Annotated in this window: 62 protein-coding genes (1 of these 62 only partly in view); 36 read left to right on the top strand and 26 right to left on the bottom strand. The window is 59.1% G+C overall.

Annotated features, from left to right (window positions below):
- Positions 1-151 precede the first annotated feature (151 nt).
- The 4 genes from DXY37_RS01785 to DXY37_RS01770 are packed head-to-tail and all read left to right on the top strand — an operon-like array spanning position 152 to position 3,658.
- A complete protein-coding gene (locus tag DXY37_RS01785) occupies positions 152-802 on the top strand; it encodes a hypothetical protein (protein ID WP_115125174.1) in 651 nt (216 codons plus the stop codon).
- A complete protein-coding gene (locus DXY37_RS01780) occupies positions 802-1,440 on the top strand; it encodes a hypothetical protein (protein ID WP_115125082.1) in 639 nt (212 codons plus the stop codon). The genes DXY37_RS01785 and DXY37_RS01780 overlap by 1 nt, the downstream gene beginning before the upstream one ends.
- Positions 1,437-2,672, top strand: a complete 1,236-nt coding sequence (larC, locus tag DXY37_RS01775; protein WP_115125081.1) for a nickel pincer cofactor biosynthesis protein LarC — start codon at positions 1,437-1,439, stop codon at positions 2,670-2,672. The genes DXY37_RS01780 and larC overlap by 4 nt, the downstream gene beginning before the upstream one ends.
- Entirely contained in the window at positions 2,666-3,658 is a 993-nt protein-coding gene (locus tag DXY37_RS01770; protein WP_115125080.1) for a lysylphosphatidylglycerol synthase domain-containing protein, read from the top strand. Before larC ends, DXY37_RS01770 begins: the two co-directional genes overlap by 7 nt.
- Here DXY37_RS01770 and DXY37_RS01765 read toward each other — a convergent pair.
- Complete coding sequence (locus tag DXY37_RS01765) at positions 3,613-4,443, bottom strand: cation diffusion facilitator family transporter (protein ID WP_244276780.1); 831 nt, start codon at positions 4,441-4,443, stop codon at positions 3,613-3,615. The two genes, DXY37_RS01770 and DXY37_RS01765, sit on opposite strands and share 46 nt — an antisense overlap.
- Positions 4,444-4,533: 90 nt before the next feature.
- On the opposite strand from DXY37_RS01765, the gene DXY37_RS13570 reads away from it, so the two are divergent.
- From DXY37_RS13570 to DXY37_RS13560, 3 genes are all read left to right on the top strand, one after another.
- Entirely contained in the window at positions 4,534-4,785 is a 252-nt protein-coding gene (locus tag DXY37_RS13570; RefSeq protein ID WP_244276779.1) for a hypothetical protein, read from the top strand.
- A 177-nt stretch (positions 4,786-4,962) separates the two neighbouring features.
- Positions 4,963-5,214 carry an esterase-like activity of phytase family protein gene (locus DXY37_RS13565; RefSeq protein ID WP_371637772.1) on the top strand — a complete coding sequence of 84 codons (252 nt, stop codon included), beginning with the start codon at positions 4,963-4,965 and terminating at the stop codon, positions 5,212-5,214.
- Positions 5,211-5,570 carry an esterase-like activity of phytase family protein gene (locus DXY37_RS13560; protein WP_244276777.1) on the top strand — a complete coding sequence of 120 codons (360 nt, stop codon included), beginning with the start codon at positions 5,211-5,213 and terminating at the stop codon, positions 5,568-5,570. Before DXY37_RS13565 ends, DXY37_RS13560 begins: the two co-directional genes overlap by 4 nt.
- Positions 5,571-5,579: 9 nt before the next feature.
- Here the strand turns inward: DXY37_RS13560 and DXY37_RS01755 are convergent, their stop codons facing one another.
- From DXY37_RS01755 to DXY37_RS01745, 4 genes are all read right to left on the bottom strand, one after another.
- A complete protein-coding gene (locus DXY37_RS01755) occupies positions 5,580-7,088 on the bottom strand; it encodes an iron ABC transporter permease (protein ID WP_115125173.1) in 1,509 nt (502 codons plus the stop codon).
- Between the two features lie 305 nt (positions 7,089-7,393).
- A complete protein-coding gene (locus DXY37_RS13150; protein ID WP_170951740.1) occupies positions 7,394-7,540 on the bottom strand; it encodes a hypothetical protein in 147 nt (48 codons plus the stop codon).
- A 64-nt stretch (positions 7,541-7,604) separates the two neighbouring features.
- A complete protein-coding gene (locus DXY37_RS01750; RefSeq protein ID WP_115125078.1) occupies positions 7,605-8,690 on the bottom strand; it encodes a GTP-binding protein in 1,086 nt (361 codons plus the stop codon).
- A gap of 38 nt (positions 8,691-8,728) precedes the next feature.
- Positions 8,729-9,010 carry a 4a-hydroxytetrahydrobiopterin dehydratase gene (locus DXY37_RS01745; RefSeq protein ID WP_115125077.1) on the bottom strand — a complete coding sequence of 94 codons (282 nt, stop codon included), beginning with the start codon at positions 9,008-9,010 and terminating at the stop codon, positions 8,729-8,731.
- Between the two features lie 37 nt (positions 9,011-9,047).
- On the opposite strand from DXY37_RS01745, the gene DXY37_RS01740 reads away from it, so the two are divergent.
- The 6 genes from DXY37_RS01740 to DXY37_RS01715 all read left to right on the top strand — a co-directional run bounded on the left by DXY37_RS01740 (position 9,048) and on the right by DXY37_RS01715 (position 13,341).
- Positions 9,048-9,317 (top strand): hypothetical protein, encoded by a 270-nt coding sequence (locus tag DXY37_RS01740; protein ID WP_244276776.1) that lies wholly within the window; start codon positions 9,048-9,050, stop codon positions 9,315-9,317.
- 67 nt (positions 9,318-9,384) lie between these two features.
- Positions 9,385-9,528 (top strand): hypothetical protein, encoded by a 144-nt coding sequence (locus tag DXY37_RS13145; protein WP_170951739.1) that lies wholly within the window; start codon positions 9,385-9,387, stop codon positions 9,526-9,528.
- 383 nt (positions 9,529-9,911) lie between these two features.
- A complete protein-coding gene (locus DXY37_RS01730) occupies positions 9,912-11,444 on the top strand; it encodes a carboxypeptidase M32 (RefSeq protein WP_115125074.1) in 1,533 nt (510 codons plus the stop codon).
- Positions 11,445-11,566: 122 nt separating this feature from the next.
- Positions 11,567-12,154 (top strand): inorganic diphosphatase, encoded by a 588-nt coding sequence (locus tag DXY37_RS01725; RefSeq protein ID WP_115125073.1) that lies wholly within the window; start codon positions 11,567-11,569, stop codon positions 12,152-12,154.
- Between the two features lie 23 nt (positions 12,155-12,177).
- The gene (locus DXY37_RS01720) at positions 12,178-12,666 is read left to right on the top strand and encodes a DUF6790 family protein (RefSeq protein ID WP_136975524.1); all 489 of its coding nucleotides are present in this window, start codon (positions 12,178-12,180) and stop codon (positions 12,664-12,666) included.
- Between the two features lie 114 nt (positions 12,667-12,780).
- Positions 12,781-13,341: a L,D-transpeptidase gene (locus DXY37_RS01715; protein WP_244276775.1), complete on the top strand. Its 561-nt coding sequence runs from the start codon at positions 12,781-12,783 to the stop codon at positions 13,339-13,341.
- A gap of 6 nt (positions 13,342-13,347) precedes the next feature.
- On the opposite strand, the gene hemC is transcribed toward DXY37_RS01715, so the two are convergent.
- Positions 13,348-14,301 carry a hydroxymethylbilane synthase gene (gene hemC, locus DXY37_RS01710; protein ID WP_115125070.1) on the bottom strand — a complete coding sequence of 318 codons (954 nt, stop codon included), beginning with the start codon at positions 14,299-14,301 and terminating at the stop codon, positions 13,348-13,350.
- Positions 14,302-14,465: 164 nt separating this feature from the next.
- Here hemC and DXY37_RS01705 point away from each other — a divergent pair, with 164 nt between their 5' ends.
- The gene (locus DXY37_RS01705; RefSeq protein ID WP_115125069.1) at positions 14,466-14,918 is read left to right on the top strand and encodes a DUF6561 domain-containing protein; all 453 of its coding nucleotides are present in this window, start codon (positions 14,466-14,468) and stop codon (positions 14,916-14,918) included.
- A gap of 84 nt (positions 14,919-15,002) precedes the next feature.
- Here the strand turns inward: DXY37_RS01705 and rpoD are convergent, their stop codons facing one another.
- Positions 15,003-16,430 carry an RNA polymerase sigma factor RpoD gene (rpoD, locus tag DXY37_RS01700; RefSeq protein ID WP_115125068.1) on the bottom strand — a complete coding sequence of 476 codons (1,428 nt, stop codon included), beginning with the start codon at positions 16,428-16,430 and terminating at the stop codon, positions 15,003-15,005.
- Positions 16,431-16,736: 306 nt separating this feature from the next.
- On the opposite strand from rpoD, the gene priA reads away from it, so the two are divergent.
- Positions 16,737-19,028, top strand: a complete 2,292-nt coding sequence (gene priA, locus DXY37_RS01695) for a primosomal protein N' (RefSeq protein ID WP_115125067.1) — start codon at positions 16,737-16,739, stop codon at positions 19,026-19,028.
- Position 19,029: 1 nt separating this feature from the next.
- Here priA and DXY37_RS01690 read toward each other — a convergent pair whose 3' ends face one another.
- Genes DXY37_RS01690 through DXY37_RS01680 form a run of 3 tightly spaced genes read right to left on the bottom strand, consistent with a single transcriptional unit; the run spans position 19,030 to position 21,559 of the window.
- Positions 19,030-20,121 carry a DUF3153 domain-containing protein gene (locus DXY37_RS01690; RefSeq protein WP_115125066.1) on the bottom strand — a complete coding sequence of 364 codons (1,092 nt, stop codon included), beginning with the start codon at positions 20,119-20,121 and terminating at the stop codon, positions 19,030-19,032.
- Between the two features lie 3 nt (positions 20,122-20,124).
- Positions 20,125-20,982, bottom strand: coding sequence for an acetylglutamate kinase (gene argB, locus DXY37_RS01685; RefSeq protein ID WP_115125065.1), 858 nt, complete (start codon positions 20,980-20,982; stop codon positions 20,125-20,127).
- Positions 20,975-21,559, bottom strand: coding sequence for a DUF2854 domain-containing protein (locus DXY37_RS01680; RefSeq protein ID WP_115125064.1), 585 nt, complete (start codon positions 21,557-21,559; stop codon positions 20,975-20,977). The genes argB and DXY37_RS01680 overlap by 8 nt, the downstream gene beginning before the upstream one ends.
- 68 nt (positions 21,560-21,627) lie before the next feature.
- Between DXY37_RS01680 and DXY37_RS01675 the strand changes: the two genes are divergently transcribed.
- Entirely contained in the window at positions 21,628-21,846 is a 219-nt protein-coding gene (locus DXY37_RS01675) for a hypothetical protein (RefSeq protein WP_371637752.1), read from the top strand.
- Positions 21,847-21,863: 17 nt separating this feature from the next.
- Here DXY37_RS01675 and DXY37_RS01670 read toward each other — a convergent pair whose 3' ends face one another.
- Positions 21,864-22,316, bottom strand: a complete 453-nt coding sequence (locus tag DXY37_RS01670) for a single-stranded DNA-binding protein (protein WP_115125063.1) — start codon at positions 22,314-22,316, stop codon at positions 21,864-21,866.
- 14 nt (positions 22,317-22,330) lie between these two features.
- Here DXY37_RS01670 and DXY37_RS01665 point away from each other — a divergent pair, with 14 nt between their 5' ends.
- Positions 22,331-23,170 (top strand): precorrin-6A/cobalt-precorrin-6A reductase, encoded by an 840-nt coding sequence (locus tag DXY37_RS01665; RefSeq protein WP_115125062.1) that lies wholly within the window; start codon positions 22,331-22,333, stop codon positions 23,168-23,170.
- On the top strand, positions 23,130-23,501 hold the full coding sequence (cutA, locus tag DXY37_RS01660) for a divalent-cation tolerance protein CutA (RefSeq protein WP_244276774.1): 372 nt from the start codon (positions 23,130-23,132) through the stop codon (positions 23,499-23,501). The genes DXY37_RS01665 and cutA overlap by 41 nt, the downstream gene beginning before the upstream one ends.
- Here the strand turns inward: cutA and DXY37_RS01655 are convergent.
- The 4 genes from DXY37_RS01655 to DXY37_RS01640 form a co-directional block, all read right to left on the bottom strand.
- A complete protein-coding gene (locus DXY37_RS01655; RefSeq protein ID WP_115125060.1) occupies positions 23,437-24,450 on the bottom strand; it encodes an adenosine kinase in 1,014 nt (337 codons plus the stop codon). The two genes, cutA and DXY37_RS01655, sit on opposite strands and share 65 nt — an antisense overlap.
- Before the next feature lie 53 nt (positions 24,451-24,503).
- A complete protein-coding gene (locus DXY37_RS01650) occupies positions 24,504-25,823 on the bottom strand; it encodes an adenylosuccinate synthase (RefSeq protein ID WP_170951738.1) in 1,320 nt (439 codons plus the stop codon).
- Positions 25,824-25,940: 117 nt separating this feature from the next.
- Positions 25,941-26,363 carry a photosystem II protein Psb27 gene (gene psb27, locus DXY37_RS01645; RefSeq protein WP_115125171.1) on the bottom strand — a complete coding sequence of 141 codons (423 nt, stop codon included), beginning with the start codon at positions 26,361-26,363 and terminating at the stop codon, positions 25,941-25,943.
- Between the two features lie 42 nt (positions 26,364-26,405).
- A complete protein-coding gene (locus tag DXY37_RS01640; protein WP_115125058.1) occupies positions 26,406-28,196 on the bottom strand; it encodes a proline--tRNA ligase in 1,791 nt (596 codons plus the stop codon).
- Positions 28,197-28,343: 147 nt separating this feature from the next.
- On the opposite strand from DXY37_RS01640, the gene DXY37_RS01635 reads away from it, so the two are divergent.
- The 5 genes from DXY37_RS01635 to DXY37_RS01615 all read left to right on the top strand — a co-directional run bounded on the left by DXY37_RS01635 (position 28,344) and on the right by DXY37_RS01615 (position 30,460).
- Positions 28,344-28,808 carry a resolvase gene (locus DXY37_RS01635; protein WP_115125057.1) on the top strand — a complete coding sequence of 155 codons (465 nt, stop codon included), beginning with the start codon at positions 28,344-28,346 and terminating at the stop codon, positions 28,806-28,808.
- A 140-nt stretch (positions 28,809-28,948) separates the two neighbouring features.
- A complete protein-coding gene (locus tag DXY37_RS01630; RefSeq protein ID WP_074160687.1) occupies positions 28,949-29,176 on the top strand; it encodes a hypothetical protein in 228 nt (75 codons plus the stop codon).
- Entirely contained in the window at positions 29,118-29,630 is a 513-nt protein-coding gene (locus DXY37_RS01625) for an inorganic diphosphatase (RefSeq protein WP_115125056.1), read from the top strand. The genes DXY37_RS01630 and DXY37_RS01625 overlap by 59 nt, the downstream gene beginning before the upstream one ends.
- Positions 29,631-29,738: 108 nt before the next feature.
- Entirely contained in the window at positions 29,739-30,098 is a 360-nt protein-coding gene (locus DXY37_RS01620) for a 2Fe-2S iron-sulfur cluster-binding protein (protein ID WP_115125055.1), read from the top strand.
- Positions 30,099-30,100: 2 nt separating this feature from the next.
- Positions 30,101-30,460: a Spx/MgsR family RNA polymerase-binding regulatory protein gene (locus tag DXY37_RS01615; RefSeq protein WP_115125054.1), complete on the top strand. Its 360-nt coding sequence runs from the start codon at positions 30,101-30,103 to the stop codon at positions 30,458-30,460.
- On the opposite strand, the gene DXY37_RS01610 is transcribed toward DXY37_RS01615, so the two are convergent.
- Positions 30,423-31,928 (bottom strand): hypothetical protein, encoded by a 1,506-nt coding sequence (locus DXY37_RS01610; RefSeq protein WP_115125053.1) that lies wholly within the window; start codon positions 31,926-31,928, stop codon positions 30,423-30,425. The genes DXY37_RS01615 and DXY37_RS01610 overlap by 38 nt on opposite strands.
- A gap of 82 nt (positions 31,929-32,010) precedes the next feature.
- Here DXY37_RS01610 and lepB point away from each other — a divergent pair, with 82 nt between their 5' ends.
- Entirely contained in the window at positions 32,011-32,742 is a 732-nt protein-coding gene (lepB, locus tag DXY37_RS01605; protein WP_115125052.1) for a signal peptidase I, read from the top strand.
- Here the strand turns inward: lepB and DXY37_RS01600 are convergent.
- Together DXY37_RS01600 and DXY37_RS01595 are read right to left on the bottom strand one after the other, a co-directional pair.
- On the bottom strand, positions 32,714-33,994 hold the full coding sequence (locus tag DXY37_RS01600) for a dihydroorotase (RefSeq protein WP_115125051.1): 1,281 nt from the start codon (positions 33,992-33,994) through the stop codon (positions 32,714-32,716). The genes lepB and DXY37_RS01600 overlap by 29 nt on opposite strands.
- A 10-nt stretch (positions 33,995-34,004) precedes the next feature.
- A complete protein-coding gene (locus DXY37_RS01595; RefSeq protein WP_170951737.1) occupies positions 34,005-35,333 on the bottom strand; it encodes a histidine phosphatase family protein in 1,329 nt (442 codons plus the stop codon).
- Between the two features lie 108 nt (positions 35,334-35,441).
- Here DXY37_RS01595 and DXY37_RS01590 point away from each other — a divergent pair, with 108 nt between their 5' ends.
- From DXY37_RS01590 to DXY37_RS01565, 6 genes are all read left to right on the top strand, one after another.
- Complete coding sequence (locus DXY37_RS01590; RefSeq protein WP_244276773.1) at positions 35,442-36,818, top strand: CPBP family intramembrane glutamic endopeptidase; 1,377 nt, start codon at positions 35,442-35,444, stop codon at positions 36,816-36,818.
- Positions 36,819-36,901: 83 nt separating this feature from the next.
- Positions 36,902-37,372 carry a hypothetical protein gene (locus DXY37_RS01585; protein ID WP_115125170.1) on the top strand — a complete coding sequence of 157 codons (471 nt, stop codon included), beginning with the start codon at positions 36,902-36,904 and terminating at the stop codon, positions 37,370-37,372.
- Positions 37,373-37,375: 3 nt separating this feature from the next.
- Positions 37,376-39,181, top strand: coding sequence for a penicillin-binding protein 2 (locus tag DXY37_RS01580; protein WP_115125048.1), 1,806 nt, complete (start codon positions 37,376-37,378; stop codon positions 39,179-39,181).
- 90 nt (positions 39,182-39,271) lie between these two features.
- Positions 39,272-40,444, top strand: a complete 1,173-nt coding sequence (locus DXY37_RS01575; RefSeq protein ID WP_115125169.1) for a transaldolase — start codon at positions 39,272-39,274, stop codon at positions 40,442-40,444.
- A gap of 28 nt (positions 40,445-40,472) precedes the next feature.
- Complete coding sequence (locus DXY37_RS01570) at positions 40,473-40,862, top strand: Crp/Fnr family transcriptional regulator (RefSeq protein WP_115125047.1); 390 nt, start codon at positions 40,473-40,475, stop codon at positions 40,860-40,862.
- Positions 40,863-40,912: 50 nt separating this feature from the next.
- Positions 40,913-42,379 (top strand): FAD-binding domain-containing protein, encoded by a 1,467-nt coding sequence (locus DXY37_RS01565; protein ID WP_115125046.1) that lies wholly within the window; start codon positions 40,913-40,915, stop codon positions 42,377-42,379.
- Here DXY37_RS01565 and DXY37_RS01560 read toward each other — a convergent pair.
- Genes DXY37_RS01560 through pyrH form a run of 3 tightly spaced genes read right to left on the bottom strand, consistent with a single transcriptional unit; the run spans position 42,376 to position 44,767 of the window.
- Positions 42,376-43,506: an NAD(P)/FAD-dependent oxidoreductase gene (locus DXY37_RS01560; protein ID WP_115125045.1), complete on the bottom strand. Its 1,131-nt coding sequence runs from the start codon at positions 43,504-43,506 to the stop codon at positions 42,376-42,378. The two genes, DXY37_RS01565 and DXY37_RS01560, sit on opposite strands and share 4 nt — an antisense overlap.
- Positions 43,503-44,051: a ribosome recycling factor gene (gene frr, locus DXY37_RS01555; RefSeq protein WP_115125044.1), complete on the bottom strand. Its 549-nt coding sequence runs from the start codon at positions 44,049-44,051 to the stop codon at positions 43,503-43,505. The genes DXY37_RS01560 and frr overlap by 4 nt, the downstream gene beginning before the upstream one ends.
- Positions 44,052-44,059: 8 nt before the next feature.
- Complete coding sequence (gene pyrH, locus DXY37_RS01550) at positions 44,060-44,767, bottom strand: UMP kinase (RefSeq protein WP_115125043.1); 708 nt, start codon at positions 44,765-44,767, stop codon at positions 44,060-44,062.
- A gap of 102 nt (positions 44,768-44,869) precedes the next feature.
- Between pyrH and DXY37_RS01545 the strand changes: the two genes are divergently transcribed.
- Positions 44,870-45,055 carry a hypothetical protein gene (locus DXY37_RS01545; protein WP_067092902.1) on the top strand — a complete coding sequence of 62 codons (186 nt, stop codon included), beginning with the start codon at positions 44,870-44,872 and terminating at the stop codon, positions 45,053-45,055.
- A 3-nt stretch (positions 45,056-45,058) separates the two neighbouring features.
- Here DXY37_RS01545 and cobO read toward each other — a convergent pair whose 3' ends face one another.
- The 3 genes from cobO to DXY37_RS01530 form a co-directional block, all read right to left on the bottom strand.
- A complete protein-coding gene (cobO, locus tag DXY37_RS01540; RefSeq protein ID WP_115125042.1) occupies positions 45,059-45,724 on the bottom strand; it encodes a cob(I)yrinic acid a,c-diamide adenosyltransferase in 666 nt (221 codons plus the stop codon).
- On the bottom strand, positions 45,721-46,371 hold the full coding sequence (locus DXY37_RS01535) for a class I SAM-dependent methyltransferase (protein ID WP_115125041.1): 651 nt from the start codon (positions 46,369-46,371) through the stop codon (positions 45,721-45,723). Before DXY37_RS01535 ends, cobO begins: the two co-directional genes overlap by 4 nt.
- A gap of 171 nt (positions 46,372-46,542) precedes the next feature.
- Positions 46,543-47,733 (bottom strand): site-specific integrase, encoded by a 1,191-nt coding sequence (locus DXY37_RS01530; protein WP_115125040.1) that lies wholly within the window; start codon positions 47,731-47,733, stop codon positions 46,543-46,545.
- A 71-nt stretch (positions 47,734-47,804) separates the two neighbouring features.
- Here DXY37_RS01530 and hemH point away from each other — a divergent pair, with 71 nt between their 5' ends.
- From hemH to DXY37_RS01505, 5 genes are all read left to right on the top strand, one after another.
- Positions 47,805-48,980, top strand: a complete 1,176-nt coding sequence (gene hemH / locus DXY37_RS01525) for a ferrochelatase (protein ID WP_115125039.1) — start codon at positions 47,805-47,807, stop codon at positions 48,978-48,980.
- Between the two features lie 60 nt (positions 48,981-49,040).
- The gene (gene ilvB / locus DXY37_RS01520) at positions 49,041-50,852 is read left to right on the top strand and encodes a biosynthetic-type acetolactate synthase large subunit (protein ID WP_115125038.1); all 1,812 of its coding nucleotides are present in this window, start codon (positions 49,041-49,043) and stop codon (positions 50,850-50,852) included.
- A gap of 35 nt (positions 50,853-50,887) precedes the next feature.
- On the top strand, positions 50,888-51,208 hold the full coding sequence (locus tag DXY37_RS01515) for a nuclease (RefSeq protein WP_115125168.1): 321 nt from the start codon (positions 50,888-50,890) through the stop codon (positions 51,206-51,208).
- 1 nt (position 51,209) lies between these two features.
- Positions 51,210-51,434, top strand: a complete 225-nt coding sequence (locus DXY37_RS01510) for a GIVxVP protein (RefSeq protein WP_115125037.1) — start codon at positions 51,210-51,212, stop codon at positions 51,432-51,434.
- Positions 51,435-51,502: 68 nt separating this feature from the next.
- Positions 51,503-53,170, top strand: a complete 1,668-nt coding sequence (locus DXY37_RS01505; protein ID WP_115125036.1) for an NAD(P)/FAD-dependent oxidoreductase — start codon at positions 51,503-51,505, stop codon at positions 53,168-53,170.
- Between the two features lie 12 nt (positions 53,171-53,182).
- On the opposite strand, the gene pgeF is transcribed toward DXY37_RS01505, so the two are convergent.
- Together pgeF and DXY37_RS01495 are read right to left on the bottom strand one after the other, a co-directional pair.
- On the bottom strand, positions 53,183-54,016 hold the full coding sequence (gene pgeF / locus DXY37_RS01500) for a peptidoglycan editing factor PgeF (protein ID WP_115125035.1): 834 nt from the start codon (positions 54,014-54,016) through the stop codon (positions 53,183-53,185).
- A protein-coding gene (locus tag DXY37_RS01495) for a Tab2/Atab2 family RNA-binding protein (RefSeq protein WP_244276772.1) crosses the window boundary here: on the bottom strand, positions 54,013-54,120 show its 3' end. The gene runs 792 nt beyond the window's last position; only the last 108 of its 900 coding nucleotides appear in the window; its start codon lies off the right edge, out of view; it ends in the stop codon at positions 54,013-54,015. The genes pgeF and DXY37_RS01495 overlap by 4 nt, the downstream gene beginning before the upstream one ends.

Genomic DNA, 54,120 nt, shown 5'->3' with positions numbered 1-54,120 from the left:
CAAAGGCAGGCGACTGCGCCCAGCTTTGCCAGAGTTTCCGTTTTTTGACGGCTGTAGCCCGGCACCGTGTCGTGGGAGCGCCCGATCAGTCTGAGGCTCTTTGTCGAAGCTGGCTAGAGTTGCTGCGGGCCAGTGGATGCCCCTGAATCTGATGCGCGACCATCCCATTTCCGCGGTAACCGAGCCGCTGCAGTACCGGGCAATCGGCGTCGTGCGCGGACTATTCCGGCCCGAATCTGAAGATCAGAGCACCCGTGGCCATTTGATTGATGGCGATGGTCACGAGATTGATGCCGTTGTTCTGGGCCGCATGCTGACGTTGATGCGCCGTCATCTCGATATGGGCAAGCCTCACCTCTGGGTGGTGTACCCGCGGTGCAGGGAGGCCGGTCAGTTGCATCTCCAGATCGCTGGAATCTGGGAGCCGAGCACTCTTTCAGCTTCGGATGCGGAGACGGAATCTGGTGACACATCCATCGATGCGTTGCCTGAAGGTGACGATTATTTCTCGATCAGGGGCGAGCTCATTTACACGAAACCGGAAGCTTCGGAGGTTGTGGTCAAGGTGCGTCAGCAACCCCGCGCTGATGGCTTTCGGCCCTTGCCGTTCAAGTTGCAACTCAGTGGTGAGATTGAGCTTGCGCACCTGCGCCATTTCGTCAGCTTGGACGTGCGTCGCGAGGGACAGATGCTTCAAGTTCAGTCCGCCGAGGTGATCGCTCCGATGCCCACCCGTGGTGGCAAGGGGCGCGGTGGTGCCTCCCGCCGCCCCGCAGACCGCAGTCGGACGGCTAGCAGCTGATGAATGCCTCTCCGGTCTCCAGTACTACTGCCGGTTTGGCGGTGGCCGGTTGCACAGGGCTCGCGGTGTTCGGACCGCTTGTAGGCCTCTCGCCTGCCTGGATCGCTCTGCTCGTGGGTGGCGGCTTGCTTGGACTCACCATCGATGCCTCGCAGTTGGAGGGAATGGGCGGGCATCTTCTGGCTGAAGCTCTCCCTGGAGGAAAGATGCGTCTGCGACGGGTGGCGCGCCATGAGGCAGGTCACTGGCTGGTTGCGCGTGAGGAGGAGATGAAGGTGCGTCGCGTTCTGGTGGGCACTCGTCCCTGTCTGGAAGCAGGGCTGCGTAGCAATGGTGCCACCGAATTCGAGCTTCCGGATCAGGTTCGATTACCCCTGGAAGACCTGCGCCGCTGGAGTCGTGTCCTGCAGGCAGGGATGGTGGCTGAGACCCTCCTGGAGGGATCCGCACGTGGCGGGGCTGATGATCGGGCACTGCTCGGCAGGATCTGGGGATTGTCAGGTCAGGATGTGGCCACCGCACAACGCGAGCAGCGCCGTGCTCGACGTGAGGTGGAACAGTTTTTGAAAAAGCGTCTTGAGGATCTGGATGTCATCGCTGACAGGCTGCTGGAGGGCCTCGATCCGGAGCTGACATGACCCCTGGCAACGCCGCTGCCTACGTGGTGGACTGTCCCACCGGTCTGGCCGGAGACATGTTGCTGGCGGCCTGTCTTGATCTGGGGGTCCCCCCTGAGGTAATTCACGCCCCTCTGCGGGGGCTTGGCTTTGAGAACGCCTATGTGCTCCGTGTTGAGGAGGCAAGAAACGGCGGTTTGCGTGGACTCCGTGTGGATGTTGAAGGGCGAGACCCCCATCCATCGCATCGACACTGGGGAGAGTTGCGCCAAAGGATCGGCAATGCCGTGCTTGCTCCTTCATTGCAGGCGCGGGTGCTGTCAGTGTTCACGGCCCTCGCTGACGCTGAAGCAGCCGTTCACGGCATTCCCGCTGACCAGGTGCATTTCCACGAAGTTGGAGCCATTGACAGCGTGGTGGATGTGGTTGGTGTCTGCGCTGCCATGGAGCATCTACAGCCGCTGTCGATCTGGTGCGTCCCTCCTCCAGCGGGACAGGGCTCAGTTGCCACAGCTCACGGGCGGCTGCCGGTCCCTGCTCCAGCAGTTCTCGAGCTGGCGCGACGTCATGGTGTGCAACTGCGCTGGGGCGATGACTGGCCGGAAGCTGAGCTCACAACTCCGACCGGTCTGGCTTTGATGGCTGTGCTTGCTGACGGGTTCGGATGGCCAGATCAGTTGGCTCCAGAGCTTGTGGGAACTGGCCTTGGTCATCGTCAGCTGGACCGTCCCAACCTGTTGCGCCTCATTCGCCAGCACCCACAGCCTCCTGTTGAAACCAGCCAGCCCCGTTGGCAGGACCTGATCATCCAGGAGGCTTGGATTGATGATGTGTCGGCTGAAGCCTTGGCATGGCTTATCCAGCAGCTGCGTGATGCGGGTGCCTTAGACGTGGCCTGTTGTCCGTTGCAGATGAAGAAAGGTCGTCCAGGAACTGCCGTCACGGCCCTGGTGCTGCCTGATCAGGCAGAGGATCTGCGCCGGATCTGGTGGAGGGATAGTCCAACGCTGGGACTGCGCGAACGGCGTCAGGGGCGCTGGGTGCTGCCGCGTCGTGGAGGAGTCCTCCACACTCCATGGGGCGAGCTGGCGGCTAAGCAGGTGTTGAAGCCGGATGGAACCCAGTCCGTGAAGCCCGAGCGGGATGCCCTTCAGCAGCTTGCACAGCGCGCGGGTCTCTCTCCAGAAAATCTTTGGCAGCAGCTTTCCCAGGACACCCCTGAGTTCAATGCTCAGCAGGAGTGGACATGCTGAAGCTTTTCCGATCCCTGCTGTCGGTGAAGCCCCCCGGAGGCCTGAAGCTGTGGATCACCCTGATCACGTTCGGATTTGTGGGCTGGGCGCTGGCGGGTCATGCCGTAGGACTGCGCTCTTTGTCGATCACGTCTGAGGGCTGGTGGTGGCTTGTGCTTGCTCTCGGCCTCAGTTGGCTGAGTTTGGTTGCGAATGCGGGTGCTTGGCAGGTTCTGGTGCGATGGCTGGGCCATGGCTCAGGTTCAACACCGCTTGTTTCTCTGTACTTGAGCAGCAATTTGCTCAAATACTTGCCCGGCGGAGTGTGGCATTTCCTTCAGCGTGTGCGGATCTTGGGCCCTTCCATTGGTACGGGGCCGGCACTTGTGTCCGTTTTGCTTGAGCCCATGTTGATGGCGGTGGCTGCCCTGCTCTGGGTCCCCTTCGGTGGCTGGCAGAACGGCCTGGCCTTGCTGACACCGCTCCCCGCTTTGCTGCTGTTGCCACGCTGGAGAGAACCTTTGCTCTGCAGGCTTGAACGCATTCGTTTAAGGCAACTCAACCGCTCTGATCCTGATCTGGGCTCCTTGCCTCCTCTGGAACAGCTGGGCAGTGGGCGTGATGTTTATCCCTGGGCACCGCTGATGGCCGAGTTGGTGTTCATCGCCTCACGCTTCTCTGGTTTCTGGTGCTGCATTCAGGTGTTCGGGCTGACCTCGGTGCTGCCGATTGGCCACTGGATCGCAGCCTTTGCCCTGGCGTGGGCCACAGGACTTGTGGTCCCTGCTGCTCCAGGGGGTTTAGGTGTGTTTGAGGCAGTGTTGCTTCTGCGCCTGGGTTCGTCCGTGCCGGAGGCAGCACTGCTTGCAGTGGCACTCAGTTATCGCCTTGTGGTCACTCTTGCGGATCTGCTGGGCGCGGCAGGCGTGAAGGTGGACCGGCTGATTGCCGATCGTTGGGATCAGCTGAGCGCTTCCCCGCAGTCTTCGCCGGGCTCTTCCAGCTGAACAGTGCAGTGCTCGATGCCCTTCTGGCGCATCGCTTCCCTGACTTCGCTCAGCAGCTGCGGATCCTGGAGGCTCAGTTCAGCAGCCCTTTGGAGGTGAACAGTGAGGGCAATGCGCGTTCTGCCGATGGACCAAATGTGCAGGTGGTGGACACCCTGCACGCCAGGCATGGCTTGCAGATCGGCCAGAACGGCTGCCGGATCGATCCGATGGGGAACCTCATCCATCAATTCGGCCAGACCATCGCGCAGCAACATGATTCCGAGCCATCCCACGCTCAGGCCGACTCCAAGACCTGTGAGTGGATCAATCCATCTCCAGCCGGTGATTCCGGCGACCAACGCGCTCAGCAGCACCGCAGCTGAGACGGCTGCATCGCCAAGGAGGTGAAGAGCTGCTGCTCGACGGTTCAGATCCCCATGATGATCGGAACCGAACAGACGGGCAGAGACCAGGTTCACGAACAGACCAGCGCCTGCGGCAATGGCGACCGGCCAGGCCACCACTAGCTCCGGTTGACGGAACCGTTGGACGGACTCCACACAGACCACCGCGGAGGCCATCAAGATCAATACAGCGCTGGCGACGGCTGCCAGCTGGGTCGAGCGTCCGAATCCATAACTGAATCGCCCCTTTGCAGGTTTCTGGCTCAGGCTCTCCGCGCCCCAGCCCAACAAGAGGCCCATCACATCACCGACGTTGTGCAGGGCATCGCCGATCAATGCGATCGATCCGAAGGCAATCCCCACGGCGATCTGTAAACCGCTCAGGCAGGCATTGAGCACAACCGTCGAGCGGAATGCCTGCCGGCTGTGGCTGTGGTGGTGATGATGTTCCAGTCGACCTCGGTAGTTAAAACCATGATGGTCACAGTCTTGCCGGCTTTACCGTCGCCAGCACAGGCACTTCCCTGCCCTCTGGCGGCTGGCTGGGAGTTGATTCACTATGTTGAACTCCCAGACCTGGGATTAGATGGAGCGCATGTTGGTGGCTGCTCCGCTGTGGCCTATCAGCGAAAGCATGACCGCCTCTGGTTGCTGAGCGACGCACCCACTGGCTATTTGGTTTCTTTCACTGGCCTGAGCCGTCTGTTGCAGGGTGAGCAAGTATCGCTGAGGGGTTGTTGACGTTTGCTGTTGAGGGATCGAAAGGGGGCACCTCTGCCGGCAGACTTTGACGGTGAGGGCCTGGTGCTCAATGGCCATCAGGTCTGGATTGTCAGTGAGGGGCGCCGATGCCCTTTGAGACGGGCAAGACTGCAGCGTTACAACCTCTTGAACGGACGCCTGTAGCGCGAGGTATCGATCCTTGCTGATTGGCAAGAGAGGGAGGGGCAGGGACTTGCCTCCAATCGAGGACCTGAATCACTCACGCAGATGGCATCCGCTGATCTGGTCATGGCAGCCGAAGCTCCGCTGATTCAGGACAGGGAGAAACAGGGTAAGGACTGGGTTCGGATCGCTCATCTCCGCCCCGGCCGGATCAGCTTCTCGAACCCCTTGGCAGATTCGAGATTGGACCAGCAGGTGCATCGGCCAGTCGGAAGCGCGGTTTGACCGAACTGCTGGACCTGGAGGGAGATGCAGCAGTTCTTGGGCTGCTGCGCAGTTTTGCCTTGCCTGCGGGGTGGTCTGCCCATCTTCAGGTTCTGCGTCTGCCGGGAAGCGAGTCACCGTCAGCTCCGCCGATTCAAGCGATGCAAAGTTGGGATCTGTTGGCCGATGGTCTGCCATCAGCTGCTCTTCCATCAGCCAACTGGGAGGGCATGGCCTGGGGGCCGGTGATGAAAGACGGTCGAATTTCGCTGGTGCTGTTGAGTGACGATGGTTTTCACCCTTTGCAGAGCAGCTGGCTGTCCGTTCTGGCACCGCGGCATGGACAGGACTTTGCTCCCGAGCGATTCACCTTCTGAGCTCGGCAATTACTCCGTATCCCGATCCAATCGGGGAACCAGGGCTGATGAAGCAATCAGACCCAGAACCAGGATCATCAGTGCCGGCCAGAGAGCAGCAGCCAGTCGTTCATCGCCTGCGTACTGATAAACCCTCACAGCGAGCGTATCGAAATCGAAAGGTCGTAGCGCGAAAGTGAGCGGAAGCTCCTTTACGGTGTCCACGAACACCAGCAGGCTGCCAACAAGGATTGGGCCTCGTAGAAGTGGCAGGTGAACCCGTCTGAGCACGGCCGGCCAACGCAAGCCCAGTCCTGTTGCTGCTTCGTCAAGGCTGGGAGAAAGCCTCTCCAGAGCTGCATCAATTCCACCTTTATTCACCGCGAGGAAGCGGTCGCTGTATCCCCAGAGGAGAAGCAGGATTGGAGACAGTTGCCAGGGTCCGCCAATCACCAGCAGGGCGAGCGCCAGAACAGCGCCCGGTATCGCATATCCCATGCCCGCCAGAAACGTCACACCTCTGAGCCATCTGGCACGACTCCAGCGTTTGGCAATGGCCAGCAACAGGGCTGCTACGGCCGCCAGCAGGGTCGCTGCCAGCGCGAGTCCCAGAGTGCGCAGGGTGAGCAGAAGTAATTCGGGTGTCAGGCCGGTGGCCAACTGCTGCCAGTTCATTCCGCCCCACACCAACGGAATGCCGATTGTGATCAGCGGCGGGATCGCTCCAAGCACCTGGGCTGAGAAGGCCCGTCCGCCGCTCAGCATCCATGCCGGAGATTCTCCTCCGGCGACCCCTTCGGACCAGCGTCGGCTGCGGCTGCGCAGACGACGTTCTCCGAACAGAAGGATCAGCACGATGCTGAGGGTGATCAGGGCGAGTCCCACAGCTCCCGTGGGATTGCCTTCCATCCTCCAGGCCTGAACGATTCCGGCCGACAGACTGGGAATGCCAAGCAGTTCCACGGCCCCAAGCTCATTCACGACCTCCATGCCCATCAGGGCAATGCCGGCTCCGATTGCTGGTAGGGCCATGGGTAGTGCGATCCGGCGGAAACTGTTCCATGGCCCCACTCCTAGTGAGCGGCAGGCTTCCAGTTGCCGGCGTCCACAGATGGTGAAGCTTTCGGTGCTGAGCAAGAACACATAGGGGTAGGTGGTGAGCGCCATCACCGCGATTCCCCATCCCATCCCGTTGATGGTGATTCCCTCCAGACTGCCGATATCCACCAGAGTCGCCGCCAGTAGATACGAAGGATTGGCCAGCGGTAGCAGCTGGGCTATCCGCAGCCAGCGGCGACCTGGGAAACGACAGTTCGCCAGCAGCCAGCCGTTGGCGGTACCGATCACCCCTCCCACGAGGCTCGTGCCGAGCAGGAGAACGACCGTGCCACGGATTTGGAGCAGTCCGTCTGGGCCCAGACTGGCGTTTCCCGTACTGAAGCCTCGCAGGCCTTCGCCCAGCAAACCGATGACCGGCAGCAGGGCAAGGAACGCAATCGCAACGGCTCCCGCGACCAGCAAAAAGCGGCCTGACACCATGCGGCGTGTCCTGGCGAGAACTCCTTGATCAAGAGGGTCTGCCGTGGAAGATCTGTCGCTGTTCACGTTTTAATTATTGGCAACGACGGGTGTTCAGGGGCTGAGCACGCTTTCGGGTCTCTTGCTTGAATCCAGCCAGGGTGGCGGTTTCCATCCAGACTGAATCTGATGTGTCGAGGAAGGAAGGCTGGCAAAACAGTCGCAACAGCAGTTTTGAGAAGGGTATTCAATAACTTTGCTGCATGCATGAAAAAACCCTCAGCAAAGCGAGGGTTTGAGCAGTGAATCAAATTCAAACGTGCTGTTCAGCGGTCACTGCGACGCACGGGGATGGGAACAAGGGCGGGTTCCATCAAGCCACCACCACCGTTGTCGTCATCGGAATCGAGCAGCAGCCAGAAGGCAAGCGCCAGAGCCATAAACAGACCACCTGCCGCGAGAACTTCAATCATGCCCTCTCCTAATTGCATGCCAGCTTAATCGTGTTTGCTGAATACGGGGCAACTTCGCCTGCACTTACAGATCAACAGGCACGACAACGCATTCTTGAAGCTGATGTCTCAGGGCGTCATGGTCGAGTCCACGGCCGATCAGCACCAGTTGGTTCTTACGGGTTCCGGTCCAGTCGCTGTCGTCGATTGAGAAGCGTTTGCCTGCCAGATGGAATACGTGACGTCGCTCGCTTTCCTTGAACCAGAGGATTCCTTTGGCTCTAAAAACGCTTTCAGGCAGGTGGTTGTCGAGAAAATTCTGAAAGGCTCTCAGATCAAAGGGATCATTGCTTGAGAAGGACAGTGACGTGAAGCCTTCGATGGCCAGATGATCCGCGGATTCGTGGTCATGGCTGTGCTCATGGTCATGGCTGTGCTCATGGTCATGGCTGTGCTCATGGTCATGGTGGCTGTGGCCGTGGTCATGGCCATGGTGGCTGTGGCCGTGGTCATGGCTGTGGTCATGGTCATGGCTTTCGTTCACCACTCGGTCGGATTCGAACAGACCCACGCTCAGGAGAAGGGGCAGCGGTACATCCCCCTTCACTGAGTGCAGAATGCGTGCATCCTTTTTGACGTCGCGCAGCTGTTGTTCGACATCCTTCACGCGCCCTTCATCGACGAGATCGGTCTTGTTGAGCATCAGGATGTCGCCATAGATCACTTGTGATCGGCCGACTTCGCTTTCAATGGCCTCTGCTCCGAAGTTTTCAGCATCAATCAAGGTGATGATCGAGTCGAGCCTCGTCAAATCACGCAGCTCGCTGCCCAGAAACGTCATGGCAACGGGCAGTGGATCAGCCAGACCTGTGGTTTCCACCACCAGGTACTCGACCGGTTTGGGTCTGTTGAGGATGCGGTCGACGGCCTCGAGTAGCTCGCCGTTAATGGAGCAGCAGATGCAACCGTTGCTCAGTTCGACCATGTCTTCGTTGGTGCTCACCACCAACTCGTTGTCGATGCCGATCTCCCCGAATTCATTCACGAGAACAGCTGTTTTCAGACCCTGCTGATTGCTCAGGATGTGGTTCAAAAGCGTCGTTTTCCCTGCTCCAAGAAAGCCAGTGAGAATCGTCACCGGCACAGCGGCTCGCTTCACGCTGGATGTCATAGGAAAATTGCCTGCCTAGGAATCATTCTGGCAGCGGCTTACAGCAAGGCGTCGATGGATCGCGCCAGCTCGGCATCCAGATTGCTGAGCCCTCCCAGGTCGTGCGTGGTCAGTTCGATCGTCACCCGGTTGTAGACGTTGCTCCAGTTGGGATGGTGCTGCATCGATTCCGCCAATAGGGCAACCCTGGTCATGAAGGCGAATGCCTCACTGAAATCGCTGAACTGCCACTGGCGCTTGAGGCGCTCATCCCCCACCTGCCACTGCGTCAGAGTGGTGCGAAGGTCTTCGCGTTCCTGAAGGCTGAGCAGTGCTGCCATTGGACATCATCTTTGAACTTCAGCTCTAGCCTGGAGCGTGAGCAGCGGTTCTGGTCATTCGATGTTCAACAGACTGGCCTGGCCTCTGCTGATTCTTGTTCCCATGGTCAGCGTTTCACCGCTTCCGGCAAGGGCGCAACGCGTGGTCAAGAAACTCACTGCTGAGTGCCCGATGGGCTACATCGATATGTCAAACGGCAAGTGCAGCGCTCTCGGATTGATGAGCTACACCCTGCGCCCGGCGATGGATGAGAATTGTCCGTCTGGATGGAACCCCATGGGCGGTGGCTATTGCCGCAAGGACTGAACCAATCGCCAGATCCGCGGGACAATGTGTTGAGTGTGCGGTCAGCTTGCGAAGCAGAGCTTGGTTCATGACAGACGTCGACTATCTGATCAATCGATTTCACGAGCTGTTCAGGCGCCAGGATGCCCAGCGACAGTTGAAACGGCTGACGCTCGAGGAACAAAGGGATCAGGAGAGCAGCTCTCCTGAAGACGATGGAGAGCTGCCATAAGCGGACTGTCGTTCTCGACTCCGCCCTTGAACCGCCTTTTCAATTAGAACAGCGTTCCCGCCGGGTCTTGGGAGATCATGCGACTTCTGTATTTCGCAGCAGTATTCGCTACGGCCTCCTGGCTGATCGCTCTGCTATGGCGCAAGCTCGTCGCTGTCCGACAAGTCAATGTCATTGTTGAATCCCCTGAACGAACAGCCCAGGTCGATGCCCTCGAGAGGGCTCTGCGAGCTGAAGGTGGGCAACCCGATTCCAGTGCAAGTGACGATCAGGAGTTGTCCTGACGGTTGATGGCTTGAAGCCAGATCGATCACGCATTTCCTTTATGGTCTGTGTGCTCCGATCTGGAAGCTGGTTAAGGTCTTTTTAGATCGATGAAGCCAATGGCTGCCGGGACAACGGCTTGGGATCGTCTTGGCTCGCACCTTCACGAAACCCAGGTTATGGATTCCATAACCAGGACGCTCTACTGGGATCAAAACACCCGAATGCCAAGCGGTGGTGCAGCTTGGCGGGGTGAGCAACTGGCTCTGCTGGCTCGCCAGCTCCATGCACGCCAGAGCTCTGAGCACTATGCGGAGCTGATCGCGGAAGCCCGGGATGAGTGGCGAACCCGCTCCAACAGTGGAGATCCCCCTGAGATTGTCACTGGCCAGGCCCGCAACCTGGATCTGCTTGAGCAGGATCTCCAGCGGCAGCAGGCACTGGATCCTGATCTTGTCAGTGCTCTTGCCACTGCAAAATCCCAGGGTTACGACCTTTGGCAACAGGCCCGCAGGACTTCTGACTTTGCTCTGTTTGCACCAGCTCTTCGTCTGATGGTGGAGCTGCGGCAGGAACAGGCCCGTCAGCTGGCGGAACCGCGAAGTTGCTGGGAAACCCTCGCGCAGCCGTTTGAGCCTGACCTTACGCTTCAGCGGCTTCAGAATCTGTTCGCGCCGCTGCGCAGACGTTTGCCTGAGTTGTTGGAGCAACTCAAGGGCAGTCCAAGACCGTCGTCTCTCAGCTGGGACTTGCCCGCATCGACTCAGCAGCAACTCTGTGATCAGCTCCTCCGCGACTGGGGCAGGGACAAACGGATCACATGCGTCGCGGCGTCGCCACACCCCTTTTCAATCACATTGGGTCCTCGCGACTTCCGCATCACCACGCGTGTAGTGGCTGGTCAGCCTTTGTCCTGTTTTCTGGCCACAGCCCATGAGTGGGGCCATTCGTTGTACGAGCAGGGACTGCCGACCTCTGCGCATCAGTGGTTCGCCTGGCCTCTCGGTCAGGCCACGTCGATGGCCGTGCATGAAAGTCAGTCGCTGTTTTGGGAAAACCGGGTAGCCCGCAGTCAACCCTTTGCAGAACTCTGGTGGGAACGCTTTGCCGCTGCGGGTGCACCTCTGGGATCGTCGTCGGATCTGTGGAAGGCGATGAATCCGGTGGCTCCCGGTTGCAACCGGGTGGAAGCGGATGAACTCAGCTACGGACTTCACATCCTTGTGCGAACCGATCTTGAGCTGGCTCTGCTGGAAGAGGGTCTGCCGGTGGAGGATCTCCCGAGCGAATGGAACCGTCGTTATCGCGAATTGCTGGGGGTCACCCCTGCAGATGATGCGCAGGGCTGCCTCCAGGATGTGCACTGGAGCGAAGGTCTGTTTGGTTATTTCCCCTCCTATCTGCTTGGGCACCTGGTGAGCGCGCAGTTGAGTGAGGCAATGACGTCGGCGATTGGGTCTCCCGAAGAGCATGTTCGCCGTGGTGATCTCAGTGTCATGCTCGGTTGGCTTCGAGACAACGTCCATCCCATCGGGCGAGCCCTCAATGCTGAACAGCTCGTCAAGCAGGTCTCCGGCCGATCTCTCTCAAGTGATCCCTTCCTGAACTACCTGGAAGCGAAGCTGGAGCGGTTGTTCACCATCCGGGCTTAACCCTCAGCCCCGAGCTTTGTGCTGAATCAGCCTGCGGTGAATGCTAGAGCTGCACCATACGGTTAAGCACGAAGCTGCGTTGAGACGTGCTCGTAATATCACCGCTCCGAACGCCGTCTTCCATGGCCAATCTCGACCAGGCTCCGAGCCGCAGCATGCCGAACCTGCTGCATGTGCTGCCGGCCTTTGCTGACGAATCCGAGTTGCGTCTGAACACGATCGTGGAGCTCAACTCGAACACGATCAACAAGTACGAGCTGATCACCGAGACCGGTCATCTGAAGTTGGATCGGGTTGGTTATTCCTCCTTGGCCTATCCCTTCGCTTACGGCTGCATTCCTCGGACCTGGGATGAGGACGGAGATCCACTTGATATTGAGATCGTCAATGTCACTGAGCCTCTGGTTCCAGGTTCGATCGTTGAAGCTCGAATCATCGGCATCATGACCTTTGATGATGGTGGTGAAGTTGATGACAAAGTCATCGCTGTGCTGGCTGATGACAAGCGCATGGATCACATCAAGAGCTTTGAGGATCTTGGTGATCACTGGAAAAAGGAAACCACCTATTACTGGGAGCATTACAAGGATCTGAAGAAGCCAGGAACCTGCACCGTGAACGGATTCTTCGGTACGGACAAAGCCATTGAGATCATCAAGACCTGTGAGGCTCGTTATATGGCTGAGATCGATCCCAAGCTCGTGGATTGATCTACGCGTTCAGCGAGTTCAACATGATGCTGCCCACCCATTCCCGGATTGCCAAGGTGCTGATGCAAGTCACCTGGATTGTGGGTGGCATCGGTCTCTTCTTTGGATTTAATGCTCTGTCTTTAGGCCAGATTGCTTCTGCCGTTCAGTGGGTAGCGCTCTGGTCAGTTGGTGGTGTGGGGCTGTTGTCATTCGTCCGTCATGCCGTGTTTCATCACAGCGATGCGGTGCGGATGGGCTGGGATCTCGGCAAGCGCAATGATTTCCAGATCGAGGTGGGATTCGCCAATCTCGCCTGGGGTGTGGTCGCTTTGGTCGCCTCGTGTCTGGACTGGGGAACCATGACTCTTGGTTCGCTCATCCTGGTGTTCGGCATCTACATGCTGCAGGCCGCGGTGTTGCATCTTTTTGATCGTGAACGCAATTCTCAGCATCTGAGAGCAGGACGCCATCTCATCAATCTTGCCTTTGCTGTTTTTCTGCTCTGGTTTGCCTTTTCGGTGCTGCCCTGAAGAGGCAGGACACCGCAGGCTTTGCTGCAGTCAGTGATGGATTGAAGAGGTTTCTTCAGAAAGTCCTCCACTGGTATGCGGTTTTTCCTCCGACCAGTGGATACGTTGAGACCAGTGAGTCTTGGCTGTCTGGTAATGCGTCTCAAGTGCGTTGGCTGTTCTCCTCTGGCGGCTTTTGGGGCCGTTTCCTTGGCTCTGGTTGCATCGGGTCCAGCGGTTGCTTCGCCTCAGCTGCAGACACCGTTGTTTGCTTCAGCGACAGTGCATTCCGTAAATGCTGAGACCAGCATTCACCTCGATCTCAAGCAGCGACGCATCAGTGTGATCCGCGCTGGTGAGTCCATCGGGCGCTGGCCTGTGGCGATTGGTGATCCCAAGACTCCAACTCCGACGGGTGTGTTCCGGGTCGAGACCAAGCTTGTCAATCCTCAGTACGAAAGCACGAAATCCGGCCGGGTTCATCCTGTTACAGGGCCTGCGAGCCCACTTGGGCATCGCTGGATCGGCTTCCTACAGCAGGGACCCAACCAATTCGGAATTCATGGAACCCCCTGGCCTCATTGGGTGAAAATCCGCGCGGCGGTGTCTAATGGCTGCGTCCGCATGCTCAATGCTCACGTTCAGAAGCTTTACGAGCTGGTGGACGTGGGGACGCCAGTGATGATCACCCGCTGATTTTTGTCAGGCTTCGGGGCGAACCGAGGCAAAGATCTCCTTCAGGATCTCGCCTGCACCTTGAGATTTCAGGTCTGCTGCGAGCTTCAGTCCCACATCCTCAGGATTGCCGAGGGGGCCACGGCGTTCATCACGGATCATTCGCTTGCCATCCAAGCTGGCCACCATCCCGGTGAGAACCAGTTCATGGCCATCAATGCGGCTGTTCACTCCAATCGGCACCTGGCAGCCGCCTTCAAGTTCCCGGAGGAAAGCCCGCTCCGCCAGGCATCGTCCGCTGGTGGGGCCATGCTCAAGCACTTGAATGATGTTGAGAACATCTTTGTTGTCTGTGACACATTCAATGCCAAGGGCTCCCTGTCCCACGGCATGGAGTGAGATGTGGCCAGGAATGATCTGGTGGATCCGATCTCCGAATCCGAGTCGACTCAGGCCTGCCGCCGCGAGGATCAGGCAGTCGTAGCCACCAGCATCCAGTTTCTCGAGTCGGGTAATGACGTTGCCGCGAACGTCCTTGAACTGAAGATGGGGGAAGTGGTACCGCAGCTGAGCCAATCTCCGCAATGAGCTGGTGCCGACGACGGATCCCTCCGGCAGCGTTTCCAGGGTGTAATCAGCGTTCTTGCTGTTCACAACCAGGGCATCCGCGGGATCTTCCCGCTCGGTGATGCAACCGAGCATCAGCCCATCGGGCAGGTTGGTGGGTAGATCCTTGAGCGAATGCACGGCGATCTCCGCTCGACCCACCAGCATCTGGGCCTCCAGTTCCTTGGTGAACAGGCCCTTGTCGCCGATTTTCGCCAGGGCCACATCCAGGATTTTGTCGCCCTGAGTGGCCATGGCCTCCACTGAAATCGCCAGGCCTGGGTGGGCTTTCTCCAGTTCGGCTTTCACCCAGTTGGTCTGCACCATGGCCAGCTGGCTGCGGCGGGAGGCGATGCGCAGTTGCTCGAGAGCCATGGGCACTTTGAAACAGCCATTCAGCCTACGGAGTCGAAGGCCCAGTTCCGTTCAAGATTTCACAGAATGCATGCCCGCGGTCGCTTCTAGGCCTTCCAGCTCAGCGGCACCGCCCACTCTCCAAGGCGAGCAGCTTTACGATCTAGGCGTTTTCGAGGGTCGCAATGCCTGGTCCTGTGGTCAACGGGGTGAAGCTGAGCCAGTCATCCGCCGGCTCCTCTTTGGCTCAGGCGGATGAATCGGTACCTTTCTTGCCTTTGTTGAGTGAGGGATCGATTCGACTGGTCTTGCTAACGAGCGGAGTGATGCTGGTGGCACGCCTCAGGCAGACCACTGATTCCGATGGCGATCGGGCTTATCAGTTGATCCGGCCCCTGCGGCTGGAAAAGCATGATGACTCAGGACCGTGGTCCCTGCACTCCTATCTGGCTGGCTTAACGCCTCAGCGCAATGTTGTGATGCTTAAGGCTGCAGTCGCAGCACTGCTAGAACCTGAAGCACGCATTCTTCAGGCCTATACCCGTTCCACTAACCAGGAATGTCCTCCATCGGAAACGCCCGTTGAGCGCTTGAAGAAGGCATTTCAGGAATTTACCGACAGCATTGAGTCGCACTGAATGGTTGAGGCCTGAGGAAGATTTCAATAAAAAAGGAGGCCATTGGCCTCCTTTCTTATTGATCTGAGAGTTGCTGTGATGCAATCACTTGATGTATTCCTTCAGGACCCCGTTCCGGTTGGGATGCCTCAGCTTGCGCAATGCCTTGGCTTCGATCTGACGGATCCGCTCACGGGTGACATCGAAGATCTGACCGATCTCCTCAAGGGTTTTCATTCGCCCATCATCAAGGCCATAACGCAGGCGTAGAACGTCGCGCTCTCTCGGACTGAGGGTGGCCAGCACGCCTTCCAGATCCTCACGTAAGAGGTTTTTGGCGACGTCCTGCTCCGGATTCTCGATGTCGGCTTCGATGAAGTCGCCAAGGCGGGAATCCTCTTCTTTGCCAATTGGAGTCTCAAGGGAGATCGGAAGCTGGGCGCTCTTGGCGATGAAGCGCAGCTTTTCAATGGTCATTTCCATTGATTCTGCGATCTCTTCTTCCGTCGGTTTGCGGCCAAACTCCTGGCTGAGCACTTTGGTGGTCTTCTTGATGCGGGAAATGGTCTCGTAGAGGTGGACTGGGAGGCGAATCGTTCGACTCTGATCAGCGATGGCCCGTGTGATGGCCTGGCGAATCCACCAAGTGGCGTACGTGGAGAATTTGTAGCCCTTCTCGTGGTCGAATTTCTCCGCGGCACGAATCAGGCCCAGACTGCCTTCCTGGATGAGGTCCTGGAAGCTCAGGCCCCGATTCATGTATTTCTTGGCGATTGACACCACAAGACGCAGGTTCGACTGAACCATTTTTTCCTTGGCCCGACGGCCGAGCATCAGTCGGCGGCGGAAACGAATCAACGGCATCTCCACCAATGCCGCCCACTCCTTGTTGTCAGGTTCGCGGCCGTTGTCGCTTTCGAACTGGGCCGCCAGCTCCTCGAGGTAGAGAAGATCGGCGATTTTTCTGGCCAGTTCGATTTCTTCGTCTGGGCGCAACAGGCGGATCCTGCCGATCTCCTGCAGGTAAACCCTGATGGAATCTTCGGTGTAGACCCCTTTGGGGCCAACCTTGATGCTCGCCAAAACTTTTGCCTTGGCGTCTGCTTTGGCTTTCTCCTCCTTGCTCGCAGAAGGGTTGCCGGAGGTCTTGGCCAGTAACTGATCAGCGGCAGCATCAAGATCAGCGGGCTTGACAGCGGCCTTGCTCTTGGCACTAGTTGCGGAAGCAGAGGTTTTCGCGCTTTTCGTTGTCTTGGCCGTCTTGGCAGCTGCTGCGCTTTTGGCTGCTGTCCCGCTCTTGGCTGCGCTGCTCTTGGTGGTCGGTTTCGATTTCGCGGCGGCTTTCGTTGCAGACGACTTTGCAGTTGAAGTCTTGGACTCCGACTTGGTCTTCTTGCTCACACCCTTCGCCAGTCCTTTGGAATCCGCCAGCATCACGATGGATGGAGCCGCCTTGGACGACGCCGCTTTGGAAGAGGCCGTCTTGGGCGCTGCAGCGGTGGGCTGAGCTGACTTGCTCGCAGCAGGACTCATGGGGATTGGGATGGTGAGGGTGTACGGAACTAACGCAGTCAACTAGAACGCGACCAAGCTCGGCCTGGAGGCGCATCACGGCTTTCAGATCTGCCCCAAACAGAGGGGTAGACAACTAAGACAGTGATCGAGAATCAATTGGTGGGCTTTGGGCTGGGGCAGGGCTGTCAGGGGCGTTCGCAGACCGGTCGGCCGACGGGATGAACCCTGGCTCGAGCTTCGTGTCTTCCCACTGGACGGAACTCTGCTCTGTTCCGACAACAGCTGTTGAGCTGTCCAACATCTGTATCTTAAGAAAAACATGTGATGTCGGCAACCCCTGTCAACCAATCCTCCAGTCCTCCTGCCGCGCAGTCATTCTTGGAAGTCGATGTCTGGCTGGAGGCCGGTCGTGACGGGCGTACTTTTAGCTATTGCGACAGCCTGAGTCTCGGTGTGGGATTGGGCGATCTTGTGGCGGTCCGGCTGCGAGGTCGTCGACTGCAGGGGTTGGTCACGGGCTGTCGATTGATCACAGCAGAGGCGAATTCTGCTGAAAGAGATGGTGTACAGCTCAACCCCGTTGAAGAGCTGGTGCAGCGCGCTGCAGTCGACCCATCCTGGCGGTCATGGCTCGATGCGATGGCGGTCCTTTGTCATACCAGTCCCTTTCGCATGCTTAAGGCGGCATTACCTCCGGGATGGCTGGGCCAACGGCCCGGCTCGGACCCTGCCTTGCGCATGCTCTGGTGGATTGACCGGCTTGAGGCTGCTGATCCCTTTGCTCTTCCGAAGTCCACCAGGCAGAGCGCACTGCTGGCAGAGCTCGAACGCCGAGGCGGTGGCGCCTGGCAGCGTGACCTGCTGGCGGAGGGGTTTCAGTCGGGCACGGTCAAGAGCCTGGAGAGCAAGGGCCTGATCCGCCGGCAACGCAAATCGGAGAGCGGCCCTCGTGCATCAGACCAGTCAGCAGCCAGGGCTGCTGAGCTGGAGTCACCGCGCTCGCTGACCGATGAGCAACAGTCTGTGGTCGACAGGTTTCAATCACTTCCTGAGGGTGGAGGTCTGCTGCTCTGGGGTATCACCGGCTCCGGCAAGACCGAGGTCTACTTGCAGCTGGCAGCAGCAGAGCTGGTGGCTGGCCGTCACGTTCTGCTGCTCACTCCCGAGATCGGCTTGATTCCCCAGCTCGTGGATCGTTGCCGACAGCGTTTCGGAGAGAGGGTTCTGGAATATCACAGCGGTTGTACCCCCCGTGAGCGGGTTCGCACCTGGCGTCGCTGTCTCGAGAGCGGCGATCCCGTGGTGGTGGTGGGCACGCGCTCCGCTGTGTTCCTTCCCCTGCGCCCGCTAGGCCTTTTGGTGCTGGATGAAGAACATGACAACTCCTACAAGCAGGACTCACCCATGCCCTGCTATCACGCAAGGGTCATGGCTTCAGAGCGGGTCAAGCTGCAGGGCGGCCGTCTGCTGCTTGGCAGCGCGACACCTTCGCTCGAAAGTTGGAGTCGTCTCCAGCCTCACGGATCTTTGGTTCTTGCAAGGCTGCGCTCGCGGATTTCCAGCCAGCCATTGCCACCTGTCCGGATCATCGACATGCGGCATGAATTAGCAGAGGGCAACAAACGCTTGATCAGTCGTGCCCTGATGGATCGGCTGGCACAGCTCCCAGAGAAAGGGGAGCAGGCTGTCGTGCTGGTGCCGAGGCGTGGATACAGCACCTTTCTGAGCTGTCGCAGCTGCGGAGAGGTGGTGATGTGTCCCCATTGCGACGTTCCTCTCACGGTTCACGGCAGTCGGGGCGCGCAGCAGTGGCTTCGCTGTCATTGGTGTGACCATCGAGCACCCATCACACCCGCATGCTCGTCATGCGGTTCCCTGGCGTTCAAGCCCTTTGGTGCAGGCACACAACGGGTGTTGGAGCGTCTTGGCGAGGAACTCAGTGACCTGCGTCTGCTGCGGTTCGATCGCGACACCACAGGCGGTCGTGATGGTCACCGCAGACTGCTGGACCAGTTTGCGGAGGGTGAGGCTGATGTGCTGGTAGGAACGCAGATGCTGGCCAAGGGGATGGACCTGCCACGCGTGACTCTGGCAGCAGTGCTTGCCGCCGATGGTCTTTTGCATCGACCCGATCTGAGGGCTGGAGAGCAGTGCCTGCAACTTCTGCTTCAACTCGCTGGCCGGGCTGGGCGCGCGGAGAAGCCCGGTGAGGTGCTGGTTCAGACCTACAGCCCTGACCACCCAGTGATCCGACACCTGGTGGATGGTCGTTACGAACGTTTTCTGGAGGAGGAATCGACCCTGCGCCGCGAAGCCGGATTGGTTCCCTTTGCGCGGGCTTGCCTGATTCGCCTTTCGGGAGAGTCCGCGAGCGATACGGCGACTGCGGGAACCCTGCTGGCTGAACGGATTCGTGCAGGCTGTGCCGCTGCAGGCTGGCAACTGCTGGGTCCTGCACCTGCGCCTGTGGCTCGGGTGGCGGGCCGCAGTCGCTGGCAGCTGCTTCTCCATGGTCCCCAGGACAGTGAGATCCCCCTGCCCCCCGGTACCGGTCTTTGGGAAGGGCTCCCCAAAGATGTTTCCCTTGCCGTTGACCCGGATCCTCTGCAGCTTTGAATCAGGACGGCAGCTCGGGATAGCCGAAGCCGAGTCGAACGCGCATGGACTGGAGCAGAAAACTCAGCAGCAGCAGCAGGCCGATTAGCACACTGCCCAGTCCGAGCGGGCTCCACTGCCAGCGGCGGATCTGCAGTTGATTGACGCTGCCGCTGTCGAGGACCCAGAGCAGAACATCCCCTTTTAACCGACCGGTCATGGGACTGCTGTTGACCTGTTGGAGGTCATGGACAGGGGTGATACTGACCTGCAGATCTCCTGCGGGGAACTCGGCGAGGGGTGAGAGGTCCAGGCGCAGATTCAGTTGCTGCTGCACTCCGATCAACCAGTTTTTCTCCACGATTGACAGGTCGGGTTTGGGAAGGGTCACGCCCGCGCTGCGTCCAGCCAGCTCCACACTGCTGCGCATCAGCCTGGCGGCCTGGTCGGAACCCAGGGTGGGGCTGATCAGGTTGAGAGAGCCCGTTCGGTCTTTCTGCACTGTCCAGTTCAGGCCTTCGGTACGCAGCGCCTTGGCGAAGTTCTGCTGCCAGGGAAGGCTGTGGCCACTGAGGCTGTTGATCCGCCAGCTCATCGCCAGGCGATCGGGACCCGCCAGATCAATCTCTGCTTTGACTCGCACGCATCCGCTGAGCAACAGGGTCAGCCCGAGCAGCACTGTCAGCACCAGCACGGCAAAACCTGCTGATGGGGCCTGGGTGGGACCGGTTGGTGGAGGAGGGGGTGGAGTGGGCTTTCGCCGTCGGCTGCTGCTGGGGATCCCTTTCCCAATGCGGGGAGCCATGTCCAGCGTCGGTAACTGCATCGACCAGCGAGCAGGACGCTCAAGGCTTGGAGCCTCGAGCACACTCAGCAACTGACGAGCCCGGTTGCGTAAATCAGGATCCCTGCAGCGTGTGAGCAGACGACAGGTGGCGATTGCTTTGCGTTCCTCGCCCTGTCCCATCCAGGCCGTCACCATCACCATGCGGATGGCAGCTCCTTCGGGTTCAGTGATCGGGTTGGCGGCGGCGAGCGGTTCCAGCAGGCTTAGGCACAGGCCGTAATCACCCCGTTCGAGTGCCCGTTCGGCCGCCGCAAGACCTGTGCTCATCTCTCAGCTGCGTCCCACCACCATGGTGCCGATGCCTGCATCGGTGAACACTTCCAGCAGCAGGGCATGGGAAACGCGCCCATCCACGATGTGGGCAGCGGAAACTCCCTGGGCGAGAGCTCTGATGCAGCATTCGGTCTTAGGTGTCATCCCCCCGGCCACCACGCCCTCGTGAATCAACTGCCTGGCTTCTGAAAGCTTCAGCTGACGGATCAGAGACCCTGGATCCTCTCGGTTGCGCAGGATGCCTGGAGTATCGGTCAGCAAGATCAGCTTTTCGGCTTGCAGGGAGGCAGCAACTTCGCCCGCCACAGTGTCGGCGTTGATGTTGTGGGCCACTCCATCGGGATTGGCGGCCACGCTGGAGATCACGGGCACATAACCGCGTTCCAGCAGGGCTTCGAGCACGTCGGGGTTGACCTTGGCCACATCGCCGACCATCCCGTGGCTGCCATCTCCCCAGGCGCGGGCTTCAACCAGACTGCCGTCACTGCCGCTCAGGCCGACCGCTTTGGCGCCAAGTCGGTTGAGTCCGTTCACGATCTGTTTGTTGACTCGCCCGACCAGGACCATTTCCACCACGTCCATCGTTTCAGGGTCGGTCACACGCAAACCGTCTCTGAATTCCGGCGCGATGGCCAGTCGCTTCAACCAGTGATTGATCTCTGGCCCACCGCCGTGCACAACAACCGGCTGAACTCCGACACTGCAGAGCAACGCCAGGTCTCTGAATACGGCGGATTGCAGTTCGGCATGGGCCATGGCTGCACCGCCGTACTTGACCACGATCCTGCGGCCTGCGAATCGCTGGATATACGGAAGAGCCTCACTCAGAACAGAGACCCTGAGGGCATCATCCATTCGCCACTTCTCCGGATTCACCTTGCTGATCCAATGTCGACACACCCACTGGCAGAAGCAGCAAATCCAGTCGGTCTCCACTCAGAGGTTTGATGGTTGCCTCGAGGCCCTTGGCAAAAAAGCGGCTCAGTCGGTCTCTTCGCTCCTGCCAGGTCTCAAGAGGAACGGCCTCGCAGGCGAAACGCAATCGCAGTCCGTAATGGCCGCTTTGAATGATCTCCTCAATCTCCAGCAGCTGAGGAGGGTTGTCTTCATCCCAGAGCTTGAGAGATTCCAGAGAGCTTTCCAGATGGGCTTTCTGGCCATAGCGCCAACGCGTGACATCGCCGAGAAGTTTTCCCAGTTCTGGAGTGGCAGCCTCACGTTCTCCTTTGAATTGGGCTTTGGGCGTGACGCGCTTGGTCGGTGGTAATTCCGATGACTTCAAGGCCAGTCCACCCAGCAGGATCGGAATGCCGTAAAAAATTGTCGGAAGGCTCAAGTTGGCGGCGCCGGTCCCGTAGGCCACAGCACCCACCACGGTGAGCACACCTCCGGCGATGGTGACCAGGCTTCCTGGCGAGAGCAGATCGTTCATGCGGCATTGGAAGTGGCGCCATTCTGACCGTGCGGGGTTCAGGATGGATGGGCCTGCGGCCGCAGTTGATGGACAGCACCCGAGCACAAGACCAGGATCAGAACGCAATGGAGGATGCAATGGCGCTGATTCAGCAGCTTGAGCAGGACAGGGCCTGGTTGCTGGAACAGATTGACCGGGGGCGATGGCAGGAATTTCGCCTGGACCTTGCCGCACTCGAGCGTGAGCTGGGCCAGCTGTTACAGCGTGCTTCAGAGCATTTCAGCTACGGCGCCGATCAGCGCTGAACAGAATTTGCTGTGGTTCAGAACGGGATGTCATCCGTGTCTGGAACCAACGGCGCGGTATTCCACTGCGCTACAGGTTCTTGCGCAGCTGTGGGCGCAGCAGCAGCTTCAGTCCGTTTCGCAGGAGCTGACGCTGCAGGTTGGGCTGGAGCTGTGGAGCCTGCACCAGCCGAAACCGGGTGCAGCCGGGCGAGCGTGAATTCAGCGCGTTTTTCCTTGGTGCCGTCCTGACGTGGCACCGTGTTCATCCGAAGTCTGCCCTCGATCAGTAGGCGCTGGCCCACCTGCACGCGATTTTGCAGATCCTGGGCAAGATTGCCCCATCCCACCACCTTCAGTTGACCTCTGGGATCATCGGGACGCAACGCATCAAAACCAACCTCCATTTCAGCGATTGGCGTCTGATTGTCTTGGGTGTATCGCAGGGTGGGAGCCTGAAGAACATCCACCTCAAGTACGCAGTGATTCATCCTCGGCCTGGTCGGTGAGCGCCATCCTGATGCACCGCTGGCGGAATCGCCAGAACCATGTGCTGGTCTTTGCCGGAACCGGCGAGGGACCAGGAATCGTGAGGACTCTGCTGGAGTCTGGTCACCGCGTCAGTATCAGTGTTGTCAGTGCAGCTGCGGCAAGGGCTTATGCCGGCATGCATCTGGATGACCTGCATGTGGGGCCATTCCCATCTCAAGACCCTCTCGAGCAACATCTGGCAGCGAGGGGTGTGACATTGGTCCTGGACGCGACCCATCCCTTCGCTCTGCAGATCAGTGCTCAACTCCAGTTGGCCTGCTCCAGGTGCAATCTGCCGCTGCTTCGATTCGAACGGCCTGACCACGCCGTGTCGGATGAATCACTGCTCGCAACAGTCAGTGATCTCTCGGACTGTGCTCTTGCAGGCCACCATCTGCTTCTTGCCGTCGGCGCGCGGCAGCTGGCCGCCGCAGCGACGGCAGCCAGGCTCGCAGGAGCCTTGGTTCATGCCAGGGTGCTGTCGACACCTGAAGCCATCCGCCAGGCTGGTCTTGCGGGCTTGTGTGGCGAACGGCTGGCTGTGTTGAGGCCTGGGACCGGTGATCGTACTGGGGGGGTTGAAGCGGCACTCTGTCGTCGCTGGCAGATCAGCGATGTGCTTTGTCGTCAGTCGGGTGGAGCTGCGGATCAACTCTGGAGTGATCTGGCCCGTCGCCAGTCCATTCGTCTCTGGAAGCTGAAACGACCCAACCCGATGCCCGGAGTTGACGTGGTTTATAGCTTGAACCAGTTGTGTCGACAGCTGGATGCCCATGTCAACGGACCTGAGAGTGGTCCTCACCACGGAGGCTGATCAGATCAAGGCCGATGCGCTTGCTGAGCAATTGATCACCCGTCGGTTGGCTGCTTGTATCACCTCCATGCCAGTGCACTCCTGTTATCGCTGGCAGGGGAAGATTGAGCGTGTGCAGGAAGTGCAGTTGCTGATCAAGACAAGCTCTGATCGACTGGAAGAGCTGCTTTCAGCTCTGGAGGCACTGCACAGCTACGACACTCCCGAAATTCTCCTGATGGCCGCACAGGCTGGAGCTGCCTATGCGGCGTGGGCGCTGGGTGCTCTCAGTCCAGATGCTGCTTCTGCAGCTCTGGAAGCGAGACCTGGGAACGAGCACCCAGCTGGGTGACGATCTGGCCGGCACACAGTGCTCCCAGCTGACCGCAGCGCTCCAGTGAATGGCCCTGGGTGAAGGCATGCAGAAATCCTCCGGCGTAGAGATCACCGGCACCAGTGGTGTCAACCAGTTCGCCGAGTCCGTAGGTTCCGATGTCCCAGCGCTGATCGCCGCTGAGAACAATGGATCCGTCGCTTCCGCGTGTCACCGCCGTCACCGAGCAACAACCGCGCACCTTCTCGATTGCGGTGTCGAAGTCTTCGGTTTGGTAGAGGGATTTGATCTCCACTTCATTGGCGAACAGCACATCGACATGACCGTTCACCAGCTCGAGAAAGCTTTCTCTGTGGCGATCCACGCAGAAGCCATCGGAGAGGGATAGCGCGACTTTCCCGCCGGCGGCACGGCAAGCCTCCGCGGCCGCAATGAAGGCCCTTTTGGCTGCAGGGCTGTCCCAGAGGTAGCCCTCGAGGTAGAGCACTTTCGTCTCCTTGACCATCGAAAGGTCGAGATCCTCCGGCTCAAGCTGAGTTGATGCACCGAGGAAGGTGCACATCGTGCGCTCTGCGTCCGGTGTCACATAAATCAGACAGCGTGCGGTGGTCGCGCCTGTGGTGGCGGAGGGGGTCTCAAATCGAGTGCCTACGGCACGAATGTCGTGGCTGAAGATCGATCCAAGCTGGTCATCTCGCACCCGACCGATGAACCCGGTTCGGCCGCCAAGCTGAGCGATACCGACCATGGTGTTGGCGACCGATCCGCCGGAGGTTTCCAGTCCAGGACCACTGGACTTGTAAAGAGCTTCTGCCTGCTGTTCATCGATCAGGCACATTCCTCCTTTCTGCAGTCCGTGCTCACTGAGAAAACCGTCTTTTGTCTGGACCAGTACATCCACGATGGCGTTGCCGATTCCCACCACATCCAGGGACGCGTTGGGCTGGAAACGGGAGGATTCGGCCATGAACAAACTGGTATTGACTGCGGCAGTCTTACGCCTGATGGGCTCTGCCGGAATCAGGCACTGAGCAGTGCCCGTTTTGGACCGTGGATTGGATCCTCAACAACGATGGTCTGATCGCGACCGGCACCCAGTGACACGATGGCGATCGGAACCTCCATCAGATCGGCCAGGAAGCGCAGGTACGCCATGGCTTTTTCGGGGAGATCCTCAAGCGTGCGGCATTCAGCGGTTGAACACTGCCAGCCCGGGAGCGTTTCGAAAATCGGTTGACAGCGGGCGAACTCCTCTGCACAGGAAGGGAAGTATTCGATCCTTTCCCCATCCAGTTCATACGCCACACAAACCTGAAGTTCGTCGAGTTCGTCCAGCACATCGAGCTTGGTGACGGCCAGGCAATCAAGGCCGTTCACGCCAACGGCGTAGCGTCCGATCACACCGTCAAACCAACCGCAGCGGCGGCGGCGGCCGGTGGTGGTGCCGAACTCACCACCTCGGTCGCAGAGATGATCATTGAGGCTGCCATCGAGTTCGGTGGGGAATGGCCCTTCCCCAACTCTGGTTGTGTAGGCCTTGGCCACACCGATCACTCGGTCGATCAGGGTCGGACCCACGCCAGCCCCAATGCAGGCGCCGCCTGACACAGGGTTGGAAGACGTCACATAGGGATAAGTGCCGTGGTCAAGGTCGAGCAGCGTTCCCTGTGCGCCCTCGAAGAGAATGTTTTTGCGACCGCGTGCTGCCTTGTGAATCTCGCGGGTGCAGTCCACCACATGGGGAGCCAGCCGTTTGCCGTAGGCCAGATATTCACTGATCACCGCTTCCGCATCGAGCGGCTCCACGTCATAGATAGTCTGCAGCAGCTGGTTCTTCTCCTTCAGTGGGCCTTCAAGGCGGTCACGCAGACGTGCTTCGTCGAGAAGATCGATGACCCGTATGCCGCTTCTCTGAGATTTATCCGCGTAGGTGGGACCGATGCCCCGTCCCGTGGTTCCGATGCGTCGATCGCCGCGCTGCTTCTCCATCGCCTGGTCGAGCAGGCGGTGGTAGGGCATGGTCACATGCGCTGTGGAGGAGAGCTTCAGCCCAGCGATGTCGATCCCGTTCTCGATCAACATGTCGAGTTCGCCAAGCATCACTTTGGGATCGACGACGGTTCCTGAACCGATCAGACAAATGGTATCGGGATAAAGAATTCCAGAGGGAATCAGGTGAAGCTTCAGAACCTGATCGTCCACAACGATGGTGTGGCCAGCGTTGACTCCGCCCTGATAGCGAACAACGACATCAGCGGAACGGCTGAGGAGATCTGTGATCTTTCCCTTCCCTTCGTCACCCCACTGCGCACCGATGACGACAACATTGGCCAAAGACACCGCGGCCCGAAGCCGCCATTCTGCACAATCCGGAACTCTCTCAGATTCACCTGCCTGAGGTCAAAGAGAGTTGCGAAATTGTGATTGGATTCTGAAATGCCTCCCGGATTGAGGTGGTCAGGTGCCTCGGAGAGCGGATTTCTCGGCTTTGCTCAACTCCTTTTCAACACGAGTCCGCAGTGCTTCCGGTACCGGACGGTTGGTGTAGGTGTTGTAATGACCTTGCAGAGAATTCAGGGCTGTCTGCATGGTGGTGAAGGAGCTGAGGCCATTGATCCGGGGCTTTGGTCGATACCTCGACATGTAGTCATTAATGAGATCATGTGCCGCCTGCTCCGACTCCTGTAACCCTTCAGCATCAGAGGGGAGTGCAAGCGTGGTCTGCAGCGACTGAACAACAGCCACTGTGTCTTCGACGTAATCGCCAGTCATCGTTGAAATGCTGTCGCCACAGGCGGAGAGCATCAGGGTCAGGCCAAGGCATAGGGCCAAGGTGAACCCCCTGAGTTGGCGGCTGAAGCGTTGCAGCTCTATTCGCATGGCAGGAAAATTTTGATGAACTTTAAGGCGAAGCATCGCTCGCTAGACCATGGGGCGAGCTTGGACGGCCTTGAGCACATGGATCAATGCGTCCTGATGCGACATGGTGCTGTTTGAGCGGGTGGAGCGCTCCACCACTTCGACCCGTCCGGTGTCGGCTTCGCGACCGACAACGATCCGCCAGGGGATTCCAATCAGATCGGCGTCTTTGAATTTGACTCCGGCACGTTCGCTGCGGTCATCCAGGAGGGCATCAACTCCTGCGGATTGCAGCGATCCGTAGAGAGACTCTCCCAGGGTCAGTTGTGTCGCGTCCTGCACGTTCGCGACAACAACGATGACCTGGAAGGGCGCAATGCTCACCGGCCAGCAGATCCCCGCGTCATCGTGATGCTGTTCCACTGCCGCTTGGGCGAGGCGAGAGATGCCGATGCCGTAGCAGCCCATCAGCAGCGACGCTTGTTTGCCCTCCTTGTCGGTGAAGCGGGCCTCGAGCGCGTCGGAGTATTTGCTGCCGAGCTGAAAGATGTGGCCCACCTCAATGCCCCTCCGCTCCTCAAGGATCTGCTCCTGGTTGTGGAGAGACCGATCTCCGGCTTTGGCATTGCGCAGATCAGCTTGGATCTGATCGGGCATGGAGCTCCACGTCGCTCCCCAGCGATGCTGATCGGCGTTGTTGGCGCCACAGACGAAGCGCTCAAGATCCAGGGCGGTTGGGTCGGCCAGGCGTTCAAATCGGGTTTCCCAGCTTCGCGACTCCTTCAGTGTGCTGTCGGCAAGATCGGGTCCGATCGAGCCGAAGGGCAGGGACGCAAGACCCTGCTTCCGGAGTTGCTCTGGATTGATCGGTGCAATCTCCAGTGCTGAGGACCCCAACCGCTGGGTCACGGCATTCGTCAACTTGACGTCATTCAGCTCCTGGTCTCCTCGCAGGCTGACCAGCAACGGTTGCTCTCGACCATCGTCGAGGCGGGCCAGCAGCACCAGCACCTTGACGGTCTGAGATGGGGAGAGGTCGTTGGCAGAGCAAAGGTCCTCAATCGTTTCCTGTCCAGGCGTGTCAAGGCTTCGTTCCTCGCCAGGAGGCAGTGCTTCTGCTGGGCATGGATACGACACCGCTTTCTCTTGATTGGCGGCATAGCTTCCATCTGGCGTGGAGAGAATAAGGTCCTCGCCCGCATTCGCCATCACCATGAATTCCTGGGACGCAGCTCCTCCAATGGCGCCGCTGTCGGCATCCACTCCCACGGCGTTGAGACCGCACCGCTTGAAGATGCGGGCATAGGCCTCGGCCATCAGTGCATAGGTCTGCTCTAGATCCGCTTCGTCGGCATGGAAGGAGTAGGCGTCTTTCATGATGAATTCCCGACTGCGCATCAGCCCGAAACGGGGTCTGATTTCGTCGCGGAATTTGGTCTGAATCTGATAAAGCGTGACGGGCAGCTGTTTGTAGGAGCGCAGCAGCTCCCCAGCGAGCTCCGTGACGACTTCCTCATGGGTGGGGCCGAGGCCCACGCGTCGGCCCTGGCGATCCTCCAGGTGAAACATGATGCCCTCGCCGGCGGTGTAGCCCTGCCATCGGCCGCTGCGTTCCCATGGTTCGGCGGGTTGGAGCTGGGGAAGCAGCGTCTCAAGTGCACCGAGGCTGTCAAGCTCGTCACGAACAATCGTGCTGATTTTGCGCAGCACCCTCCACATCAATGGGAGGTAGGCATAGATGCCTGGTCCAACGCGTCTGATGTAACCACCTCGAACAAGCAATTGATGAGACGGGATTTCAGCGTCAGCGGGCACGTTCCTTAACGTCACCAGCGACAGGCGGGAGACGCGCATGACAGGAATTTATAGAGGGGGTCAGGAAGCTATCACCGCCAAGAAAACGGTCGATCTGGGAACTGTCACTTTTGCTGTGATCGATGCTGGCGTCCTGAGTCTCAGCTGCTATGGTCTGCCAAATCCAAGCTGTCCCAGCGTTGTCTCATGTTTCCTCGGTCGTTAGACGTTTCAGTACCGGCCGTGAGTGAATCTTCGGATTTTCGGAGTGATGCTGCCGCTGTTCTTTCTCAGTCGGATGCGTTGGTTGGAATTGACGATGTTCAGAAGTCGTTGAATCGATCGCGTGCATCTGTGTATCGCTACACCAACACCGATCCGCGCAACCTCAACCCCGTTTTTAATCCCCGCAAGCTCAATCCTGAATACAGAAGCGATCAGAAAGATCCTCTTCTGTTCCATCCCAACGAGGTCGCTCGATTTGCCAAGGATGTATTGCGGATCAAGGAGGTCACCGTTGAGGTTCTCAACTCACCCTCCACGGCTACGCAGCAAGTGCTTGGAGCAATTCTCGATGAGTTGCGACTGATCAGGGCCCGCCTTGATGGCCTCCCTGAAGCTCCATCTGATCTTGCCTCCCGTCGTGATCGGCAGGATCGTCCTGCTGCATAAGACTTGCAGTGGTGGCAGAATGCAGATGAGTTTTGGTTCTTCGGATTCACGGCTCAATCTCCCTTAAGGCCGTCTTCGGACGTCCTGAACGACTTCTGAGCAATTTGCATGAAGTTTGGGATGTCCCCGACCACCACTGAATGGACCCTGAGCCTGCCCCCAAACACCCTGCGCATGCAGCGCAGTTCGTGGCCATCCCTGCTCTTGCTGTTCTCGGGTTTACTCTCGCCGTTACAGGGCTAGGCATTCCATTGGCCGCTGTGCTGACCGATCGCCCCACCCACTCCTCCGTCACTGTTCAGGAGAGTTATGGATCTCAGGGCTCTTACCCCATCTCCGTCTCCAGGACTGGTGAATCTGATCGTTGAGATTCCAGCGGGAAGCAGCAACAAGTACGAATACTTCGAAGAAGCTGGGGTCATGGCCCTCGACCGAGTTCTGCATTCATCGGTCAGATATCCATTTGATTACGGCTTTATTCCCAACACCCTGGCTGAGGATGGATCACCTCTTGATGCCATGGTGATCATGGCGGAACCCACCTTCGCTGGATGTCTGATTCAGGCAAGACCGATTGGGGTGCTTGATATGACCGATATGGGCCATTACGACGGCAAAATTCTTTGTGTGCCTGTGGCTGACCCACGTCAGCAGGCCATTCAGAGCATTGTTCAGATCGCGCCGAGTCAGCTTGAGGACGTCGCTGAATTTTTTCGCACTTACAAAAACATGGAAGGTCGTGTCACCGAGATAGGCGGTTGGCGCGACGTGGATGCGGTTCAGCCTCTTCTGGAGACCTGCGTTCAGGCGGCTTTCGCCTGATCAGTCATCGATTCAGAATGAACACCTCGCTCTGCAGGGGTTGGCGGCAAATCCTCGGTTGCAACCGTGAGGCTTGTAAATTAAGCCACAATCTGATGTAAAAGATCCGTGCCCACCATTCGTTTTGAGCAGGAAGGTCAGCAAATCAGCTGCATTGAGGGTGCCAATCTGCGCAAAGCGGCTCTCTCGGCCGGTGTCAATCCTTACAAAGGTCTGAACAACCTCAACAATTGCGGTGGTGTCGGTCAATGCGGAACTTGCGTCGTCGAAGTTCTTGAGGGAGCTCAGAATCTTTCTCCTCTCAGTGATGTTGAAGAGGTTTACCTGGCGGATCGACCAGCCAACTACCGCCTCAGCTGCCGCACGACGGTGAACGGTGATGTGACCATCCGATCACGTCCCGGGGATGGAGTTGGTCAAGGCTCCAACAGCCTTATTGGTGCTGTGAAAAGCCTGCTGAACCAATAATTGTGGCCGGTTTCACAGTCTTCAGTTATTCCAGTTGCAGCACTTGCCGCAAAGCGCTTTCGTGGCTTGAGAATGAAGGGCTCGATTACGAGGTGATCGACATCACTCTCGTTCCTCCTTCATCTGATCTGCTGCATCAGGCTTATCGTCAGTTTGGCCAGGTCAAGCCCTTGTTCAACACCAGTGGACAGAGCTACAGGGCCCTTGGTGCTGATGCGGTCAAAGCTATGTCCGATGATCAGGCCCTTCAAGCATTGGCTGCCGATGGAAAGCTGATCAAGCGTCCTTTTGTGCAATGCCCGGACGGTCGATTTCTGGTTGGCTTCAAGCCTGAGGCTTGGTCTGAGCTGCTTCTGAACTGAAGTTCAATCCATCGAGCTCCGTGATCAATTCATCGACATCTTTCTGGAACCGCAGTTGATTCATGCTGCTTCTCTTGAAATCTTCGAGAAAAGCCGCCACGAGTTCCTGGCTGCGTTCAAGAACTGGACCCTGCTCAAGAGTTTTCGCTAGTTCCTCCCAGAATCGGTCGATGGTCTGAATTCCCAGTTCCTGAAGCACCGGATCCTTCTGTGCAAAACGATCGCCTGCGTTGCGGGAGAGATTCAACAGAGAGTCAACGAGGCCTGTCGAGAGCTGAAGGCTGAGCTGATGTTCGGCTTTGTCAATTCCAGGCAGTGCTCGCAGCGGCGTTGGGAATGCTTTGTCTTCAAGGTTGCGTCGCAGAGCATGACTCACCAAGGCAACCAGCTGGGGTCGCATGCCTGGCCCGACCTGGGTCAACACCAATGGAAGCCAGAGGCGCAGCAGTTCAGCGAGCTCCCTTTCTCCCTCCGATTCGATGCTCTGATGGCTGCAGAGACGACGGATCTTGTCGGGCCAATGGGGTGAGCGCACCGCATCCTGCGCAGCATCAAGTATGCGCAGTGTGATCACTTCGAACAACTCGAGAGCGAGTACTGCGACCACGCCGCGGCTCACCGCGGCTCTCAGGGGTTCCAGTTGGATCATGCGTGTGCTGGACAGGCGCTCTGCAACGGGGACGACGCGCAGCAGCCTCCAGAACGGAATCAGCAGAGGCAAATCAATCCATCGACGCAGCAGTGCATCTCTCCAGGCGATGGCGGGATAGCGCTGCTTCAGCCGAATGGCGCGCAGCATGATGTCCAGCAGAAAGAGAATCTGGAAAGGAAGATCGATCCTCCATGACAGATCGATCGGCTGCCCGTTTTCATCCGTGCCGCGCCAGTAATTCGTGGAAGCAAGGGGAAGAATGCTGTTGCGCCAGAACCTTCGTTCCGCTGCCCATCGTTCATCCGTGAGATAGCGGTCTCCCAGCAGATGGGCGGCAGATTGTTTGGCTGAATCCATGCCTGCCCTGGCCCTCAGGCGACTTTTGAGTTTTTCCAGCGTTCCCGTTTTGTTGGAGCTGACAAAAGGGTTTTCATCGATCAGCTGACTGTTGCGCACCACCATTTCCAAACGCAGCTGCTTGGCTGCAGGGCTGTTGATACCACTGGCCGCGGCAGTGCGTTCCAAGCGCTGAAAATGTTGGATGTAGGCCTCAGTGTCCTGATGAGGCTCAATTCCCTTCACCGGGTCATACAAGGGTGTGATGTCAGGCAGCCAGGGCAGGGGAACTGCAAGGCTGATCGAAGGTAGGGGAAACAGAGTGCGCTGCAGCCAGAAGTTGCGCAGCGGCACATAGGTCACGTCGAAGACGACCCAGGCGAGGTTCAGAGCAGCAATCCCCGCGACCAGTCGGTCCCAGCCAAGCCAGAAGCGACGGCTTGCGGAGGGTTTCACACCTTGCCACCTAGGTCTGACCATGGGTGTGAGCGTTCTCAGCTGAGGCTAGGAGGCCATCGCCATCAGGCCTATCTTGGATGATCCAAGGTCAGCAAGGTTTCCGTTGCCAGACGCCCAGCACGACGCTTCGCCTTCACATGCTGATTCTCCATCGGATTCGTCTGCGGGTCCCTCCAAGTCACAGGGCCAAAAAGGACATCCGTTCTGGGATTTCTGGGGGCCTGTGATCTTCACTCTGGCCCTTTATCTCGGGATCCGTCATTACGTGGCTGAAGCACGCTTCATCCCTTCCGGTTCGATGCTGCCTGGTCTTCAGATCCAGGACAGGCTGCTCGTGGAAAAACTCTCCTATGCCAGACGAGGGCCCAAGCGCGGCGAAATTGTGGTGTTCAACTCACCGCATGCTTTTGATCCAGCATTGAAAACCGCTGGATCTCCCCCCACGTTCCGCTGTGCCCTGGCCAACTTTCCTCTTCTGGGACTGATCCCCGGCCTGAGCCATCCTGCATGCGATGCCTACATCAAGCGGGTTGTCGCTGTGGGTGGAGACCAGGTCTCCGTGAACCCGCGAGGTGAAGTCCGCGTGAATGGAGATCCCGTGGATGAGCCCTATGTGACCAAGTATTGCCCTGTTGATGAACAAGGGATGAGCCTCTGCCGCACGCTGAATGTGACGGTGCCTGAAGGGCACGTGCTCGCGCTTGGTGACAACCGCAGTAACAGCTGGGATGGACGCTATTGGCCAGGAGGTCCTTTCTTGCCTGAAGACCAAATCATTGGCCGAGCGCTCTGGAGGTTCTGGCCTCTCAATCGACTGGGAACGCTGGGGTCCTGAGCCCGCATTGCACAACGCGTCCACTTAACGGCTGGTCGAGGCAGGGCTGATTGGCGGCCTTCGAAGCCCATGGATCTGATCGCGTGGGTCTCCAGGTCACATCGGGGTCAAACAGAAGCCAGCGATTGCTTCCCTGTGTCAGACACTCCTCTTCAACCCCCAGGAGTCGGGAGGGACCGAAGCTGAGCACGTCCCAGAGCCGTTCAGGTGTCCAGCCACTCGACACTACAAGCGTTTGCCAGAGGGAGGGAAGCACGTGTTGATGACCGGAGATCCCACGTTGGCGCTGATCAGGAGGCAGCAGGCACTCTTCATCATCAAGCGGTGTTGCATGGACAGCGATCGCCTGGATCAGGCCCTCGCTGAGGCCTTCGACCAGTGCCTCACGATCTCTTCTGTTGCCCAGGGACGGTGAAACAAACCATGAGGCTGCCGTGGCTGCACTGGAACTGTTACTCGTCAGCACGTGCCACCAGCTCACGGTCGCGGCAGGACGCAAGCTCATTTGCTTCAGCAGACCAACTCCTGCGGCGGTGGACAAACCCATCAGCGTCAGCTTGCGCTCTGGGTGCTCCTGTTGAAGCTGAGCGAGCTGGCTGAGGGGTAGCGTTTCGCTGCTGACAGGATCGGTGGGCCAGCCAGCCCGTAGTGCTTCGGGGCCTTCCCTCAACAGGCCCTCCCCGCGCAGAACGGCATCAAGGGGTGGGATCAGAACAGGTGATAACCCTGATTCTCCGAGGGTAAAGGCGCGGTCGAGCAAGGGGACCGGCGGCATGTTGTTGCCATCTGAGAGGCCAACGGCACCTGCCTCGATCAGATCGGCATGGGGAGTCAGTTGTTCGCCCTGCCCGCCCTGGCTGAAGCCTCCCCAGAGATGGACAGTCACGTCACAGTCGGATCGCTGAAATCCGCGAAGTCGATCTGGCAGTTCCCGTCGGTTCCCTGATGCCTCAGGTAGCAAAGCAAGCTGTCCATAACCGCCTGCAGCGGCAGATCGCACCATGCTTTCCAGAGTTTCGCCTTGGCCCTGGAACGGCTCCGGCAGCAGGGAATGAACATCGACCAGGCATGGAGCAAGCAGCTGATGTCCTGCAGCAGTCGAGCCGATTCCCGCTGTTCGAGCCGCTTCGCGGGCCTGGTCGCCGAATGCCTCGAGACGTCCCTCCCGCAGCAGAGCTGCACCCTGTTCCTGCAGCGGCTGGTCGGGCCCGACTAGCACCCTCACGGGGTCAAGCAGGATCATCTCGGTCATCGATTAAGTGTTAGAGCGCTCCGGCCGCCGTGCGATCGAGCACACCGCCGAGGTGGGAGGTGAGGTTCAGGCAGGCAACCACTGCAGGCTGGCCCGGTTCGGAAGGCATGTCGACCACCGTGACGCCTCCGTTGCCCTGTTTGACGGCCCAGATGTCAGCAGGACTGAGCCCCAGCAGGTGGCAGAGGATTGTTTTGTTCACAGCGTCATGGGCCACCACCAGGGCGGTTTCCGTGGCGTCGAGACTGGATGCAATGGCGTTCCAGCTGTCAACGGAGCGATTCCAGACGTCTTGGATTGTTTCCCCTTCAGGCATCTGCACTGTGTCGGGTGAGCGTTTCCACTCCTCCAGCAGATCTCCCCAATCGGCGCTGATTTCCGATTCAAGCTTGCCCTCCCAGAGGCCATGACCGATTTCCATGAGTCCGTCCGTGAGCGTGATGGAGATGCCTGGGTGAGATTTCAGGATGCCCTCAGCTGTCTCGCGTGGGCGTGACATTGAACTGCTGTAGGCCTTTTGCAAGGACACGTCTTGCAGAAAGCCCCTCGCAGCCTCCGCCTGAGCCTGACCATTGCTGTTCAGAGGGATGTCGATCTGTCCTTGGAAGCGACCTTCTCGATTCCAGTTCGTTTCGCCATGTCGCACAAGGATGAGTCGTGATCCTCCGCCTTTGGCAGGAAGTGGAGGGTCGAGGTGCGCGGTGCTGTTCAGGCACTCGATCTGCACCTGATAGCCGTTTTCGCATGGGCTGAGATTGAAAATCGAGAGTGAGGCATTGTCTAGGCGAAGTCGACGGAAGCCCCGTTCCGGCTCTCCCAGCAGGCTCACGATCAGGCAGCGCAGGATGGCGTTGTGCCCCACCAGCAGCACGGTGTCATCACTGTTCACGGGATGCCGCCTGACCAATTCCTCCAGGAAGCGTCGGGCCTGCTTCATCAACTCCTCGTAAGGGCGATAACGGCTCCCGTCCTTTCTGATTAACTCCAGAGCTTCCGGTTTCTGTTTCCAGGTCGCGAAGTCCTCTGGGAAGCGTTCCGATCGTTCGGCCGCAGTCAGCCCACTCCACGGCTCGAGATCAATCTCCAGCAGGCCGTCATCGAAGCTTGGTTCCAGTCCGTCGTCCCGGCTCTCGAGGATTCCCGCCGCTGTGGATGCAGCCCGTTTCAGCGGAGAGCTGTAAACCGCCTGAATGGGGACATCGACAAGCGCCTGCCCGAGCCGGCGAGCCTGCTCCTGTCCTGAAGCAGTGAGTGTGGAGAGATCGTCTCGCCCCTGGATTCTCCGCTCCACATTGAAGCTGCTGAGACCGTGGCGAACGAGGAGAAGACGCAGGGGCACCGCTACATGCTGAAAGAGCGACGCCATCGTATGAGCGTGCCCAGGGTGAACTCTTCATCGGCTGTGGCAGCCCTACCGACGAGAATTCAAGGCAATTGCCCGCTCTGTGTGACCAGCCCACCTTCCGGACGATCAACGGCGGCCTCGTCTTGGAAGGTGCTGCTTGCCATTTTGTCGCTGGTACTGGCTACCACGATCTGGGCCCTAGGGCTGGTGGACAGTTTCGCTAAACCCTCTGTTGCGCCTGCATTGTCGCTGGAGCAACAGGAACTGACGTTGCTGGCAGAACCGCAGATTCCCCCGCCTCTGCGACCCCTTCTGCTTGGAATAGATGCCTCCGATTCCCTGCTCAACAGCCTGCGGCAAATTCCGCTGGAGCGGTTGGATGACCGCCAGAAAATTTTGTTCACTGCCCTGGAGACGGATCCCGAGCATCGGCGCAGTCTCCAGCAATTGGATCTCGAATCCAGTGATCTGCGGCAGCTTCAGAGAGCGCTCGCGGAAGGCGATAAGCGCAATGTCTCAGCGGATGAGCGTTCCAGGCTGCTGCTCCTGACTGCCGACCCGCTAACCCGTCGACTCGCCTGTGAAGCACTGGGTGGTGACGAGGAGAGCTGTCTCGATCAGGCCTTGGCGATAAGGGCTGCCCGCCGGTTGGTGATCAGTGAGCTGTTTCCCCTGCTGGCCCTGCTGCTCGGTGGACTTTTGCTGTTGCGCCATCTATGGCAATTGCTGCGACGCCGACTGCCCTCCTGGCCAGCTCTGCTTGCCCCTCCTCTCGGTGTTCTGGACATGGTGCTGCTGGTGGCGGGCGGTTTCGTTGTGCTTGGTGAGGTGTTGATTCCTCTGTTGGTCATTCCGATCTCCTCGGCCTTCACGCGCGGTCTTTCTGCACCTCTGACGCAGGGCATCAATGTTTTTCTGGGTTATGTCGCCCTGGCGGCACCTCCCCTGCTGATCTTGCGTCAGCAGCTGGGGCAGCTGGACCGTGCACAGAGGCCTCCGCAAGGATGGCTGCAGTGGCGGATTCAGCCTCTTGCTAGGGCCCTGCTTCAGGGGGGGCGAGGCTGGCTGATGGTTTTGCCTCCCGTTGTTCTGACCGGTTGGTTGATCACTCGTGTGATCGGGGATCAGGGAGGCAGCAACCCATTGCTTGAGATCGTCCTCAACAGTCAGGACCCCCTCGCCTTGTTGTTGCTGTCTCTCACGGCTGTGGTTCTGGCGCCGCTGTTTGAAGAAACCATCTTCCGCGGTGTGTTGTTGCCTGTGCTTGGCCAGTCTCTCGGTCGATTAGGAGGCGTGCTGGTGAGTGCTCTGGTCTTTGCAGTCGCTCATCTCAGCATCGGTGAACTGGCTCCGCTTTTGGTGCTCGGACTCGGCCTTGGCCTGCTCCGTCTCAGCACCGGCCGGCTGCTTCCCTGCGTGGTGATGCACGCACTCTGGAACGGCGTGACCTTCCTGAATCTTGTGTTGTTGGGGAGCTGAGCCAATCTTCAGTCCTGGTCAAGGTTTCAGGCTTGCGGTGTCCTCTCTCAGGTGGTTCACTGGCGCATTGATCATCCTTGTCCGTGGTCGCGGTTCCGCAGTCACAACCGTCTTCCGCGCGACGTCCTGCCCCAAGACGTCCGGCCTCAAGACGTCCGTTCGAGGTCATTCAGGGATCGCTCTCCGCACGTCGTGTTGCACGCAAGTCCCCTCTACTGGCCGGTTTACACCGCACGGCAGACGGCAGCCTGATTGGAGTCTTCGCGGCAGTTCTTGTCCTCAGTGGGCTCACGCTGCATTGGCAGCATCGGTGGACCCTCGCCTTCCGTCAGCTTGAGATGACCAGGGAGCAGGCCCATCGGCTGACCGAATCCACGGCCATGCTCGAACGTCATTTGTTGGAGCGCTCTCAGACCCCCAAGCAGATGGTGCCCACAACGGTGGCCAATCTGGTGTATCTCGACCGTCCCTCATCGGCTTCCACCAAGCCAGGGATCGACCACCTGGCCATGCTCGGTTCGCTCATGGAGCGCACCATTCATCACGGCTACTGATTCATGGGCCGTTCCGCCAAGTCTTCACGGCCAGGAGCCGGCCGTCAGCGCAGGAGAGTTGTGCCTTTGGAGCCAGTCCCGGCGGGACGCATGCGATCTGTCTTCGCGCTGCTGTGTCTAGGCCTTGTCGGCTTGATGGGACGAATGGCCTGGCTGCAGGTGTTTCAGGCCAGCGAGCTCGAGGCTCGTGCGCGTTCAGTGCAGACCCAGCGCACGCAGCCGCTGGGGACCCGTCGCCCCATTGTTGATCGCACCGGGCGTCTTGTTGCTCTTGATGAAGAGCGCTACCGACTCTGGCTGCATCCGCGTTACTTCAATCTTCCTGGCGATGCCCCGACTCTCATTCGCCCCCCTGCCGATGTTGCGGCACGTTTAGCTCCGTTACTGACACTCACCGAGGCGGAGATCCTTCAGCGAATCGGAGACCGTCCTTCCGGGATCAAGTTGATCGAGGGGCTTGATCCAGAAACTGCATCAACAATCCGCTCCGCTGGCATCTCCGGCGTTGACCTTGAGTCCTATCCCTACCGCGTGTATCCCCAGGGCGATTTGTTCGCCAATGTGGTCGGCTTTCTCAATCAGGATCGTGAGCCTCAGGCAGGGCTTGAACAAAGCCGACATGACGAACTTCAGCGCCATGAACAGGCCCGAAGTCTTCGTCGAGGAGCCGATGGCACTCCGTTGCCCGACAATCTGGACGCCGGAGTGTTCTTTGGGGATGATCTGCGACTGCAGCTCACGCTCGATGCGCGTCTTCAGGCCGTTGCTGCGAAGGCCCTGGCTGCTCAGATCAAAACCTGGAAAGCCCAGAAAGGAGTAGCCATTGTCATGGACGTCACCAACGGTGAGTTGCTGGCGTTGGCATCGGTGCCCACTTACGACCCGAACAGCTACTGGAGTTTTCCGGCAGGTCGTTTCCGGGAATGGTCCGTACAGGATCTCTATGAACCCGGATCCACCTTCAAGCCCATCAACCTGGCGCTGGCTCTTCAGGAAAATGCGATTCAGACCACAGGACGTGTTCAGGACAGCGGTTCTGTCACGATCGGCGGGTGGCCGATTAACAATCACGACCGTCGAGCCAACGGTTTGATCGACTTTGCCACGGTGCTGCAAGTGTCGAGCAACGTCGGCATGGTCCAGGCCATGCGCAAGCTGCCCTCCTCGACGTACTGGGACTGGTTGAGTCGACTTGGCCTGGATGCACGGCCCGACACCGACCTCCCCGGTGCCGTTGCCGGTCAGCTCAAGACCAAGGAGCAGTTCACCACCCAGCCGATCGAGCCGGCAACGGCGTCGTTTGGGCAGGGATTCTCACTGACACCGTTGAAGTTGGTTCAGCTGCATGCCTTGCTCGCCAACGGCGGCCGTCTGGTGAGCCCCCATATCACCAGAGGGCTGAGAGCCGGCGATGCGTTGGCTCCACCTGGATCACGTCAAGGCAAGCCACTGCTGAAACCTGAGGTCACGCGAACTGTGATGGCTTGGATGGAATCAGTGGTGGAGAAAGGAAGCGGCAAGGGCGTCAGAACACCGGGATACCGCATCGGTGGCAAGACGGGCACCGCTCAGAAGGCTCTGAACGGCGTTTATGTTCCCGGCGCTCTGATCTGCAGTTTTGTGGCGACTCTCCCCGTTGACGATCCGCGCTACGTCGTGTTGGTGGTCGTGGATGAGCCCCAGGGAGACAACGCCTATGGATCCACGGTGGCTCTTCCGGTTGCGAAATCAATCATTGATGGTCTGTTGGTGATTGAAAAGATTCCGCCCAGCACGGCGCGTACTCCAGCTTCGGCGCAACCAGGTTGAAGTGGTGGAAGTGCCTCGTCCCGTTGAGCTTTCGGTGGGATGCCAGCTCTGAAAACGCCGCTACGTTACAAGCAACAAGCCTTTAGAGACATGGCAACTCTTCTTGAGCAGCTCTCTGCGATGACCGTTGTGGTGGCGGATACGGGTGATCTTGAAGCTATTCGCAAATTCACACCACGGGATGCCACCACGAATCCATCCCTGATTCTCGCTGCTGCTCAGATCCCTGCTTATCAAAGTCTGATCGATGAGGCCCTGCGATCCTCCCGTCATCTGATCGGCGATAGTGCACCCGTTGAGACGGTGGTGCGCGAGGCGCTCGATGAGATCAGCGTGATTTTCGGCAAGGAAATCCTCAAGATCGTGCCCCGCCGTGTGTCCACCGAGGTTGATGCTCGGCTCAGTTACGACACTGCCGCCACGATTGAAAAGGGTCGCAAGCTGGTTCGCCTCTACAACGACGCCGGCATCAGTAATGATCGCGTATTGATCAAGATCGCCTCCACCTGGGAGGGCATCAAAGCTGCTGAAGTGCTTGAGAGGGAAGGCATTCACTGCAATCTCACGCTCCTGTTTGGCTTTGCTCAGGCGGTGGCCTGCGCTGAAGCAGGCGTGACTCTCGTTTCGCCGTTCGTTGGCCGCATCCTCGACTGGTACAAAGCCGAGACAGGAAGGGATTCTTATCCCGGTCCGGAGGACCCCGGTGTCTTGTCTGTCACCAGAATCTTCAACTACTTCAAGGCCTACGGCTACAAGACTGAGGTGATGGGGGCCAGTTTCCGCAACCTCGACGAAATCACCCAGCTTGCCGGTTGCGATCTGCTCACTATTTCACCCAAGTTGCTGGATCAGCTGCGTTCCAGTGAGGCCATTCTCAATCGCAAACTCGATGCGACAAACCCCTCAAACAGTGAACCTCAGATCCACGTCGACAAGGAGCAGTTCGACAGCCTGATGGCCTCTGATCGGATGGCCACAGACAAACTTGGCGAAGGCATCAAGGGCTTCAGCAAAGCGATTGAAACGCTTGAAAGCATGCTGGCCCATCGACTCGCGGAACTTGAGGGTGGTCAGGCTTTCGGTCATGCCGTGCAGGAGATTTTCATGCTGAATGACATGAACGGTGACGGCTGCATCACGCGTGATGAATGGCTGGGCAGTGATGCTGTGTTTGATGCTCTGGATGCAGATCATGACGGCCGACTTACTCAGGAAGAGGTGCGATGCGGCTTCGGATCTGCCCTGTCACTGACCAGAGCCTGATCGTCCTGTCGTCTTTGACTGTTTCTCCGTGAATGCCCTCCTCGACACCATGCGTGCCCTTGCTCAGAAGAGTGAGGTGCATGGCGCTCATACCGGCGACGTGATCTTCAAGGCTGACAACCCTGGTGCGTCGATGTTTGGTGTACTTGAGGGCAGAGTTCGACTGAGCTGGACCAATGAAAACGGCCAGCAGGGATATGAACTGATCGAAGCTGGCAATGTGTTTGGTGCTGGTGCGTTGGTGATGGAAGGCCATCGTCGACTGGGCACGGCAAAGGCTGAAACCGATTGCCGCCTGATCGAGATGAACCGCGAGAAATTTCTTTTTGCCGTTCAGGAGTCGCCCATGTTTGCCGTCGAGCTTCTGGCCTCAGTCGACGCCCGTCTGCGTGATCTGAAGATTGCACCCCAAGCCTGATCTCAATCTGACTAGTTTCTTGAGAGTGTTTTGGAGCTGTTCCGCAATCGATGGCGTTGCAGCTGGTCTGGTTCAAGCGTGACTTGCGGCTCGAGGATCACAGGCCACTGATCCAGGCACTGGCTCTTGGAGACGTGCTGCCTCTTTACATCGTTGAGCCTGCTCTTTGGCGCCAGCAGGATGTCTCAGGTCGTCAGTGGGAGTTCTGCAGGGAAGCTCTACTCGACCTTCAGCAGGCCATGGCTGCTCTTGGCCAGCCGCTGGTCATTCGCTGCGGGGATGCAGTGACAGTGCTTGAGCGTGCCAGGCGTCAGCTCGGAGTGTCGGGCCTCTGGAGTCATGAAGAGACTGGTAATGACTGGACCTACGCCAGAGACAGGCGGGTCGCGGCGTGGGCCAGGGAGCGCAGCATTCCCTGGCGAGAGATTCCGCAGTTCGGTGTGATCCGCCCGTTGCCGACACGTGGTGGATGGGCCCGGCGCTGGGAAGAGCGCATGGCGGAACCGATCACGCCTGCCCCCACCCGTCTCGAGCCACTGCAGGGGGTCTCAACCGGTGAAGTGCCTTCGGCTGCTGACCTGGGACTCGAGCCTGATCCATGCCCTCATCGCCAGCATGGTGGCCGTCATGCCGGTCTGAACGAACTCGAGCATTTCCTGGACCAACGGGTGGGGCAGTACTGCCAATCCATCTCCAGTCCGAACAGGGCCTTCACAGGATGTTCCAGGCTCTCCACTTATCTCACCTGGGGTTGCCTGTCCATGCGTGAGGTTCTTCAGCGCAGTCGTGCGAGCCGGGGACGCGGGGCGCGCAGTTTTGGGTCGAGGCTTCACTGGCACTGTCATTTCATCCAGAAGCTTGAGGATCAACCCTCAATCGAGTGGCAGGACTTTCATCCTTTCATGCGTGATCTCCGAGATCCTGATGCCGAGCGTCTATCGGCCTGGGCGGAAGGCCGAACCGGAGTGCCTTTTGTGGATGCCTGCATGCGGGCTTTGAGAGCCAATGGGTGGATCAACTTCCGGATGCGGGCAATGTTGATGTCGTTTGCGAGCTACAACCTCTGGTTGCCCTGGAGGGACAGCGGCCTGCACCTCGCCCGTCAGTTTGTGGATTACGAACCGGGGATTCACTGGAGTCAATGCCAGATGCAGTCGGGCAGCACCTCCATCAACACGATCCGGATCTACAACCCGATCAAGCAGGGTCGTGATCACGATCAGGACGGCGTGTTCATCCGCCGCTGGTGCCCTGAACTGGCGGACATTCCCACGGTGCATCTTCATGAACCCTGGGCACTCAACGGCGTTATGCCGATTGTGGATTGTGCCGATTCAGCAAGACAGGCCAAGGAGCGGATCTTCGCGATCAGGCATTCAGCTGGCTTTGACCGTCATGCCGATGCGATTCAGCGGCGGCATGGCTCCAGGCGGGCTGGTTTGCCGGCACCATCCCGACGACGATCACGTCGCCGCCTCAGTGATCCATCGGTGCAGCAGCTGGCCTTCGATCTCTAGCTGCGCTGCAGCAGCAGCCGGCGAATGACCCTCTGAGCGATATCGCCATAGCCCATCTCTCCGGAGAGGATTTGGGCGATCCGTCTGGGAGCCGTCGGCCGTTTGACCCCTAGCTGATAGCCCACACCGGGGAAGCGGTAAAACACCTGGGCAATCCGACGACCCCATGCCATGGAGTCGCCCCAGCGCTGTCGCATCGCCTTGGAGTAGCCCTTTAACGATTGTTCGTCGCCCTTCAGCCAGTGGTCCAGGTGCTTTGCGGCTTCGCAGCCGCTCATTAGAGCTGGTCGTAACCCCTCTGCAAGGAAGGGGTCGCAGAGAGATGCGGCATCGCCAACCGCTACCACCCCGTCGGCATGGAGCGGGCTGTGACCGTTCCAGACCCTCAGATTGGCCTGCTGCCGAAGACCTGCGTCGGCTGCAAAGCCAAGGTCAGGGAGCAGTGCATTCAGGATCGTCTCCGAATCGGTGACATCACGACCGATGAAGGTGCCCACTCCCACATTGATCCCATCTGCCAGCGGAAAAGCCCAGGCAAACCCGTGGTGCACAAGCCCGAATTCGAAACGTGCCGTTCCAGGAGCGAGCGTTCCAAGCCCTTCCAGACGAACCGAGAGTGTGCTTGCCATGTGCAGCGAGCTCGGGCCGACGCCGACTTGTTGCGGCCAGGGAGACCCTGAGCCATCAGCGATCACCACGGCTCGGGCCTTCACAGTTGTCCCCTGTTCCGCTGTGAGCTTCCAGCACTCGCCGGTGCGATCGAGCGCCGTCACACGACATGGTCGCTGAACGGTGGCACCAGCGCTCTTGGCATGCTCAAGCAACAAGGAATCCAGATGCTCACGCCTCACAATCCAGAACGGTGCCTCACCGGGAAGTTCGGCGACAACGGGATCCTCCAGACACCAGCTGAAGTCGACCTGATGGATGACATCATCAACCGCAGGGCTGAGGTCGAAAGGGAACCAGTTCTGCACAGAGGAGGCCATACCTCCACCGCAGGGCTTGATCTGGGCCAAGGTCTCCGCTTCGAGAATGGTGACGGAATGCCCTGCGTGAGCAAGGTGAAAAGCAGCTGAAGTGCCGGCAGCTCCGGCACCGATCACGGCAACGTCAGTTGTAATCACACCTTGAGGATGTCGGCCTCCTTATCGGCCAAGTGCTTCTCCAGCAGTGCGATGAACTTCTCGAGAGTTTTCTGGATGGTCTCCTGCTCGTCACGGCTTTGATCCTCGGAAAACTCACCCTCTTTTTCCTGCTTCTTGATTTTGTCGATGGCGTCGCGGCGGATGTTGCGCAGGGCAACCTTTCCTTCCTCGGCATATTTGGAGGCGAGCTTGCAGAACTCCTTGCGCCGCTCCTCGGTGAGAGGTGGCACGTTAATGCGGATGATTTTGCCGTCGTTGTTGGGGGTGAAGCCCAGTTCGCTCATGGCGATCGCCTTCTCAATGCCCGCCAGCGAGCTGATGTCGAAGGGCTGGATCTGGATGGTCTGTGAGTCAGGTGTGGTCAGCGTGGCCAACGATTTCAGTGGCGTGTCGGCGCCGTAGTACTCCACCGAGATGCGATCGAGCAGAGACGAGTTGGCCCGTCCTGTTCGGATGGTGTTGAACATGCGTTGGGTGGATTCCACCGACTTCTGCATGCTCGCTTCGAGGTCTTGCTTCGACATAACGCTTGTCAGTTGTTGATCCGGGAACCGATCGGCTCTCCAGCCACGGCTTTGCCGATGTTGCCAGGTTCAAACAGATTGAAAACAACAATCGGGATGTTGTTGTCTTTGCAAAGAGCGATGGCCGTGCTGTCCATCACGGCGAGTTCACCGCTCAGAACCTGCTGGTAGGTGAGGTACTCCTGTTTCACGGCATCGGCATGGATGGCGGGATCCTTGTCATAGACACCATCCACCTTGGTGGCCTTGAACACCACATCCGCATTGATCTCGGCTGCCCGCAGAGCTGCCGTGGTGTCGGTGGTGAAGAAGGGATTGCCGCAACCAGCGCCGAAGACCACCACACGTCCTTTCTCGAGATGGCGGATGGCTTTACGGCGGATGTAAGGCTCGGCGACTTCCTGCATGCCGATGGCGGTCTGCACCCGGGTTGGTACACCTGCGCGCTCCAGTCCGTCCTGGAGCGTGATCGCATTCATCACGGTGGCCAGCATGCCCACGTAATCCGCTGTGGCTCGATCCATTCCGGCGGCCGACCCTTTCAGACCTCGGAAGATGTTTCCTCCGCCCACCACAATCGCCAGCTGGGTGCCGCCAGCGATCACCTTGGCAACGTCTTCAGCGATGGACTGCACGATGGCGGGATCGATTCCGTAGCCCTGGTCTCCCATCAGCGCCTCTCCGCTGAGTTTCAGGAGTGCACGCGCGTAGGCCATTCATCCACCTGATCCAGCTGACAGTAGCAACCAGGATCGGACGGTCCCGCCACTGGCGCGTACGCAGCGGAGCCGCTTGGATAGGGAAACGTCAAAGCCCCTATGTCTGACGAGAACGGTGGACGCAGTTCGGTGATGGCACGCCTCACCCTCTCCGCTCTGGATCGCGCTAGTCAGGATCCGTCCTGCTGGCGTGATCCCATTGTTCATCGTGCTCTTCTGGTGAGTGGTCTGTCCGTGCTGACTGCTGCGTCGGGTTTGATCAGACGCGATCTGGATCAGGGCTGAGACTCAGTACTCGATGCCAGCCTGAGCTTTCACACCCTGCTCTCTGAATGGGTGTTTGCTCAAGGTCATTTCTGTCACGAGGTCGGCTGCATCGATCAGTGATGCTGGTGCTCCGCGTCCCGTGACAGCCACATGGCACAGCTCAGGTCGCTCCCTCAGGCCAGCGATCACGGTGTCTGGCTCGATGTAGCCCAGCTTGATGGCCACATTGAGTTCATCCAGCAGAACCAGCTTGATGCGCCCGTCACGCAGATGGTCCAGGGCGGTTTGCCAGGCCTCTGTGACCAGTTGCTGATCACGCTGGCGGTCTTGGGTCTCCCAGGTGAATCCCTCCCCCAGTGCATGCCAGCTGATCTGGTCGCCGAACGCTTGTAGCGCCCGGGCTTCCCCTGGCTCCCAACCACCCTTGATGAATTGCACAACCGCCACTCGTTCGCCGTGGCCGAGGGTGCGAAGCACAAGCCCGAGGCCTGCCGTTGTTTTGCCCTTGCCTTGGCCGGTGAACACCAGGATCAGTCCCTTCTCCTTGTTGCGCTTCTCGACGCGCTGGCGTTGCACTTCTTGGCGTCGTTCCATGCGCTTTCGGTAGCCGGCATCGTCCTGCTCTGGTGCAAGCTTTCCTCCCATGCCCAGTTCCGCTGCCGTCTGGTCGAGATTGCTGTTGCTCATGGAGAAGGTGTGTCGATGCTTGGGCGTGCCGCGGTGAGCCGCTGCAGGGCCTGCCCTGCCAGTAACTCCTGCTTCACCGCAGTGAAACCGAGCTTCTGCAGCTGAGACGGCAGGTCATCCTCCAGCATGGACGTGGCCGTATCGGTTTCAAACAAGGCGCAGAACAGTTGTTGCGGGAGTCGCAGCCATGGTCCTGCGGGGTGCAGATCCACAATCACCAGCCAGCCACCTGGTTTCAACAGGCGCAAGCTCTGGCGCAGCACCAGCTCGCGTTCGCGGCGCGGAAATTCATGCAGCGCAACGCTCAGCTGAATGGCATGAAAGCTTTCATCTTGGAACGGTGGTTCCTCGGCCAATCCCTCCACTCGCTTCAGGCCTGGGTGGCGTCGGGCGGCCAGAGTCAGTGCGAGAGGAGAGAGATCAAGGCCTGTGACACTGAAGCCGGCCGCCAACCAGGGCGCTGCGGCCTCACCGCTGCCGCAGCAGAGATCCAGCACAGGTGCACCGCTCTCAAGCCTGGACTGCAGGGCCTCCAGCCCCAGGCTGCGGAGTTGCTCGACACCACCCACACTCAGTGATGAGATCGCCGTGACCGTGTCGTAGATCCAGCGGTAGCGATAGGCCAGGGGCCGCAGAAACGAGGTCATCAGGGTCAGGAATGGATGAGAGGGGCATCATCCAGAGCGTTCATCCTGACGTTGGAGTGACGCGTTCTGCGGCACCAAAAGCCGATAATCCGTTGAGATTTCGATGCGTTCTAGCAATCCAAACCGCAGCTGTTGTCTGCAACTGGATGGCCACCCTGGGTTAATGATCCCTCATGACGCCTGTTGTCGTGCCAGGGCCGCGTCCACAGCCTGTTGCTGATCGCGCCGGGTGATCCAGTGGTGATAGGTGCGGGTGTGAATGGCCACGGAGTGGCCCATCATTCTCGCAGAAACCGTGTCAGGCAGACCGATGTGGATGGTTCTCACTGCCCAGGCATGGCGCAGGTCATAAGGGGTGAGGGGAAGGTCGTAGCGCCGAAATTGCTCGGTGACCCGGCGTCCCACCTGCTGCAGGGTCGTTGTCCTCAGATCAGTGCTGATCACCGGTAGCGCCTGCGGCTCTCGTCCAAGTTTCAGAAGGTCAAACCGCTCGACCCAGTCCGGGTTGAAAGGCCAAACCTGATGCTCACCCGTTTTGGTGGTAGGCAAGACCCGGATCACGCGATCTCCCGCGTCGCTCAGTGCGGAGAGGTCGCTGAAGAACACTTCATGGTTGCGAAGGCCATAGGTGGCCATCAGGCCATAGGCCAGTCGCCAGCGTGGATTGGGAATCCGCAGGATGCTCTCGAGAATTTGCTGGTCGCTGGGCAGCTGGCGGAAGCGGGCTCGATGCAGGCCATAGCCGGCCGCCTCTGCTCGCCAGTTCTCGGGCAGTTCCAGTTCCAGGTGCCTGGCCAGGCTGCCCAGGGCTGTGCTGCATTGCTGGCGACTGCGGCTTCCGTCGGGGTAGCTGTGCAGGGTCTGAAGCAGCAGCTTGGCGCCGATTCGCCCCGTGTCCTTGCCGGCCATTGTGCGCAGTCGTCGCAGATAGGGGTTGTAGGCACCTGTCCATGTGGTTCGACTGCCAGCAGGTGAGCGTCGCCGTCGTGGATCAGCAAAAAAGGCTTGCTCAAAGGTCTGGAGTTGCTTATCCAGCAGATGGCGAGTTCTAGCTGCAGCGCCGGATGTGTTCGCCGTTTGCGCAGGCGTCTTGATCCACTGCTCCCATCGAAACTGGTCGCGCTTGAGCTGGGCATCGATCACCCGAGCGATCTGCTCGGCTTCGCGCAATCCATCCCTGTCGTTCTCAAGGCCGAGGCTGAGGCGTTGCACCGATCGCTGGCCGGGTTTTTCACGCCCAGGTAACAAGCCACGCAGGTTTAACCGGCGACCGCGACATTCGATACGTAAGCCGATGCCGATCGAGGCCAGCGCTGCATTCGAATTTCGCCTGATCTCTTCAAGAGGCTCGCTGGGAGTCATCCTTTCCTTCAGGACATCGTCAAGATGCCGTTAACGCGGGTTACTCTCAACCCCTGCAATCGTTTCCAGACATGGCTCGGGTCGGTGTCGTACTGCTCAATCTGGGTGGCCCTGAGCGGATTCAGGACGTAGGTCCCTTTCTTTTCAATCTCTTCGCGGATCCGGAGATCATCCGGCTGCCAATTCCAGCTCTGCAGAAGCCTCTGGCTTGGTTGATCAGCACCCTTCGCAGCGGCAAGTCACAGAGCGCCTACCGCTCCATCGGTGGCGGTTCTCCACTGCGTCGGATCACCGAGCAGCAGGCTCGAGAGCTGCAGAGCCTGCTGCGGCAACGGGGTATTGAGGCCACCAGCTACGTGGCCATGCGCTACTGGCATCCCTTCACAGAGTCTGCCGTTGCGGATATCAAGGCCGACGGAATGGATCAGGTGGTTGTGCTGCCGCTTTACCCACACTTCTCCATCAGCACCAGTGGTTCAAGTTTCAGGGAGCTCCAGCGCCTGCGTCAGGGGGATGGTGTCTTCGAGAAGCTGCCAATCCGCTGCATCCGCAGCTGGTTTGACCACCCTGGCTACGTCACCGCGATGGCTGAGCTGATCGCTGAGGAAGTCCGCAATAGCGATGACCCCCTCAAGGCTCATGTCTTCTTCAGTGCCCATGGCGTACCGAAGAGTTATGTCGAAGAAGCCGGTGATCCTTATCAACAGGAAATCGAGGCTTGCACGGCTCTGATCATGAAGAGGCTTGAGGAGCTTCTGGGCCACGACAACCCTCACACCCTCGCTTATCAAAGCCGTGTGGGTCCGGTCGAGTGGCTGAAGCCTTACACCGAAGAAGCCCTCGAAGAGCTCGGCAAAGCCAAAATCAACGACCTTGTCGTGGTTCCGATCAGCTTTGTCAGCGAGCACATCGAAACGCTGGAGGAAATTGACATCGAGTACCGCGAACTCGCCACCGAGTCCGGTGTGGTGAATTTCCGTCGCGTCCGTGCTCTCGACACCTATCCCCGCTTCATTGAGGGATTGGCTGATCTTGTGGTCACCAGCCTTGAAGGCCCTGAAGTCAGCCTTGATGCGGCAGCTGAACTGCCAACCAAGGTGAAGCTCTATCCCCAGGAGAAATGGGAGTGGGGCTGGAACAACAGTTCCGAAGTCTGGAACGGGCGACTGGCCATGCTGGGCTTCTCCGCGTTTCTGCTGGAGATCATCAGTGGCCAGGGTCCTCTGCATGCACTCGGACTGCTCTGAACTCCGGCAAACCGAGAGGCCGGCCCTTAATCTTGAGGGTCAATTCCCCGTGACGACACAGTGACGCTGATCTCCGCTCCCACGGCCGACACAGCGTCCAACAGTGATGGAAGTCGCCGGATGAGCGGAGCCCAGGCCTTGATGGATGCTCTGCGGCTGCACGGTGTGGATACGATTTTCGGTTATCCAGGTGGCGCCATTCTTCCGATCTACGACGCCCTGCATGTGGCAGAGAGCGAGGGTTGGTTGCGTCACTTCCTCGTGCGTCATGAACAAGGCGGAACCCATGCGGCGGATGCCTATGCGCGTGCGACCGGCAGAGTCGGTGTGTGCTTCGGAACGTCCGGTCCTGGGGCGACCAACCTGGTCACGGGCATTGCCACCGCTCAGATGGATTCTGTGCCGATGGTGGTGATCACCGGTCAGGTTCCGAGGACGGCGATTGGAACCGATGCCTTCCAGGAAACCGACATCTTCGGCATCACCTTGCCGATCGTGAAACATTCATGGGTTGTGCGAAACCCCGCAGATCTCGGTTCGGTGGTTGCCCAGGCCTTTCACATTGCAGCCTCGGGTCGACCTGGTCCCGTTCTGATTGATATCCCTAAAGATGTTGGCCAGGAGGAGTTTGATTACATCCCGGTTCAGCCAGGATCCGTCGTTCCTGCTGGGTTCGGCTCCACTCCAGCACCTGATTTCCAGTCGCTAGAGGCAGCACTTGACCTGATCGCCGAAGCCCAGCGCCCTCTCCTCTACGTGGGGGGCGGTGCAATTGCCTCCTCCGCTCACGACAGCATCGCCGTACTCGCAGAGCGCTACCAGATTCCTGTCACCACGACGTTGATGGGTAAGGGCGCCTTTGACGAGAACCACTCGCTGGCGCTGGGCATGCTGGGCATGCACGGCACGGCCTACGCCAATTTTGCTGTAACCGATTGCGATTTGCTGATTGCTGTCGGTGCTCGCTTTGATGACCGGGTGACCGGCAAGCTCGATACCTTCGCCCCGCATGCCCGGGTGATTCATTTCGAGATCGATCCGGCTGAGATCGGCAAGAACAGGCGCCCTGATGTCGCAGTTCTCGGTGATGTCGGCACCAGCCTTGCCGCGCTGGTGGATCTGAGTCTGCGCCGTTCCTCCGAACCTCAGACCAGCATCTGGTTGGAGAGGATCCGCGAGTGGAAACAGCGTTACCCCCTCTCGATTCCTCCTCAGGAAGGGCCCATCTACCCCCAGGAAGTGCTGATGGCTGTCCGTGATCTGGCCCCCGGCGCCATCGTCACGACGGATGTGGGACAGCATCAGATGTGGGCTGCTCAGTACCTGCGCAATGGTCCACGTGGCTGGATCAGCAGCGCCGGACTGGGGACGATGGGGTACGGGATGCCTGCAGCTCTTGGTGCCCAGGTCGCTTGTCCTGATCGACAGGTGGTGTGCATAGCTGGAGATGCCAGTGTGCTGATGAACATCCAGGAGCTGGGCACTCTCGCTCAATACAGGCTTCCGGTGAAGGTGGTGATTGTGAACAATCACTGGCAGGGGATGGTTCGTCAGTGGCAGGAGAGTTTCTACGAAGAGCGTTACTCCGCCTCGGACATGCTGGGTGGCATGCCCGACTTCGAAGCTCTGGCTAAGGCATTTGGCGTGGAGGGGATGAAGATCGTTGAGCGCAATGATCTCCACACCCGACTCGCGGAAGCGTTCGCCTCACCGCATCCAACCCTGGTGGATGTGCATGTTCGTCGGGGTGAGAATTGCTACCCGATGGTTCCACCCGGTTGCAGCAATGCCCAGATGGTGGGTCTGCCGGCCCATCCTGAGTTGGCGTTCCCGGACTCAGGTCGTTCTGCCTCTAATCCAGGAGGCCAGTGAGAGTCGGCATTCTCATTGCAGCTGTCTTCAGCCTGATGCTGTTGCTCGTGGTGCCTCCCCAGGCTTTTGCCGCCGAGGTTCTGCAGGTGCGCTCAGCAACGCTGCTTCAGATTGGTGACCGCAATCGTAATTACAGCGTGCAACTGGCTTGTGTTCAGGTGGATCCCGAGGATGAGCCGCAAGCGCAGGATTGGATGCGTCGTGCGCTTCCCCGTCGCCGACGGGTGAATCTGCGGCCGGAGGGCAGTGCAGATGGTGTCCTGCTGGCCAGGGTCACTCCGATCGGAGATGACCTTGATCTGGGATCTGCGCTGGTGAGTGAAGGTCTGGCCCAGGTCACTTGTCCCGGAGCCTGAGATGGCACGCAACCGCATTGCCTCAGGAATTGTCATGGTGCCCTGTGTGCTTCTGGGCGCAGCTTTTTTGAGCACGGCCATTTGGGGTGACGCGGCGTCTGGCAACCGTTCTCTCGCGATCGGCATCGGCAGTCTGCTGCTGTTTGCCGGGCTGCTTTCGCTGGCGATTCAGGGTGGCAGCCCCGAAGCTGAGACCAACGACGACCCAACAGAGCAGTCCCCTTAGGGGGCGAACAATCGTTCTGATCTCCGCTCGGTAGTGTTTGTACCAGGGGTCGGGAAAGGAGAGAGCTCGTGCTGCGCCTGAGCGAGCTTCGGCTGGAGCTGGACCATACGGAGGATGATCTTGAGCAGGCTGTTCTGCGTTGCCTGCGAGTGCCTCGCGAGCAACTGATCTCCCATCAGTTGGTGAAGCAGAGCATTGATGCCCGTCGTCGGGATCGAATCCGGATCATCTACAGCGTGGATGTTCAGGTACGGGGCGAGAAAGCATTGCTACGTCGTCGTTCGGCTGACCGGCGCATTCGTCGCAGTCCTGATGAGTCCTACCGATTTGTTGCCCGCGCTCCTTCCAGTTCGGGTGATGCGTCATGGGCGCGGCCTGTTGTGATTGGGGCAGGACCCTGTGGTTATTTCGCAGCACTGCTGCTCGCGCAGATGGGATTTTGCCCACTGTTGCTGGAGCGCGGACAGGCAGTGAAGCAGAGAAGCCGAGACACGTTCGGATTCTGGCGTCGTCAATCGACGTTCAAGCCCGAATCCAATGTGCAGTTCGGCGAAGGGGGGGCTGGAACCTTTTCCGATGGCAAGCTTTACAGCCAGGTGAGCGATCCCGTTCATTACGGCCGCAAAGTGCTGGAGGAATTGGTGAACTGTGGCGCCAATCGCGACATCCTTACCCGTCACCGACCCCATATCGGCACCTTCAAGCTGGCGACAGTGGTGAGGGGGTTGCGCGCTCAGATTGAGGCTCTGGGCGGTGAGGTCCGCTTCGGTTCCCGCGTGGAACAACTTTTGCTGGAACCGACCCACGCCAGCGACGGCAAGTCGATGCGGATCACTGGTCTGCAACTCGCCGATGGCAGCTGTCTTGACTGCACTCAGGTGGTTCTAGCTCCTGGACATTCGGCGAGGGACACCTTCGCGATGTTGGATCGGATCGGTGTTGCCATGGAGCGGAAGCCCTTCGCGATTGGTCTTCGGATCGAGCATCCGCAGTCGCTGATCGACAACGCCCGCTGGGGAGATGCCGCTGGCCATCCAATGCTTGGCGCCGCTGAATACAAGCTGGTGCATCACGCAGCCAATGGCCGCTGCGTCTACAGCTTCTGTATGTGCCCCGGTGGGTTTGTGGTGGGTGCGACCTCCGAACCAGGTCGTGTTGTGACTAATGGCATGAGCCAGCATTCCCGCAACGAACGCAATGCCAACAGCGGGCTAGTGATCCCTGTGTCGGATGCAGACCTGGAGGCCCATGAGCGCTGGCCAGGGGATCCACTCGCGGGCCTGGTGTTCCAGCGTGAACTTGAATCCCTCGCTTTCCAGCTCGGCGGTGAGGACTACAGCGCCCCGGTGCAGCGACAGGAGGACTTTGTGGCCGGAAGGCCATCCACGTCTCTCGGATCGGTTCGCCCCTCTTATCAACCTGGGGTCCAACCCTCAGACCTTGCCGAGCTTCTGCCGCAACCGATGGTGGTGGCCCTGAGGGAAGCTCTGCCGGCCTTCAGTCAGAAAATCTCCGGTTACGACCATCCCGATGCCGTTCTGACGGGGGTCGAGACCCGTACCTCTTCGCCGTTGCGCATCCCTCGGGATGATCGGCTGGAGTCGCTCAATGTGCTCGGTCTCACGCCTGCCGGTGAGGGTGCCGGTTACGCGGGCGGGATCCTTTCAGCATCGATCGATGGCATCCGTGCTGCTGAAGCGGTTGCATTGCGTCTGCTGGCGCCGATATCGAACTGATGCCGGCGGAATTCAGATCGCAGCTTGTCCAACGATTCCACTCCACTGAACCGCCTTCACCTGATCACGCCGCCAGGAGTGAAACAGGCTGGGCTCAGCGACTGTGCAGAGCGGACATGTGCTGATCCTGGTGTGATTAATCCCTTCGGCTTTCAGTTGCTGCAGGGCCGCTTGTCGGATGTCCAATCGGCAGTGACCTTGCTCGGGATCGGGATCAATCACGGCTTGCCTCTGCAGCTCCTCCAGTGATCTGGGTTCGGCTGCCAACCCCTCACCCACCTGAAGGGCCACTGACTGCTCCACTTGGTAGCGCTCACCACTGACCGCTGGTCCGAGGGCGACGATCAGCTTTTCTCTGCAGGCGCCTCGTTGCTCAAGTCTGGCGATGGCCTCGGGAAGGATACGGCTGGCCACGCCTCGCCAGCCGGCATGGCATGCGGCAACGTGCCCGCTTTTGGGATCAGCGAGCAGAACCGGAGTGCAGTCGGCTCCACAGACCCAGAGGCTCTGCCCTCCGCGATCGCTCACCAGGCCGTCGGCATCAGGCCATGGTGCTGCTGCCGCAGCGGAGGCCTCAAGCACGACGTTCCCATGGACTTGCTGGGGGCGATGAACGGAGACACCGCAGGACAGGTATGTCGCTAGCTCGTCGGGACCACGACCCTGCCAGCGGCGGGTGAAGAACCCATGCTCAAAGCCAGCGTCATCCAGTTGATCTGCTGTGAGGTAATAACCGCCATAACAGCCCACCCATGTCCAGCCCGGCAGGGTGTTGAAACGGCTGTCGGGCAGAGCGAGAGGATCCTCTGTCTCAGCGCCAGGATTTGCTCCCTGAGCGGAGCTCATGGTTGCGGCTGATCCCTCAGCATCCAGAAGCCTTCGAACCGTTCACTCTCAGGAGCACTCTGCACAGCAATGAATTGAAGGCCATGCAGGTTGAGGCACGACGC

Origin of the sequence: Synechococcus sp. GEYO (genome assembly GCF_900473955.1) — a bacterium.
Lineage (GTDB): Bacteria > Cyanobacteriota > Cyanobacteriia > PCC-6307 > Cyanobiaceae > Synechococcus_C.
This window is presented reverse-complemented; position numbering and strand designations above follow the sequence as displayed.

Coding starts and splice junctions, on each gene's coding strand:
- larC (WP_115125081.1), top strand. CDS start 1,437: ATGACCCCTGGCAACGCCGCTGCCTACGTGGTGGACTGTCCCACCGGT.
- hemH (WP_115125039.1), top strand. CDS start 47,805: ATGGCTCGGGTCGGTGTCGTACTGCTCAATCTGGGTGGCCCTGAGCGG.
- DXY37_RS01565 (WP_115125046.1), top strand. CDS start 40,913: ATGGCGTTGCAGCTGGTCTGGTTCAAGCGTGACTTGCGGCTCGAGGAT.
- DXY37_RS01535 (WP_115125041.1), bottom strand. CDS start 46,371: ATGACCTCGTTTCTGCGGCCCCTGGCCTATCGCTACCGCTGGATCTAC.
- DXY37_RS01730 (WP_115125074.1), top strand. CDS start 9,912: ATGGCTGCCGGGACAACGGCTTGGGATCGTCTTGGCTCGCACCTTCAC.
- DXY37_RS01515 (WP_115125168.1), top strand. CDS start 50,888: ATGCTGTTGCTCGTGGTGCCTCCCCAGGCTTTTGCCGCCGAGGTTCTG.
- argB (WP_115125065.1), bottom strand. CDS start 20,982: ATGGATGATGCCCTCAGGGTCTCTGTTCTGAGTGAGGCTCTTCCGTAT.
- DXY37_RS01630 (WP_074160687.1), top strand. CDS start 28,949: ATGGACCCTGAGCCTGCCCCCAAACACCCTGCGCATGCAGCGCAGTTC.
- cobO (WP_115125042.1), bottom strand. CDS start 45,724: ATGAGCAACAGCAATCTCGACCAGACGGCAGCGGAACTGGGCATGGGA.
- DXY37_RS01655 (WP_115125060.1), bottom strand. CDS start 24,450: ATGGCCGAATCCTCCCGTTTCCAGCCCAACGCGTCCCTGGATGTGGTG.
- DXY37_RS01635 (WP_115125057.1), top strand. CDS start 28,344: ATGTTTCCTCGGTCGTTAGACGTTTCAGTACCGGCCGTGAGTGAATCT.
- DXY37_RS01780 (WP_115125082.1), top strand. CDS start 802: ATGAATGCCTCTCCGGTCTCCAGTACTACTGCCGGTTTGGCGGTGGCC.
- DXY37_RS01545 (WP_067092902.1), top strand. CDS start 44,870: ATGTCTGACGAGAACGGTGGACGCAGTTCGGTGATGGCACGCCTCACC.
- rpoD (WP_115125068.1), bottom strand. CDS start 16,430: ATGAGTCCTGCTGCGAGCAAGTCAGCTCAGCCCACCGCTGCAGCGCCC.
- DXY37_RS01770 (WP_115125080.1), top strand. CDS start 2,666: ATGCTGAAGCTTTTCCGATCCCTGCTGTCGGTGAAGCCCCCCGGAGGC.
- DXY37_RS01705 (WP_115125069.1), top strand. CDS start 14,466: ATGCCTGGTCCTGTGGTCAACGGGGTGAAGCTGAGCCAGTCATCCGCC.
- DXY37_RS01580 (WP_115125048.1), top strand. CDS start 37,376: ATGGGCCGTTCCGCCAAGTCTTCACGGCCAGGAGCCGGCCGTCAGCGC.
- DXY37_RS01755 (WP_115125173.1), bottom strand. CDS start 7,088: ATGGTGTCAGGCCGCTTTTTGCTGGTCGCGGGAGCCGTTGCGATTGCG.
- DXY37_RS01640 (WP_115125058.1), bottom strand. CDS start 28,196: ATGCGCGTCTCCCGCCTGTCGCTGGTGACGTTAAGGAACGTGCCCGCT.
- DXY37_RS13150 (WP_170951740.1), bottom strand. CDS start 7,540: ATGATTGAAGTTCTCGCGGCAGGTGGTCTGTTTATGGCTCTGGCGCTT.
- DXY37_RS01680 (WP_115125064.1), bottom strand. CDS start 21,559: ATGAACGATCTGCTCTCGCCAGGAAGCCTGGTCACCATCGCCGGAGGT.
- DXY37_RS01675 (WP_371637752.1), top strand. CDS start 21,628: ATGGACAGCACCCGAGCACAAGACCAGGATCAGAACGCAATGGAGGAT.
- DXY37_RS01750 (WP_115125078.1), bottom strand. CDS start 8,690: ATGACATCCAGCGTGAAGCGAGCCGCTGTGCCGGTGACGATTCTCACT.
- DXY37_RS01510 (WP_115125037.1), top strand. CDS start 51,210: ATGGCACGCAACCGCATTGCCTCAGGAATTGTCATGGTGCCCTGTGTG.
- psb27 (WP_115125171.1), bottom strand. CDS start 26,363: ATGCGAATAGAGCTGCAACGCTTCAGCCGCCAACTCAGGGGGTTCACC.
- DXY37_RS01610 (WP_115125053.1), bottom strand. CDS start 31,928: ATGGTCAGACCTAGGTGGCAAGGTGTGAAACCCTCCGCAAGCCGTCGC.
- DXY37_RS01670 (WP_115125063.1), bottom strand. CDS start 22,316: ATGAATCACTGCGTACTTGAGGTGGATGTTCTTCAGGCTCCCACCCTG.
- DXY37_RS01725 (WP_115125073.1), top strand. CDS start 11,567: ATGGCCAATCTCGACCAGGCTCCGAGCCGCAGCATGCCGAACCTGCTG.
- cutA (WP_244276774.1), top strand. CDS start 23,130: ATGTCAACGGACCTGAGAGTGGTCCTCACCACGGAGGCTGATCAGATC.
- DXY37_RS01785 (WP_115125174.1), top strand. CDS start 152: ATGCGCGACCATCCCATTTCCGCGGTAACCGAGCCGCTGCAGTACCGG.
- hemC (WP_115125070.1), bottom strand. CDS start 14,301: ATGGCTCTCGAGCAACTGCGCATCGCCTCCCGCCGCAGCCAGCTGGCC.
- frr (WP_115125044.1), bottom strand. CDS start 44,051: ATGTCGAAGCAAGACCTCGAAGCGAGCATGCAGAAGTCGGTGGAATCC.
- DXY37_RS01600 (WP_115125051.1), bottom strand. CDS start 33,994: ATGACCGAGATGATCCTGCTTGACCCCGTGAGGGTGCTAGTCGGGCCC.
- priA (WP_115125067.1), top strand. CDS start 16,737: ATGTCGGCAACCCCTGTCAACCAATCCTCCAGTCCTCCTGCCGCGCAG.
- pyrH (WP_115125043.1), bottom strand. CDS start 44,767: ATGGCCTACGCGCGTGCACTCCTGAAACTCAGCGGAGAGGCGCTGATG.
- DXY37_RS01690 (WP_115125066.1), bottom strand. CDS start 20,121: ATGAGCACAGGTCTTGCGGCGGCCGAACGGGCACTCGAACGGGGTGAT.
- DXY37_RS01720 (WP_136975524.1), top strand. CDS start 12,178: ATGATGCTGCCCACCCATTCCCGGATTGCCAAGGTGCTGATGCAAGTC.
- DXY37_RS01575 (WP_115125169.1), top strand. CDS start 39,272: ATGGCAACTCTTCTTGAGCAGCTCTCTGCGATGACCGTTGTGGTGGCG.
- DXY37_RS01625 (WP_115125056.1), top strand. CDS start 29,118: ATGGATCTCAGGGCTCTTACCCCATCTCCGTCTCCAGGACTGGTGAAT.
- DXY37_RS01530 (WP_115125040.1), bottom strand. CDS start 47,733: ATGACTCCCAGCGAGCCTCTTGAAGAGATCAGGCGAAATTCGAATGCA.
- pgeF (WP_115125035.1), bottom strand. CDS start 54,016: ATGAGCTCCGCTCAGGGAGCAAATCCTGGCGCTGAGACAGAGGATCCT.
- DXY37_RS13145 (WP_170951739.1), top strand. CDS start 9,385: ATGACAGACGTCGACTATCTGATCAATCGATTTCACGAGCTGTTCAGG.
- DXY37_RS01745 (WP_115125077.1), bottom strand. CDS start 9,010: ATGGCAGCACTGCTCAGCCTTCAGGAACGCGAAGACCTTCGCACCACT.